Here is a 57,671-nt window from a genome sequence, read left to right on the forward strand (position 1 = left end):
CACGGCACAGGAGAACTAGATTGCCAAATCCGTGGCGCTCCTCGTCCGTTTGACTGTCTAGGTACCGAGGACCACCAGGGTTATGAGCGCGTATGTGGCAGACCTCGCCAAGAATCGTCCCGGTCTCGGATGACACCAGTTGTGTCGTGCAGTCTGGCATCGCGCACTGGTTCATCGACACTGCGAAGAGCCGCCGAACAACCGCCTCACGCGGACGGGTAAGGGTCGCCACCAGTTCGATTCTAGGGACTCGATCCAGAACGCCGACGCGTTTCGGGGCCGCAAGGGGCCGCGTCCGAGACCGAATCCCAGCCGTCCGGGACCGAATCGGAGGCGTCCCGAAACGGACCAAAAGCGGCCTGTTTACCTGTTCTGACCAGCGACTACTTGCAAACCACCGGGGCGTCTACCTGCACCGACTCGAACCCACGTGCGGACGCTGAAAATTCTTCCCAAGCTGAATACGCGGGTTCGATTCCCGTCATCGGCTCCACGATCCGGTCACGCTCAGCCCTAAGTCTGGCCGTCGTCTCGACTCAACACCCGGTTCACCGCATCGATGACCGCGTCAGGTCGCTGCGTCTGGAGGTAGTGCGTCGTCCCCGGGACAGTGATCAGTTCTGCATCAGGCAAGCCCGCGACGAACGCGGCCTGCGCCCGAGGCTCGGCGTCGTGCAGGGCTTCGAGGTCGGCCGCCGACATGCCGGCAGGCAAATGGTCGGGCAACGGCTCGTTCACCCCGCGAACGAGGGCCACCACCGGCACCGGGGGCAGCGGAGGCCCACCCTCGATCTCATCGAAAAGCTCATCCATCGAATAGGTTTCGGCGATGTACCCCTCCGGGTAGCTGCCAGGCGTCAACTGCGGATGGGCCATCAGCTCCCACTGTTCCGGGGTCACGCTGTCGCGCAGCACCGGCATCGGCGCGTCGACCAGGACAAGTCCGGCCACGTCAGACGGGTATGTGGCCGCGAACAGCGCCTGGAGCGGCCCTCCCATCGAATGCCCCACCAACACGTATGGTCCGGTTTCACCGGCCGACTCGAGCAGGTCGTGCAGCTCGTCGACCACCTCAGCCGGGTCCCGCGGCATCGCGACCTCGTCACTGCGACCAGGCGTCGGCTCTTCCGCGTCGACGACCACGCCGTCGCGGACCGTCGTGGTGACTAGTGAGCCGGGCCGGTCGTAGGCGCACACCCGCGTCGACTCCGCGAGCGCGGGATGCACTGCCAGAGAATCTGATTCGCTCGAACTCCAGATGTCGCCTGCGTTCCCGAACCCGGATTGCAGGACCACAGTGGGACTTCCGGTTCCGCGACAGTCCAGGTACAGGTGGTGTCCGTCGCCGATGTCCACTCGCCCCGCCGTGTCACTGTTCTGGGTGTCCGTGTCGCACGCACAGATCAGCGCGCCGACCACGAAGCCGACGCACATACCGCGCCACAGACCGATCATCACGCACCTCCGGAGATACCGATCGACCCCCGGACCGTTCTATCCGACCCTAGTCCCCAGCCGTTATGCATTTTTCGGATTCCGTTCGGTTCCGTTCTTCTCTTCAGCCGTGTAGCGGCGCCGCCCGTCGGCTACCGCCCCTGCCGTAGCGCAGGACGATCTCACGATCGCGCGGGTCCGGGCGTTGCTGACGGTGCGCTGATCCGCGGCGGTCACGTGTCGCCCACATGACGAGGTTTCTGCGACACGGCACACCTACACTGCCTATGTGACAACCGAACTGACAGTCGCGACGTGGAACGTCATGTGGGCCACCGGATCAAGTGCCCGTGGCCGGCGAGTCCGGAACATACTGCGTGAGGTCGACGCCGATCTGCTGATCGTCACCGAGGGCCAACGCGATCTGCTTCCCGAAGGTGGTCACATCGTCGACGCCGGGTCCGATTGGGGTTACGACATCACCAAGAGCCCGGAGCGTCGCAAGACGATGCTGTGGTCGCGCAAGCCACTCACCGACGTCACCACCGTGCCCAGCGGTACTGGGGCAGGCCGCGTCCTCGTCGCACACACCGACACACCACTCGGTCAGGTCCGCGTCCTGGCAGTGTGCATCCCCTGGGCGAGTGCTCATGTGAGCACTGGTCGCCGCGACGCGTCGAACTGGTCCGAGCATCTCGAATGCTGCGACCAAATCGAGGTGTTGACGGCAGGGTTCGACCCACGGATACCCACCATCGTGGCCGGAGACTTCAACCAGCGGCTACCGCGGGTGCGGCAGCCGATCCGGGTCCACGAGCGCCTCCTGGAAATGCTGGATCGCTGGACCCCACATACCGCAGGCGACGTCCAGTACGGGCCGCTCATCGATCACATCGCCTCCGACCTGAGCTGCATCAACTTGCGAACCTGGTCCGGCACCGACGACGTGGGAAGGTTGAGCGATCACTCGGGAGTGACATGCACTCTTGTGCGCCGTGACAGTTAGCCCACGAGCCTTCCCTTCGTGACATATCACCCACTCCGCCCCGAAAACCCGGTCCCGGGGAATGCACCTACGCCGACCACCGTTGCGCGAAGAGTCCACGAGATCATCGAAGAAGAGGTACAGCATGAAGATCGGGATCATCGGAGCAGGATTCATCGGCGGAACGCTGACCCGTCGGCTCACCGAACTGGGACATGAGGTCCGCGTATCCAATTCACGAGCACCCGAGACGCTTTCGGAGCTGGCCGCGGAGACCGGCGCCACGGCGGTGTGGGCCAACGAGGCCGCCCGGGACGCCGACCTCGTCATCGTGTCCATCCCGCAGAAGAACACCCCTGACCTGGCCGCGGGCATCGTCGACGCACGTAAACCGGGCGCGCCGGTCATCGAGACCAACAACTACTACCCGCAGCAGCGGGACGGGAAGATCGAGGCGATCGAGAACGGCACCCCGGAAAGCGTCTGGGTGTCCGAACACATCGGTGCGCCCGTGTACAAGGTCTTCAACGGGATCTACTGGAAGCACCTGCTCAAGAAGGGTGTCCCCGCCGGAGCCGAAGGTCGGATCGCACTGCCGATCGCCGGCGACGACGCGGACGGCAAGAAGATCGTGTTCGGCATCGTCGACGAACTCGGTTTCGACCCGGTCGACGCCGGCCCGCTCGCCGAATCTTGGCGCCAGCAGCCGGGAACACCGGTGTACGGCAAGGACTTCGGCGTCGACGACACCCTCGCGGCACTCAAGGAGGCCTCGCCGGAACGAACGCCGGAGTGGCGCGCCGCCTGAATCCCCTACCGCGCAGGCGCGTTCCACGACGCACGGACGAGGGCCGGACGCATCTCGCGTCCGGCCACCTCGCCGTTTACGAGATCACCACGGCCCGACCGCCATCTCGGGCGTGAGCCATCAGTCGCGGAGCAACCCGTCGACGATCGCGCGCGCAGTCTCCAGAGCGGATTCATCACCGAAACGAGCGCCCGTGTTTGCCGCAGCGACGACGGCATCGAGTTGGAACGCAAGGCTGTGCGCATCACGCCCGGCCAGGTGCCCCTCATTCTGCGCGCGCCGGATCTCCTTCTCCAGCAACGCGAACCAGTCACGACGATCGGCGTCGATGGCGTCGCGAACCGGGCCGGTCCGGCTGTCGAACTCCACCGTCGTCGCAACGCGGAAGCAGCCACCCGGTAGAACCGGTGTGGCCACATAGTCGAACCAGCGATCTATCAGCGCCCGTAGCCGCCGAATACCCGGAGGCTCCGCAGACGTCGGCGCGACGACGTGATCGATGAACACCTCACGCGCCGCCTGAACCGCCGCCAACTGCAACTTCTCCTTGGTGCCGAACAGCGTCGCCACCCCGCTCTTGCTCACGCCCAGATCGGTGGCGAGCTTCCCGAGACTCAAGCCGGTGAGCCCCTCCACCGAAGCCACGTCAGCGGCGTGCCGCGCGATCGCCGCGCGAGCCCGCGCCCCCTTGATCAACCGCTGGTCAGACGTCTGCGTCGCTTCAACCACCCCTCCATCCTGGCAGCAAAGTCTTGCCAAGTCGAACGAACGGTCGTACGTTTTCACAATACGCACGACCGTACGTTCTTTTTCTGGAGGAGATCAGATGACCATCGACCAGGCGCAGACCGACACCGAGACGCTGACCGAGGCGAATGACCCGATACTGCTCCCCGCCGCCGCGGCCCGCGAACTACTGAGAGGCCTGCCCTGGCAGCGGTTCGCCGTGGTCGGCGATTCGGTCGCCGCAGGCACCGGCGACCCGTGGCCCGGCTACGAAGACATTCCATGGGCCGACCGCCTCGCGGCGACGATGACCGCCGTACGCCCCGACCTCACCTACCTCAACACCGGCGTGTACGGGGTGACAACCGATCAGGTTCGCCGCGAACAACTCTCGACGGTGCTCGACTTCCGCCCCGATCTGATCCACGTCTCGTCCGGCGCGAACGACCTGCTCCACGGCTCCGACCTGGCGGACGTCGAACGAGACCTCGACTCACTGTGCGCAGTCCTCGCGGCAGGCGGCGCACAGCTGTCCCTGTTCACACTCGCCGATGCGTTCACCGACCGGCTTTCACGCTTCCGGCCCACCTTCGCGGCCTACGCCGACATCGTCCGCCGCGTCGCCGCCACCCACGATGCGATCCTCACCGAGTTCTGGGATCACCCGGCGCGGTTGCGAACCAGCTGGCTGAGCGCCGACCGGATTCACCTGACGAGGGCCGGACACGCGGTGGTCGCCACCGAGGTCACCCGAACGCTGGGCCAGTTCATCCGAACACCGCACCCCTGGCAGCGAACTCAGTAGACGCGCAACACATTCCGCTCCAGCAGATGCGGCCGATCCGTGGTCAGCGTGAATTCGACTGGGCCAGATCCGGTCCGGACAACCCTGGACACCATCTCCTGCGGCGCAGGCGGAACGAGATTCCCGCTCGTCAACCCCGCGACGACCCCGGAGGCACCAGTCCACAGATTCCGCCAGCGCACCGTCGTCGTGACCCGGCACGGCCGCCCGGGATGATCCGACACGCCGACGAAACCACCACCGGCGCTGATGTACACGACGCCGCGATTGTCCTGCGCGGGAAGCCCCGGACCCGGATACGACACCCGCGTCGACACCATCTGTGCGAACACCTGGCCGACGCACGCCGGACCGTATGCGACGGTGGCCGTTCGCAGTTCGGCACGTCGCGGCCCGTCGGCGTTCGCCACTCCCGCCTGCACGCTTGTCGCGGCGGCCGCCGCCAAGGTGACTGCTCCCGCAGTCCGTATCCAGCGCATGATGTTCCCCCGAACGTCGAGATGAGACCTCGTCGGCTCACCGGGATCATCGCGCCGGCCGGCCGTGGGGTTACATCCGTCCGGTCGTCACCGCCGCTTCGGACGCACCCCGGGCTTCTTCCGCGCACTCTTTCCCGGGATCTTGCCCGCCGCCTCGCGCGCGGCACGTTTCGCCGCGGCCTTCTCCTTGGCCGATCGTTTCGGTGCCGGTTCGGACTGTCCCCGCGATGAAGTCGCCTTGCGACCGCGCACGATTCCGATGAACTCGTCGGCCAGTTCGGTGGTCGGAGCGGGCCACAACAGACCGACGGTGCCGGTCGGCGCGTCGGTCACCGGACGGAAGACGAGGTCCTTGCGGTGATGCAGCCGCGCCAGAGATTGGGGAACGAGCAGGACACCTATGCCGGCGGCCACGAGTTCGATTGCATCGCCGGTGGTTTCCGGGCGGTGCTCGACGGCGGTGCCGGGGTGACCTCGATACGCGGCGTCCTCGCTACGCTCGGCCGGCGCTACTCGGCCAGCAGAACCACCCACACCCTCACCCAACTCGGTCGGCGCTACTCGGCCAGCAGAACCACCCACACCCTCACCCAACTCGGTCGGCGCTACTCGGCCGGCAGAACCACCCACACCCTCAGCAGGAGCGTCGAAGCCGGTGACCGGCTCGTCGAGCGGCCACAGGAACTGCTCGTCGGCGAGGTCGGCCAGCGTCAACTCGTCACCCGCAGTGAGCACATGGTCCTTGGGGACCACGACGACGGTGGTCTCCTCGTAGAGCTCGATCGTGTGGTGCGGACCGGCGTCGCCGTGACTCAGGGCGTCGGGCAGACGGGTGATCGCCATCTGCACATCTCCCTGGCCGATGGCCTTCGCGCATTCGGCGACCTCGAGGGCGACGAGCTCCAGCGGGACGTCGGGTCGCCGCTCCTCCCAGATGCGGATCCACTTGCTCGGGGTCACACCGGGGACGTACGCCAGACGGAACGTCGAAGCCCGAAAATCGCCTGCGCGGTCGGGTGTGGTCACGACCAAAGGCTACCGCCCGATACCCTGGGGCAATGAGCTCGCAGTCGATGAAGCCGGCCACCGCCGCCAAGAAGCTGGACGTCTACCTGCCGGCGACCCCTGCCGAGTTCCGCGACGGTTCCATCACCCGCGCCGAACTCGCCGCCCTGCAGGCCGACCCGCCGGAGTGGCTGAAGACCCTCCGCGCGGAGGGACCGCACCCGAAGAACCTGGTCGCGGCCAAGCTCGGTGTCTCCAACTCCGCCCTGGTCCGCAACGGGATCACCGAGGCGCTGACCACCGCGCAGATCAACGAGCTGCTGGCCGACATGCCCGAGTGGCTGGTCGCCGAGCGCGCCACCCAGGTCGAGGTCCGGCGCGAGGAACGACGCGTCAAGTCACTCCACGAGGACCGTCGCCGGGACCGCGAGGAAGCCGAGAACCCCGACGACTGACCCGGCGGTTCCCTCCCGGCTACCGCACCGGTCGTCGCCCCGGCACCACGAGTCCGCATTCATGCGCCACCACCACCAGCTGTGCGCGGTCCCGCGCACCGAACTTCGTCATCGCCCTGTTCACATGGGTTTTCGCGGTCAGCACGCTGATCTGCAGGTGCTCGGCGATCTCGGCGTTGCCGAACCCCTCGGCCACCAGCACCACGACCTCGCGTTCGCGCGGGGTCAACGTCCCGACGATCGCAGACTCGGCGGCCGGGCCGGCCGCCGGCCGGGACAGGAAGTGACTCACCAGCATCCGGGTGGCGGCGCGAGACATCAACGTATCCCCCTGCGCCACCGCACGTATCGCGTCGAGCAGCTCCTGCGGCGAGGCGTCCTTGCCAATGAAACCGCTTGCGCCCGCACGCAATGCGGCGGCGACGTTGTCGTCGTACTCGAAGGTCGTCAGCACCATCACGCGGGTTCCCCGCAGCAGCGGGTCCGAGGTGATCGCCCGGGTGGCCGCGATGCCGTTGATGCCGGGCATCTGGATGTCGGCGACCACGACGTCCGGATGGAACCGGCGGGCAGCCCGAACGGCCTCGCCGCCGTTGGTCGCCTCGGCGACGACCTCGAGATCGGGTTCGGTGTCAACGAGTAGTCGCAGGGTGCTTCGGAACAGCCCCTGGTCGTCGGCCAGCACGATCCGGATGGTCATCGACATCTCCTCCCGCGGTGACCTCGCAGTCATCCGATTCGGTGCCGGTCGGCAGGACGGCGTCGACGACGAACAGGTCGTCGACCCACCGCACGTCGAGGGTCCCGCCGACCGCGACGACCCGCTCGCGCATGCCGATCATTCCGAGTCCGTGCAGGTCACCCCCGTCCCCGGTCCCGCTGACACGGGCGTCGTCGGGTCGCAGCCGATTCTCGACGACGATCGCGACGGCATCGTCGTCGTAGCGGCATCGCACCGCGACCGGCATCCCCGGCGCATGCCGGACCGCGTTGGTGAGCGACTCCTGGATGACCCGGTAGGCAACCTGATCCACGTCGCCGGGCAGCGACCGCTGCTCACCGGCAACCGTCACGACGATGGACGCGCCGGCATTGCGGTAGACCTCGACCATGCCCGGCATGCTCGACATACCGGCGCCGGGTTCGGGCACCGTCAGGGAGTCGCGGCGGAGCATCCCCACCGTCGCCTTCACCTCGCTCAGCGCGGCGCCGGCGATGTCGTGCATCTGCGCCAGCATCTGTTCGGCCACCTCCGGACGGGTGTGCACCAGTCGCTGCGCGGTCCCGATCTGCAGGTTGATGGCGGTGAGATGGTGCGCCACCGCGTCGTGGATGTCGCGGGCGATCCGCATCCGCTCCGCGAGGACCGCCTGGGTGGCCTCCACCTCCCGCTGCGATTCGGCCGCCTCGGCGCGTGCCTCCATCGCCTCCACGTAACCGCTGCGCGCCCGGCCGAGCGCCCCGATGCACGTGCCGAGCAAGAGCCAGCCGACGGCGGCGATCCGCTCGACGGGTAGCCAGTTGTCTCCCCAGATGAACGACGCCGCGAGGATCGCACCGGCCGCCGACACCGTGACGGTCATCGCCCGTCGCATCGGGGAGCGGCCGGCGACGGCGCACAACGCGACCGCCGAAGGCAGGCTCATCGCGGAGTTGAACGAGCCCGTCGCGACGATGTAGATCACCGCTCCGGCAGTCGTTCCCACCACCGACAGCACCGGCACACGGTTCTTGAGCACCAGGAACGCCGACGCCGCGACACCGAGCAACGCCGCAGCGAGGCTCGTGTCGCCCGGCCCGCCGCGCTGGACCACCCGTAACGCGAGCACCGTGCCGACGGCGACCACCACCGTGACGACGATCGACGAGACGAGCGGACGACGCCGCGAGAATCGCACCCACCGTTCGTCGAGGTCCACGCGCGAGAGATTACCGCTGATCACCGGCTTCGCACCCCGCTCGCCGAAATCGCGGCAAATGCGACATATGCAGTACCCCTCGACTACTACGAACGCAGTATGCGAAGGCCGTTACCAGTCCGAACGGGCCTGGCATCGCACGACTGCCCCGCCACGACACACCGGACGGGCACCGGTTCCGGATACGCTCCGGAGCGTTCCCGAGCCACGACCCCCGACACCCGACGTCGGGCAGGTCAGCACGTCCCGCAAGGAGTTCCCGTGCCACTGAAGAGAATCCCCGTCACGCTGCTGGCGACGGTGGGCGCGGTCGCCTCGTTGTGCGTCGTCGGCGTCTCCGATGCCGACGCTGCGCCCGGCGGTGTGGCCGGGGCGGTCGTCACCGACGGTCCCGCGCGGGCGTGGGATGTGCGGGCCTGGATCACCGGTACCGACGCGACGCCGGTGCGCAGCGCCGGGGCCGTCCGCACGGACCGGACCGGTCGCTTCACCCTTCGGCCGACCTCGCAACCCGGCGCAGACGAGGCCTTCTACGTGACGGCCACCCCGGCGGGACAGTCCTCGTCGTTCACCACCCTCGCCGCGATCTCCCCGACCGTGCCCTCACGCCTGACCGTGAACGAGCTGACCACCGTGGCAACGGGTTACGGGATGGCGCAGTTCGTCGATGCCACCCGCATCGGCGGGAAGGCGCCGGGAGTGCGCAACGCTGCATCGATGGCGGGCAACCTGGCCGACCCGACCAGCGGCCGGATCGGCTCCACACTCGCCTCCGCACCGAACGGCGGTCAGACGTCGACACAGGCGGCATTCATCTCCCTGTCCAATGCGCTCGCCGCCTGCACGACCTCTCCCGAGGGCTGCTCCGCCCTGCGCTCGGCGACGACGACGCCGCTGAGCGGCCGGCCGTCGAACATGGTCGAGGCGATGGCCAACATGGCGAAGAGCCCGGAGCACAACCCGGCCGGGCTGTTCGGTGTGACGCTGCGTAGACCCGCACGCGCCGGCGGACTTCCACTCCCGCCCGCCGCCTGGACGCTTGCCCTCCGCTTCGACGGTGGCGGTGGGCTCCTCGCCGGGCCGGGCAACTTCGCCATCGGCCGACGGCGGGGACATCTGGGTCAACGCGAACTATCAGTACAACGCCGACCCGCGAACCCCGGTGTGCGACAGCAAATATCTCTTCCGCTTCGGACCGAACGGCAAACTCGTCGGCGGACGGCCGATCACCGGCGGCGGCCTCAGCGGCGCCGGGTACGGCATCACCCGGGACCATTCCGGTGACATCTGGGTGAGCAACTACGGCTTCGCCGCCCCGGAACCGGGCTGCCCCGCCGACCGCCAGCCGCCGCACAACTCGGTGTCCAAGTTCAGCGCTCAGGGCGAGGTCCTCTCGCCCGCAGCCGGATTCACGCAGGGTTGGATCAGCTGGCCGCAGGGAATGACCACCGACCGCACCGGCTCGGTGTGGACCACCAACTGCGCCACCGACTCGCTCACGGTCTTTCCCGACGGCGACCCCGGCCGCGCCCGCAACATCAAGGTGGGTGTGAAGCAGCCCTTCCACCTCATCGACAACGGCCGGGCTCTCTTCGTCAGCGGACTGCAGAGCAGCTCGATCGCCATGCTGGACCGCTCCGGAAAACCCCTGCGCACGCCGATCACCGGCCCCCACGTCGACAATCCGCTCGGCCTGGCCACCGATGCCCGCGGCAACGTGTGGATCGCCAACTCCGGTGTCATCACCCTGCCCTGTCCCGACCGTCCCACCGGCACCGCATCGGTCGGCTCGGTGTCGGCGCTCGACCCGACGGGCAGGACACTCGTCGGTCCGCTGCGCGGCGGCGGCATCACCATCCCGTGGGGCATCACCACCGATGGCGACGGCAACGTCTGGGTGGGCAACTTCGCCGGTAAGCGGGCCTCGAAGTTCTGCGGTGCGAACGCCGCCACCTGCCCGCCCGGCAAGCGCACCGGCGACGCCATCTCCCCGGAGGTGACCGGATACTTCTTCGACGGACTGGCCCGCAGCACCGGCATCATCGTCGACCCCGCGGGCAACGTGTGGACGACCAACAACTGGAAAGAGGTTCCGCTCCAGACCAATCCGGGCGGACTCCACATCGTCGCCCTGGTGGGTGCCGCGGCTCCGGTCCCGTTGCGCTGACCTCGATACGCGGCGTCCTCGCTGCGCTCGGTCGTCGCTACTCGGCCGACGGGGGCTTACCGGCACCCAGCCATGGTCCACGGGTCAGCTCGACAATCGGTGCTCGAGCATCGTCGTGAGGTCGTTCGCCAGCGCTCGCGAGTCCGCGGTCACCAGCACTCCGTCGCGGACCACCCAGCGGCCACCGACCATCACGTCGCGGGGTCGTCTGCCGGGCCCCGCCCAGAGAAGACCGTCGAGCGGGTCCGGGACGCCGGCGTCGACGACATCGGAGCAGTCCCACACGCACAGATCCGCCGCGGCCCCGAGCCGAAGGTGCCCGAGTTCGGGACGGGCGAGACCCGCCGCCGACCCCTCGGTCGCCATCGCCAGACAGTCGCGGGCCGACACCGGGTCGCCGATCAGTCCGGAGACCTGCATCGCCAGTCGCGCATCCGCGAGGAGGTGGCCGGCATCGTTGCTCCCGCCGCCGCTGGTACCGAGCCCAATGCGTACGCCGGCGCGGCCGAGGGCGGCCACGCGGGCGACACCCCAACCCATCGGCACGTCACACCCCGGGGCGTGGGTTGCGTGGGCACCCGACCTCGCCACCAGATCCAGTTCGTCATCGGTGATCTCGCACAGGTGCGCGACGGTGACATCGGCGGCCAGCCAACCCCAGTCGCCCAGTAGTTCCAGAGGGCGCCGGCCATACCGTTCGGCGGCGACATCGACGTCGATCTGTTCGTTGGCCTGAGTTCGACGACGCAGTCCGAGACGTGCTGCGACATCGGACAGTGCCGCGAAGGTCTCCGGTCCGTCGGCATGGACCCCGGACGGGCCGACGGCGAGTTGGGTCATGCCGTCGACCGACACACCGTCGGTCGCCCCGTGCAGGTGTGCGTCATGGATGTCGACGACCGACTGTGCGGCCGACTCCGGGTCGTCTCGGGCGGTGCCGCGCACGAAGACCAGCCGTGCGCCGACGCGGCGGGCGGCGCCGATGGTCGCGCCCGCCATCGCGACCGGGTCCTGGTCGCGGGGCCACGTGAGGTGGTGGTCGGCGACCGTGGTCACCCCGCACAACAGGGATTCGGCGACACCGACTCCAGCCGCGGTGGCGGTGAGCTCGGGGTCCACCGCGGCCTCGGTGTAGCGCCGCGCCATCCCCGCGAGCCAGTCCCGCATCGGCCGGAATCGACCGTACGGACGTGAGCGAAAGGCACTCTGCAGCAGGTGATGATGGGCATTCACCAATCCGGGTGTGATCACGCACCCCAAGGTGTCGACGACCTCGGCATCCGATGGCGCCGGACCCGACGCGATGACCGCGCCGTCGACGACGATCGGGCCACGCGTCACGGTACTACCGTCCACCAGCACCGCTTCCGCCCCGGTGAGGACGGTCGGCCTCACAGCTCGAGCACCAGACGCCCGCTGGTACAACGTGATACGCAGATCATCATCGACTCGTTCTCGGAGCGTTCCTCCGGCGAGAGCACCGCGTCCCGATGGTCGACCTCACCGCTCACCACCCCGGTCTCGCAGGTGCCGCACATCCCCTCGCGACACGACGAGGGCGCCACCACCCCGGAGCCGTCGAGGGCTTCGAGGATCGTGCGGTCCTCCGGAACCGTCAGCGTCACACCGGACATCGCCAGCGACAGCTCGAACTCCCGGTTGGGAACACTCTCCGCGACCGCCGCCGTGAACCGCTCGGTGAACGAGTCCACCGCCGGTTGCGGTGCACACGCGTCGGCGATCGCGTCGAGCATCGCCGCCGGACCGCAGCCGTACACCGCGGTTCCCCGGGCCGACCCGGTGAGCGCATCGCTCAGAGTCAGCCGGCCCGACACCCGCGACTCATGCACGGTGACGTGGTCAGGATGAGCCGAGACGAGGTCGTCGGCGTACGCCATCTCCGCCCGCGTTCGCCCGATGTACAGCAGTCGCCACGGCCGGCCGGCCGTACGAGCCTCGTCGACCAGCGCGAGTATGGGGGTGATCCCGATCCCACCCGCGACGAACACGTACTCGAGAGCACGGGTGAGCGCGAAATGGTTCCGCGGCAGACTGATCCACGTCTCATCACCCACCGCGAGATCGTCGTGCACCGACACCGAACCGCCGCGGCCGTCGGCCCGGCGTTCGACCACGACCCGGTAGACCCCGGGATCGGCGGGACACAACGAGTACTGGCGCACCACTCCCGAGGGCGCGACGAGGTCGACGTGGGAACCCGCCGACCAGGCGGGGAGCGGGTCACCGGACGCGGCGGTCAGGACGAACTCCTCGACACGCTCGGCGACCGGCCTGCGCGCGGCGACGCGCACACGTAAGGGTTGCGCACGACCAGGAGAAGACAGTGCAACCCCGGAGGAAGACAGGGACATCGGTGGACTCCTCGATTCGGCGAGGCCCGTCCGGCTCCCAGCCACAGGAACCACACCCTCACCGACAGCCGCGACGATCGCTACGACGACGCCTGCACCACGATCAGATGCGCGACATCAGGGCCGACCAGTCGCCACCGATGAGGAATGCCGCCAGCGTAGTAAAGGCTGTCGCCGGTCCGCAATTCGACGATGCGGCCGTCGGACAGATCCACCTCGATCTCACCGGACACCACATGTAGCCACTCATCCTGCTCGTGCCGGTAGAAGTCGCCGAATTCCCTTGCACCCAAAGCATGTTCCTGGGGATAGAACGCCGCGTCACCGTTCACCAGCAGCCGGGCATGCCCGGCGTCGTCCCCCGTCTGCGGGAGCACGGCACCCTGATCGGCGCGCACGATCTGCGCGCCCGGGGGTGCGTCGGCCGGGGCGTTCCCGGCCCGTCCCGGGTCCGCGGCGAGCATGAGACTCACCTGCGTCGTCCCCAGCGCACGGGCGATGCGCTCCAGCGTCGTCATACTCGGCCGCGCGTACCCGCGTTCCAGCTGCGACAGGAAGGAATGCGAGATGCCAGCCTGCGCAGCTAGATTCGCAAGGGTCGTATCCTGCTGTTTGCGTCGCCGGCGGATCTCGGCACCCAGCGACGCCTGCGCCGCATCCGGCTCCTCCAGTGCCATTCGATGCACCTTTCACACTCCGGCGTTGGTTACACATCCGCAGCCGTGGTTAACAGCGAGGCAACAACACGTTCCTATATTCAGGGGTGTTGACGTGGTCAACAAATATCACGAAACCGCTCCCGCCGATCCCAGCCCCGGCGGAACCACCGAGACCGGCGCACCGAGGCGCCGAGATCGATCTCTGCCGCACAGCCCACGAGCGCAACGTCGCACTCACGTCCAGAACCACCGGCCGCCAACGGAGTTCACTCATGCAGGACACGCCGCACGGACCCGTGCACGGCATCACCGCGTCGTTGACCGACGGCACGCTCGCCGATGTCGAGCTGCTGTCCGGTCCCGACGGAGTGGTGCGCGTGGCGAGGATCGCGCCCGTCTCCGACCGGAACCCACGCGATCACACCGCCCGGGCCGACCCGCAGTGGCTCGATCTGCGCGACTTCGTCCTCACCGCGTCCGCCGCCGAACCGCACGCGCACCTGGACAAGGCCTTTTCGTGGACAGAGCTGAATCCGCCGCTCGGCGACCTCGATACGGCGATCACGGTCTGGCGAGCGGGAAGCGTCCGTCTCGACGAGGAGTCCTTCCGCCGGCGGGCGACGCGGGCGATCACCACCCTGCTTCGCAACGGGATCACTGCCGTCCGAACACATGTCGACGTGCCGCCCGGCCCAGACCCGCTCCGGGCCACCCGGGCGCTGGTCGGCGTCCGGGAGGCCATGCGCGACCTGGTCACGATTCAGATCGTCGCGCTGGCGAATCCGCTCACCCCGACCGAGGTCGTCGTCGAAGCACTCGACGCCGGCGCGGACCTGGTGGGCGGAGCACCGCACATCGCCGACGACCCGCGCGCCGAGGTGGCCCGGCTGGTCGGCCTCGCCGAATCCCGCGGAGTCGGCATCGACCTGCACACCGACGAGTTCCTCGACGGCGACCACCACACCATCGACCACTTCGCCGACCGCGTCGCCGACTGGCCCGCGGATCGTCTCCGAACCGCCGGACACTGCTGCCGTCTCGACACCATGCCTCTCGACGAACTGGAACGGGTCGCCGACGCCCTCGCCCGTGCATCGGTGTCGGTGGTCGCGTTGCCGATCACGAACCTCTATCTCCAAGGACGGCACGGCCCGTCGAAAGGACGGCGCGGTATCACCGCGATCGACGTGCTCCGCGATCGCGGTGTCCTCGTCACCGCCGGGGCCGACAACATCCGCGATCCGTTCAACCCGGTGGGACGCGCGGACCCGCTGGAGACCGCGTCGCTCCTGGTCACCGCCGGTCACCAGAGTCCCTACACGGCAATGTCACTGGTCACCGACGCTGCCCGTACCGCGCTCGGCCTCCCCGCCGGCGGACCCGTCGTCGGGGCACGTGCAGATTTCCTCGCGGTCCGGGGCACCGACGTACTCGACACCATCGCGACCGCCCCCGCGGACCGGGTGGTCCTCGTCAACGGTTCGATCGTGGCCCGCACCGAGACCACCACCTGGACCGCAGTCCCGGCCGAGTCCCGCGCCGGCGCCCCTGATCACGCCACACCGGCTCCCTAGGTCCTGGAGACGTCATGACCCCATCAGCGCCGACCCCCTCAGCGCCGACCCCGTCGGCCACACCCCTCGAACTCGGTCATCCGCTCGTCGGTTTCGAGCACGCCGAACTGACCTATCCAGACGGAACCCACGCTCTGCGGGACGTGAACCTGACCGTCCGGGAAGGCGAGTTCGTCAGCGTCGTCGGCCCCTCGGGATGCGGTAAGTCGACCCTGCTGCGACTGTCCTCCGGCCTGGAGACGATCACCGACGGGTACATGCAGTGCGGTGCGGACCGCATCGGTTACGTGTTCCAGGACGCCACACTCCTCCCCTGGCGGTCGGTCGCCGACAACGTCGCCCTGCTCGGCGAACTCGACGGTGTGCCGAAAGCGGAGCGGCGTCAGAGGATTGCCGCTGCGCTGGAGACAGTGGGCCTCAACGGTTTCGAGGATCATCTGCCGCACATGCTCTCCGGCGGCATGCGCATGCGTGTATCGCTCGCCCGGTCGCTCACCCTCGACCCCGACCTGTTCCTCTTCGACGAGCCGTTCGCCGCGCTCGACGAGCTGACCCGCGAACGGCTCGGGGTCGAGCTCACCGAGCTGTTCGCCGTCAAACGCTTTGCGGGCCTGTTCATCACCCACTCCGTGGCCGAAGCAGCATTCCTGTCCACGCGGGTGCTCGTGATGTCCGGGCGTCCCGGCACGATCGTCGACGAGATCGAGATCCCGTTCGACTTCCCACGCTCTCCGGACCTGCGTTTCGAGCCCGAGTTCGCCGCGATCGCCGGTCGGATCTCCCGCTCGCTGAGGGAGGCACACTCATGACGGTCCCCACGGGCACCACGCCCGCCGCCGACACCACGGCGGTCGTCGACACCGGCTCGACCACGGAGCTCGCCGTCGCAGCCGCACGCAAGCGTCGACCACGTTCCCGATCGTTCGTCTCGATCGCGGCGCCACTCGTCGTGCTGGGCATCGTGATCGGTCTCTGGTACCTCGTCACCTACGCGATCCTCGACGAGGGCAGGCGTTTCCTCATGCCGGCTCCGCACCGCGTGGTCACCGACGGCTTGTTCGGCACTGCCGCGCCGTCGATGTGGGAAGCCCTCGGCCGGACGACGACGGTGGCCCTGACCGGTCTGGCCATCGCCGCCGTCATCGGCATCGTGTGGGCGGTGGTGATGTCCCAGTCGCGCATGATGGAGACCGCGTTGTTCCCCTATGCGGTGGTGTTGCAGTGCATACCGATCCTGGCGCTGGTTCCCCTCGTCGGCTTCTGGTTCGGGTTCGGTTTCAGCGCACGGGTTTTCGTGTGTGTGCTCATCGCACTGTTCCCGATCGTGTCCAACACCCTCTTCGGTCTGCGGTCGGTGGATCGGCAGATGCGCGACCTGTTCGCACTGCATCACCCGAGCCGGCTCACCGTGCTGCGCAAACTCGAGTTCCCCGCGGCGATGCCCGCCATCTTCGCCGGACTGCGCATCTCCGCGGGCCTGTCCGTGGTGGGTGCGATCGTCGGCGACTTCTTCTTCAAACAGGGGAACCCCGGCATCGGCATCCTCATCGACAACTACCGGTCACGACTGCAATCCGAAGAGCTGTTCGCCTCCATCGTGCTCGCGTCGTTGCTCGGGGTCGTCGTCTTCTGGCTCTTCGGCCGGCTCGGCAACCGGATCGTCGGCCGCTGGTACCAGCGCTGACACGCCGGCCCGGCCCCCGCTCTCCCGCTCGTCCCGCTCGTACCTGTCCGTTCCCGACCGTAATCGGCTCTACCGAAAAGGAAGTCATGAACACACACGTCTGGCGTCGCCTGTCCAAGGCCACCGGGGTGATGGCCGTCGCCGCGGCCGTCGCCTTCACCGCGGCCTGCGGTTCCGACGACACCGCCGAGTCCTCCGGCTACACCGGTCCGATCGGTCCGGTCGACCTCAGCGCGAACTGCCCGGACAAGGTCGTCATCCAGACGGACTGGAACCCCGAGGCCGAACACGGCCACCTGTATCAGCTGCTCGGACCGGACCCGGTGATCAACGCCGGCAACAAGCGGGTGACGGGACCACTGTTCGACCGCGGCCAGTACACCGGCGTCGACGTCGAGATCCGCGCCGGCGGACCGGCGATCGGCTTCCAGTCGGTCACCTCGCAGATGTACTCCGACCCCGAGATCCTGCTGGGCTACGTCGACACCGACCAGGCGATCCAGAACTCCGAGTCGAACCCGACGGTGGCCGTCATGGCTCCGCTGGACATCAGCCCGCAGATGATCATGTGGGACCCGGCCACCTACCCGCAGGTGAAGGGCATCGGCGACCTCAAGCCGGTCGATGCGCGCGTGCTCTACTTCGAGGGCGCCACCTACATGGACTATCTGACCGGTTCCGGCGTCCTGTCACCGGATCAGGTCGACGGCAGCTACGACGGCACACCCGCGAACTTCGTCGCGGCCGGCGGCAAGACGGCCCAGCAGGGCTACGCCAGCTCCGAGCCCCAGCTCTACGAGGAGGAGGTGGAGGGCTGGAAGAAGCCGGTCTCCTACCAGCTCGTCCACGACGTGGGCTTCCCCACGTACAAGTCCGCGATGGCCGTCCGCGCCGGCGCTCTTGAGGAGAACACCGCCTGCCTCGAGCAGCTCGTCCCCGTCCTCCAGCGCGGCGTGGTCGACTACCTCGCGTCGCCCGAGACCGCCAACAAGGTCGTCCTCGACGCCGTCGAGCAGTACGACACCGGGTGGGTCTACACCCAGCGCAACGCCGACTACGCACTGGAGACCATGGCGCAGCTGAAGCTCATCGGCAACGGCCCGAACGGCACGGTCGGCGACTTCGACACCGCACGCGTGCAGCGGGTGATCGACGTGACCACCCCGATCTTCGACAAGCAGGGCACCCCCGTCGTCGAGGGCATCACCCCGGACACGGTCTCGACCAACCGGTTCATCGACACCTCCGTGGGGTTGCCGTCGTGACCTCCCCGGTGATCGCGGTCGGCACCGACGACGGACGACCCGACTTCGGTCCGGGCGACGTCGACGCGCTGGCCGACGATCTCCTGGCACTTCTCGGACCGCGCGGGATCAGCACGCTACCCCGCGCGCTGGAACGCGCAGGCCGGGACGGGTCGGGGATGAGCCCGATCCTGTCCGCGCAGGATCTCGGGACCCCCGACCTCGTGTGCTACCCGCGCACGGCGGAGGTGGTGCCCGCGATCGTCCGCGCGGCGGTCGCCCGGGGCGTTCCGGTCACCACCCGCGGGAAGGGCACCGGCAACTACGGGCAGGTGATCCCCCGGTTCGGCGGTCTCGTCCTGGACATGACCTCGCTCAACGGGATTCACGAGATCACCGATCAGACGATCACGGCCCAGGCAGGCGCGCGGATGATCAACCTGGAGCAGACCGCCTGGGGTTCCGGAAGTCAGCTGTGGATGTACCCGTCGACGGTGCAGTCCACGCTCGGCGGCTTCCTCGGCGGCGGGTCGGCCGGCACCGGCACGATCGTGCACGGTCGCAATCACGAGGGTTTCGTGACGGCGCTCGACGTCGTCTACGGCACCGAGGACGCCGAACTGGTGCACCTGGAAGGTGATGACGCACAGCCTTTCGTCCACACCTACGGGGTGGCGGGTGTCATCGTGAACGCCTCGGTGCGCGTCGAACCACTCCAGGAATGGCGCTGTGTGTACGCCAGTTTCGGGTCGACCCGGGAGGCCTTCGACGCCGCCCACCGGCTCTCGTCGATCGAGCCGAGACCGCGACTGCTGTCGGCGGACGGTCCCACCGTCGTCGAGGCGCTGCCCGCCGACCCCGCCTTCGTGCGGGGTCGCGCGAATGTCCGCGGAATCATCGACGCGAGAGCACTCGAGGAGTCCACCGATCTCATCGCCGGCGCCGGCGGCCGGGTCGAGGCGGTCCGCGAGGGCATCGCCGAGACGATCAAGCTGTCCACGCTGTCCTACAACCATCCGACCTGGTGGCTGCAGAAAGCGCAGCCGGACAGGTGGTTTCACATGGAGGTCCGCGGCGACGCACTGGTCACCCGCCTCGAGGAGGTGGAGAAGGTCTACGAGGGCGGGATGCTCCACCTAGAGGTCGGTCACGGGATGATGTTCGGGATGCTCAACGGGATCTACTGCAACGCACAGCAGGTCATCGACGGGGTCGCCGCCCTCGAGGAACTCGGGGTCGGCGTCCACTCACCTCACCAGTGGTACGTCGATCTCGACGCCGAACGCGTGCAGGCGCTCGCGGCCCGGACCGACCCGAAAGGCCTTCTGAATCCCGGGAGGTGGATGTGACCGCAGCGTTCGGGTCCCGCCGCTACGCCGAACTCACCACCGCCGAGATCGACTCCGCACTCTCCCGGGACTCGATCCTCGTCCTGCCGACCGGGGCGATCGAACCGCACGGCCCGCATCTCCCGCTGGCGACCGACCTCATCGTCGCCGAGGCCGTGTCGGCCGCCGTCGTCGGACGCGGAGCCGCAGCCGGACATGACGTCTGGCTGCTCCCCGCACTCGGTTACACCAAGTCCGACGAGCATGCCGCACTCCCCGGCACGATGTGGCTGCGACCGTCCACTCTGTTCGAGACCATCGTGGACATCGGGTCGTCGATGGCCGCGACCCCCGCACGACGGCTGCTGTTCCTCAATGCGCACGGCGGCAATTCGGCGCTGATCGAGGTGGCGGCACGTGAACTGCGTCGACGCTTCGGCCTGCAGACGTTCTTCACCTCCGGCCCCGGTCGGGCCGGCCCCACCGAACGAGGACTGGGGATCCATGCCGGGTGGGCCGAGACGTCGATGATGCTGCATCTGCGACCGGATCTCGTCCAGATGGACAAAGCCGTCGCCGCGGTGGCCGACGCGGTGGCCGATTCGAACCACGTCGGCTTCACCAAAGCCGTCAAGTTCGGTTGGCTGTCGACCGATTTCGCCGAGTCCGGGGTCATCGGCGACCCCACCGGGGCAGACGCCGCCATCGGGGCGGAACTCTTCGAGGAGCGCGTCATCGCCCTCGTGGATGCGCTCGCCGACATCGCGACCTTCGACCCCGGACGGGTGCGGCGATGATCACCAGCGGGGTGGAGTTCGGAAGCGATTGTCCGCCCGAGGAATACCGCACCATCGATCCCATGGTGTTGCTCCGACGCTGGCTACCGCCCGCCGACGCCGCCCCCGCACTCATGGCGCTCTCGACTCTCGGGCGCGACGGGTATCCGCGCGTGCGCCACGTGCTGCTCAGTGACGCCGACGACGCCGCGGTGTACTTCCACACCGACAGCCGGTCGTCGAAGGTGGCCGAGCTGGCCGAACTGCCACGGGCCGGGATCGCGGTGGCGTGGCCGCAGCGGGGACGCCAGGTGGTCGCGCACGGCATCGTGCGACGGCCGGCGGAAGACTCTCTCCGCGAGACCTTCTCGCGCCGCACCCGCTACCTGCAGCTGCTCGCCTGGTGCAACGATCACGAGATGTCGGCACTCCCCACCCACGGTCGGCATCGACGATGGGCGGAGTTCGACGCCACCCATCCGACACTGAGCCCGCCGGACACGTGGACGGGTTTCGCCATCGACATCCGCGAGATCGCCTTCTGGCGCGGCGATCCGGACGGCCCCTCGCAACGGGTCCGCTTCACCCGCACCGACCATTCCTGGACATCGGAGGTTCTTCCCGGATGACGGCCACGACCTTTCACAATGCGCTGATCCTGCCGGTCGCGGGAGACAAGCCCTGGTTCCGCGGATGGCTGACCGCGGACGCCGGCGGGCGGATCTCCGGCATCGGCGAGGGCGCCCCACCGGCGGATGCGCCGGGAGTGCGACACGACCTCGAGGGATGTTTCCTCGCACCGGGTTTCGTGTCGGGTCACAGCCACATCTACACCGGCGGCATGCGCGGTGTCGCCGCGGACAGCCCGCTCTACGAATGGGTGTCCCGCAACAGCCTGATGCTGCTCGGCGCCGACGCCGACGACCTCTACTGGATGACCCTGGCCGGCGGCCTGGACCACCTGTCGTCGGGTATCACCTCGGTGTACAACTTCACCCAGTCACGGGTGATCGCACTGTTCGACTACGAGAAGTCGGTGCTCCGCGCCGAACGGATCCACCCCGCCGAGTTCGTCAACCGCCAGGTCGACGGGTTGGCGGCGTCGGGTATCCGGTTCGTCACCAGCGTGCGACTCGACGACGAACAGTTCGCCGAGGACGAGGCCTTCCACGGATTCGACGAGGTCATGCGACATCTCGCCACCGTCGACCCGGCCCTGAACCTGGGCGGCTCGGTGTACGGCTCCGTCCAGTGGTCCTCCGCGCCGGTGACCGCCGAACGCGAACGCGCCCTGATGGATCGGTACGGCATCACCAACCAGGCCCACTTCGTCGAGACCGCGGAGCAGATCGACATCCAGCAGGCCAAATTCGACTGGTACGACGCCGCCGGTGTGCTCGGCCCCGATTTCGCGTTCGGTCACTTTGTGCATCCGACGGACCGGATGGTCGCGCGTGCGCGCGACACCGGTTCGTCCGTCGTCTGGCAACCGATGTCCAACGGTCGGCTCGGCTCCGGCATCGCCGACATCCCGCGCCTCCTCTCCGACGCCGTCACGGTCGGCATGGGTGTCGACGACCAGTCCTGCACGGACGTGTCGGATCCGTTCGAGAACATGCGCACCGGGCTGTTCCTGCAGCGCGGTCTGCGCAGCGATGCCGCGGTGCTGTCCCCGGCGGACGTACTCGCCCTGCACACCATCGGATCGGCCACCGCGATCGGGGTCGCCGACCGGGTCGGCTCCCTGGAGGTCGGGAAGTACGCGGATCTGGTCGTCGTCGATCCGTACTCACCGCACACCGGGCCGATCTGGGACCCGGTTGCCACCTACGTTCTCGGATGCGGACTCCGGAACCTGCGTGAGGTCTTCGTCGGCGGTCGGTCGGTATGGGCACGCGGCGTATCGGACCCGATGCGGTCCGAGGCCGATCTCGAACTCACCGAGCGGATGATCCGCTCGGCGGCCCGCTCGGGGATTCGCCCGGCCGTCTCCCCGCCTGCCGATCGCGCCCGGACTCTCGCCATCCGAAGCAGATGACCTGACCTGCACCTTCTGTCACCCCCGCACGGCGCGACACACCTCACAGCCGTTCGCTCACGGTGAGCGTCGACGCCACGGATGCGTCCGAAAAGCGCAATATGTCACAAATTTCCACTTGATACGCGTGACTAACGGAAGCGAGCAGGTCACCCTTGGTTCCGTGCCGGAACCGGGGGCCTGTGCAAAAGTGGTACTCAATAACTACTGTTAGTGACTAACACGTATGGCGGCAGTGCCATATGTCGCACGATCGGTCGGCACTGCCGCCGACCCCTGCGCTCGAAAACCGAAAGGGTTTACCACGCCATGGCGTCGTATCTGTTCAAGCTCGGGAGGTTCTCCTTCCGGCACAAGTGGGCCGTCATAGCGGTCTGGCTGATCGCGATGATCGCGGTCGTCTCGCTCGTCGGCGTGCTGAAGCCGAAGTTCGCCCAGGACTTCAGCCTGCCCGGAACCGATTCGGGCACCGCCACCGAGCAGGTGGAGGAGTACTTCCCGCAGGTCATGAAGGAGCAGGAACGCGCGTCCACGAGCATCGTCGTGGCCGCGAACGACGGCCTGCAGAACCACACCGAGCAGATCAACAAGCTGGCCGAGGATCTCCGCACGCTGCCGGACGTCATCGCCCCGGAGACCGTGGTGAACCCGGTGATGGCTGCTGCCGTCGACCCGGCCATCGCCGCGTCGGTCCTCGGCGACAACGATCGCGTCGGCCTGATCCAGGTCCGTCAGAACATCACGATCATGGACCTGACGACCGAGAACAAGGACCAGCTCGTCAAGATCCTCGACGAGAACCGCGGCAACGGCCTGCAGGTCGAGGCCACCGGCGCGCTGATGCAGGTGATGGAGCAGGGCGGCGCCGCCGAACTGATCGGCTTCGCCATCGCGTTCGTCGTCATGATCGTCGCCTTCGGCGCCCTGATCGCCGCGTTCATCCCGCTCGTCACCGCCATCGTCGGCGTCGCGATCACCATCATGCTGCTCACCCTGTCGGCCGAGCTGCTCTCGATCAACCAGTCGGCGACCGCCATCGTCACCATGCTGGGCATCGCCGTGTCCATCGACTACGCGCTGTTCATCGTGTCCCGGTACCGGGCCGAACTGAGCCGGGGCGGTGATGCGGCCGATGCCGCCGGCCGCGCGGTCGGAACGGCCGGATCGGCTGTCGTGTTCGCCGGCCTCACGGTCATCATCGCGGTCGTCGCCCTCGTGGTCATCGGCATCCCGATCATCACCCAGATGGGTGCCGGCGCCGCCGTCGCCGTCCTGATCGCGGTCGTCGCCGCACTCACGCTCATCCCGGCACTCCTCGGCGCGTTCGGTCGCTTCGCCTTCCGTCCGAAGATCCCGTGGATCAAGCACGCCGAGCAGTCCGAGGACGGCGACACCCTGGGCGTCCGCCTCGGCCGCACCGTCGTCAAGGCTCCGATCCCCTTCATCGTCCTCGGCCTGCTGGCTCTCGCCGCGGCCGCCATCCCGGCCACCAAGATGGAGCTGGGCCTGTCGCTGTCGACCGAGGACGAGGCACCGGCGCAAGCCTTGCTGAGCAAGGGTTTCGGTGAGGGCATCAACGGCCCGCTGCTCGTCATCCTGCACGACGCCGACGCCCCGATCGCGCCGGCCGCGGACGACGCCGTCAAGCACATCGCCACCCTGAAGGACGTCGTCAACCCCGACTCGCTCACCTGGATCGGCAACGAGGGCGGACAGAACGGCAACACCGCACTCATCACCGTGACACCGAAGAGCGCACCGTCCTCGCCGGCGACGCACACGCTGATGGAGAACATCCGCGCGTACGCACCGGTTGTCGACGAGCAGGGCGCCGAACTGCATGTCGGCGGACAGACCGCGATCATGTCGGATCTGTCGCAGAAGCTCGACGACGCGCTGATCCCCTATCTGATCGTCGTCGTCGGCCTGGCGTTCCTGATCATGATCGGTGTCTTCCGCTCCCTGTGGGTGCCGCTGATCGGCACGGTCGGCTTCATCTTCTCCGTGCTCGCGACCTTCGGCATCACAGTTGCGATCTTCCAGGAGGGCTGGTTCGGCATCATCTCGCACACCCAGCCGATCATCTCGTTCCTGCCGATCTTCCTCATCGGCGTGGTCTTCGGACTCGCGATGGACTACCAGGTGTTCCTGGTGACCCGAATGCGCGAGGAGTACATCCACGGCATGACCGCCAAGGAGGCCATCGTCGCGGGCTACCGGCACGGCGCCCGTGTGGTGACGTCGGCGGCGATCATCATGATCAGCGTCTTCGCCGCGTTCATGCTGTCCCCGGAGACGACCGCCAAGATGATGGGCTTCGCCCTCGCCTCGGCAGTCCTGTTCGACGCCTTCGTGATCCGCATGCTGGTCGTCCCGGCCGTGATCGCCCTCCTCGGCGACCGCGCCTGGACCCTGCCGCGCTGGCTCGACAAACTCGTCATCAACTTCGACATCGAGGGCGAGTCGGTCCGCCACCGCGGGCTCGCAGATCCGGACGACACGAAGACGCCGGTACCGGCGGGCTGACCGTGTCCACAGGACGATCCACCCCCGACGCCCCGGGCACCGGCCCGGGGCGTCGGCCCGGCTTGCGCGAGCGGCAGAAGATGCGCACGCGCAACGCCATCCGTGAGGCCGCTCTGCACCTCATCGCCGAGCACGGTTACGCGAAGACGACGGTCGAACAGATCGCCGAGGCCGCCGGTGTCTCCCATATGACGTTCTTCCGCTACTTCCCCACCAAAGAGCAGGTGGTCGTGGGTGGGGAGCATTTCGAGGCGGAGGCTCGTGCGATCGTCGAGTCGATGCCCCGAGGCCTCGGGCACTTCGACCTCATCCGTCGGCTGTTCACCGAACTGGACCGCCTCACCGCCGACGACCCCTGGGTGGGCAATCCCCTACGGATGCAACTGATCCGATCGGAACCACTGCTGCAGAAGACCTTTCACGTCGAGGTCGAGCGAACGATGGCCGGGATGCGACAGCTCCTCGCCGACTATCTCGGCCGCGACGCCGACGACTTCGCGCTCGGAGTGTTCCTCGACGCGGTGGCCGGCGTGACCTTCCGCCTCGCGGCCCAGGCCGAGGAGAGTTCCACGCAGCCGCAGATCGAGACGACCCTGCGGGCCATCGACCTTCTCGAGCAGGGTCTTCCGCTCGACTGAGCGGCCCCGCTGAAGACCCTCCCTGAATACCGCCGCCGGAAACCCCGTGGGATCCGCCCCCGAAATCCTCCCTCAGCAGGAATGTCGGATACACATAGTCGACGGCCGGCCTGGGGAGGGTCGATTCCAGGGGTGCATTTCAGGGACGGCGTTCTCGAGCGTTTCCGAATGTCGCAGTGCGCCGGTGTGACCCGGCCTACGATGAGCTGACCCGCGCAGGAGGGATCAGCATGCGACTCACCCGACGCCTCCAGATCAGGCTCTGGCCATGCACTCTCGCGGTCTCTGCACTGACATTCGCCCTCGCCGCGACATCACTCATCGCGGCCTCGCCGCCGACGGCCCGGGGTTTCGCCGAGGACATCTGCTACACGCCGGGAGCTCCACCGCACAGCTGCGGACCGCTGCCGGTCGTCTGTCCCCCGGACAACCCGAACGACCCGATCTGCGGGGCACGCGCCTTCCTCCGTTACGCCTACACGCTTCGCCAGCCGCTCGGCGGGCGCAGCCTGGTGCACACCGATTCCACGTACATCATCGCGCGCAAGGTCGGGTTCTCCGTGCGCGACGCCTACTGGATCGCCGCGTACAGCGAGGCGACCGACCTGGGCACCTTCGTTCCCCGTGACCTACGCGGAAATCTGCTGCCGAACGCGGGAGCACTCACCACGAAGGACATCGGCGGCCTCGTACGCACCCACTTCGCGACCGGCGGCTTCCTGTTCCACTTCCTGCCGACCATGCGCGGGCCCCGATCCCCCCAGCCGAACGGCTTGCAGCCCAACGTGAACGACCCGCGGCACGAGGTGATGCTCACCCACATCCGCAAGTGGGCGATGGACGGCCCGGGCAGCGCCGCACCCCTGTGCACCGGCGGTTTCACGAACCGCACGGCCACCGGCGACTACGCCACCGGCGCAACTTGTTACGGCGGTGAGCAGCCTGTTCCGATCAACGGTCAGTACAGCCTCGTCGATCCGATGGACATCCCCTTCCAGAACATGACCGGCCGCCAGGTCATCTCCGACGGGGTGACCTCGGACCGCTTCGACTCCTACATCGGCAACCAGTCGGCCAATGCGCGGACCGGCATCTACATCCACGCGCTCGGCGACCGCATCTCGCACCACGTGTGCACCGACGAAGGACGCATCACCCCGCCGACGCCGCGCCAGCGCGCGTTCGACATCGACCTGTTGGTGCCGGGATGCGATCAGGGGCCGCACGCGGTGCGCCACGAGTTCGAAACCGGAGTGGACTTCGGCAAGCTCGAGCGGCAGGACCGCACGACCGAGGCGACGCTGTCCATGGTCTACGACGAGCTGGTGAACTTCGCCCGCCTCCGCGGCACCCTGGACCCGTCGGCGACCACGCCGGCCGCGAAGACCGCGGTCGTGACCAACGGCCTGCTGCCGGCCCTCGAGCGCCGCAACCCGGAAGCCCGTCTCCGCGCGGTCACCTCGGTCGGCTGTCGTCTCGGTGTGCCGGCCTTCCCCGGTAGCCCGGCCTGCTGACACCTCCTCCGTCGGGGGCCGCCTCATCGAGTCCGGCAGGAGGCACCCCGACGCCCCGGCCGTTTGTCCGGCGAACAACCTCTAGGATCGAGGGGTGACCCGCGACAGCGACGCCCGGCCCCGCACCAGTTCCGCACGTCGCCCGCGGCGACGGACCGTCGCGCGGTTGCTGGCGCCGCTGATCGCGACCGCTGCCGCCGTCACCGCCACCGCCGCACTGGTCGCCCCCACCCAGGCCGCACCCGCGAAGCCCGCACCGGCGCCGTTCCCGATCGGCGACCTGGCACGGCTCTACCCGTCGGACGTCTCCTCATTCCCCGGCGGCATCTACCTACAACCGATCGAGACGTTCAGCGCGCTGCGCCGGGACCATCCCGAGATCATGGCGCAGAACCTCGACAAGGTGGTGGCGATCAACCAGGCCGCGGCCGACGACCCCGCCCTGCAGCGACGCGCCCTCACCGACGCCCACGACGATCCGCTCGTGACGATGTCGGATGCGTTCGGGCAACAGCTCGGACGCCACTTCCGGGACGCCCTGACCGCCGGCCGGCTGCCCAAGACCAAGGCGATCTTCAGCGACTACCTGGCACGCGGTGGCGGCCTCGCCAACACGACACTCGTCGAGAAGTACGTGTTCGACAACGACCGTCCGTTCGTCGTCGCCCCCACGCGAATCCGGAAGTACACACGCGCCGGCGCGAACGAGTACGACGCCCTCGGAACCAATCCGTCCTTCCCCTCGGGACACGCGGGCATGTTCTTCTGGCGGGGAACCCTTCTCGCGCTGATGCTTCCCGAGTTCGCCCCGCAGTTCCTCACACGCGCTTCCGAGGGTGGATATCACCGCATCGTCCTCGGTGTGCACTACCCGCTCGACGTGATCGGGGGCGCGATGGTCGGGCAGGCGGCGGCCGCCGACCGGTGGAACGACCCGGGCTTCAACCGGCTGCTCCGCGCGTCCGCCGCCGAGATCCGTCGTGAACTCGAATGGCGTTGCGGCGCCCCGTTGCCCATCTGCATCGAGCAGGACACCCCGTATCTGACCGACGCCGAGGCGAGGCACATCTACACCGATCGCCTCACGTACGGCTTCGGTCGCGTTGCCTCACCCACCCATCGGATGGTCGTTCCGCAGCAGGCCGTCGACATGATCGCACCGGCCTTCCCGTCGCTGTCGGACGCGCAGCGTCGTCAGATCCTCGTCGCGACTGCACATCCCGCCGGGTACCCACTCGACGACCAGCGGCCGGGACGCGCCTCCTGGCAGCGACTCGACCTCGTGCGGGCTTACACCGCGCGCGTGACCGTCGACCGCGACGGCGACGTCACCGTTCACTGACGACCCGCTCCACTTTTCTTACTGAATCGTTTGCCCCACTGCGCGTTGCGAACTCGCCGAACGCGCCAGTTCGGCGTGCCGATTGGACCAGTGTGAGTCCAGTTTGCCGGAACAGCCTGACACCGCCGTAAGGATACGGCTAATTTTCGGGTGGTCCACGTCACATCCGACGGGGACTCACCGCCCGTGACCAGGGCGGACGGTGCCGATTCTCGGACCCAGTCCGACGACTGGGTTAACGAACTCAATCACCCTCAAGCCCCGCCGGGGCGATGTCGTCATGCCCTCGTTCTCGGGCTGCTTCGTCGTGCCCGGAGATCATCGGGAAAGGCAGTCGAAACATGCGTTTGTCGAACTCTCGAAGAGCCGGTCGGTTGGCGGCGGTCGCCGTCGCCGCGGCGTGCGTCTTCTCGGTCGTGTCGTGTAGCAGCGACGACGGCGGATCGGATGGCTCCGCCGCGGATTCCAGCGGCGCCAAGGCCTCCGGCGAAGCGATCAAGGTCGGGTTGTTCAACCCTTCGAAGGGCCCGGCCACCCAGCCCGGGGTCACGACCGGCAAGCAGGCGGCCGTCGATTACATCAACAACCAGATCGGCGGCATCAACGGTCGTCCCATCGAGATCGTCGACTGTGGCATCGACCAGACCGCACCCGAGTCGACGGTGTCCTGCGCCAACCAGTTCGTCGAGGCCGGCGTGGTCGCCGCGATCGACGGGTTCAACGCCGAATCCGCCGCCGCCGTACCGATTCTCACCGCCGCGAAGATCCCGCTGGTCGGCCAGATCCCGTTCAGCACCATCACCGGGGCATCGCCGGCGAACCGCGTGTACTTCGGTCCGCCGCCGGCTGCGTTCCTCGTCGGCTTCATGCAGCAGCTCAAAGCCGAGGGCAAGACGTCACTGACCCTGGCGAACGCGGACCTGCCCCAGGCCCACCAGGTCTTCGACGGGCTCATGAAACCGCTCGGCGCACAGCTCGGCATCGACGTGAAGTCGGTCTACTACCCGCCGACCGACCCCAACTTCACGCAGCTGGCCAGCCAGCTCGCCGAGGGCAATCCGGCCGCCGCCGGACTCATGACCTCCCCCAACGACAACGTCTGCACCAAGCTCGCACAGTCGCTGCGCTCGGTGAAGTACGAGGGGACCATGTTCATGGCCGCGTGCACCGACTTCATCGACACGCTCGGCGCGCAGGCCGTCGGCGCACAGACCTACTCTCCGTTCTGGCAGCCGCCCGCCCTCGACGCCACCCCAGCTGAGGTCAAGGGCAACCTGGAGACCGCACAGAAGTTCATCGACGATCAGAACGGCACCGCCGGCTTCTACGCCTACGGCACGTTCTCGATCCTCGCGGACTTTGCGACCACGGTCGGCAACGCGAAGCTCACCGAGTACACCGGGCCGAGCGTCCTGCGCACCCTCAAGGCGATCAAGGACTACCAGTCCTTCATCGGCCCGAAGCTGACCTGCGGCAAGACGACGAGCCCGAACTGCACCACCGAGATGCTGCTGTTCAACGTCGTCGGTGACAAGAAGACCGAGCCCGCCACCGGCGGTTTCATCACCCCGCTCCCGGCAGCGCTCCAGCGCATCCCGGGCGCCTACTGAGCGATACACCGCGCGGTGGGGCGGGCCTCGACCCGAGGCGCGTCCCACCGCACCCGCTCTCCACGAACCGATCTCCGGGTGGCGCGTCCACCCGTCCGCGCCATCCGACCGCGTGAGATGCACACGCGCCGAACGAATGAGTACGCCACATGGGCCAGTTCCTCCAGTTCGCCTTCCTCGGGCTAGCCGCCGGTGCCATCTATTCGGTACTCGCGTCATCCCTGGTCGGCATCTATGCCGCCACCGGCATCATCAACTTCGCCCAGGGCGCCATCGGCCTCTACTCGGTCTATCTCGTCGCGGCGTTACGCACGGACGGCAGCCTCGTCCTGCCCATCGGCACCGTGAGTCTCGGCAGTGAGGACAACCCCACGTCGATGGAACTGGCACTGATCCTCGGTGTGGTCAGTGCCGTGGTCTGGGCGTTGCTGGCACATGTCCTCGTCTTCCGGCCCCTGCGACACGCGCCCGTGCTGGCGCAGGTGGTCGCGTCGGTCGGTCTCATGTTGTTCCTGCAGGCCCTCGTCCAGTTGCGCTTCGACACGGAAAACCTCTTCGCCCAGTCGATCCTGCCGGAAACCACCGTCGAGATCGGCGGTGCCGTCGTCAACGTCTCCGATCTGATCCTCGCCGGCGTCGCCATCGCGGTGTCCCTGCTGCTGTGGGCCTACTTCCGGCTCACCACCCTCGGTGTCGCGACGCGCGCCGGGTCCGAGGACGAACTCGCCGCCCGCCTGTCCGGCTACTCCCCCGACCGTCTCGCCGCCATCGTGTGGGCGATCACCGGCGTGGCAACGGGTCTGATCGTCGTGCTCGCCTCGTTCACCATCGGGCTGACCGTCACGAGCTACACGTTCTTCGTCATCCCCGCGCTCGCCGTCGCCCTGGTCGGGCGGCTGACGTCCTTCGGGATCGCTTGCGCCGCAGGCCTTGTGCTCGGGGCCTTCCAGTCGGTCATCTCCTGGCTCGCCACCAAGAGCTGGTGGCCGGAATGGGCGCAGTCCGGGCTCGGCGACGCCGTGCCCTTCGTCATCGTCGTCGTCGCACTGTTCCTCCTCGGCGGCCGTATCCCGTCGCGCGGATCGCTCGGCGAGGTACGCATGCCGGCGGTGCGCATCCCGCGCATCCGGATCATCCCGACCGTCGCGATCATCGCAGCCGTCGTCATCGCGATCCTGCTCACCTCCGGCACCTGGCGGTTCGGCGTGGTCACCTCGGTGATCCTCTCGCTCATCGCCCTGTCGCTGGTTCTGCTGACCGGCTACCTGGGCCAGATCTCGTTGGCGTCCATGGCCTTTGCCGGAGCCGCCGGATTCGCCCTGTCGAAGCTGACCACCAACTGGAACGTGCCGTTCCCGTTCAGCATGCTGTTCGCGGCACTCATCGCGACCGGTCTCGGCGTGTTGGTCGGCGTCCCGGCCCTCCGCATCCGCGGCGCGCAGCTCGCGGTGGTGACCCTGGCAGCGGCACTGGCGATCCAGAGTTTCGTGTTCAACAACCCCGCCATCACGGCATTCGAGGGCAACATGATCGCCGACCCGACGATCTTCGGCATCGACCTCGGTGTACGCGACGGCACCAATCTCGTCACCCTTCGGTTCGCGCTGATGGTCCTCGTCGTCGTCGCGCTCGCCACCCTCGTCGTCCTGCGGTTCATGGGCGGCTCGACCGGCCGCGCGTTCCTCGCGGTCCGTTCCAACGAGCGCGCCGCGGCGTCGGTCGGGATCAACGTCGCCGCAACCAAACTCCTCGGCTTCGCCCTGTCGGCCTTCCTCGCCGGCATCGGCGGCTGTCTCATCGGCTACAGCCGCGGCCAGCTCTCGGCCGGTTCGTTCACCGTCATGATCGGCCTGACCCTGCTCGCGATGACCTACGTCGGCGGCATCACCTCGTTCGCCGGCGCCGTCATCGCCGGCATCATCGGTCCGCTCGGCGTCGGCTATGTGTTCCTCACCCAGACCCTCAGTCTCGGTGAGTACTACGAACTCATCGCCGCCGGCAGCCTCCTGCTGATGGCCGTGCTCAACCCCGTCGGCGTGGCCGGCGCGGCGTCGGAACTCGGTGACAAGATCCGGGCCCTGCGGCACCGGAAACCAGACCCCAAACCCGAGGCGCCCGGCGCGGCGCAGAGCACACAGGCAGGTGTCCATGTCTGAGTCCACCGCATCCGATACCGCCGTCCTGGACGGGACCGCGCTGCTCCGAACCGGCGGGCTCTCCGTCCGATATGGCGGCGTCAGCGCCAATTCCGATGTCGACATCACCGTCGGCGCCGGCGAGATCGTCGGATTGATCGGCCCCAACGGCGCGGGCAAGACCACCTTCGTCGACGCCGTCACCGGGTTCACCAAGTCGACCGGCACGGTCTCACTCGCCGGTGAACGCCTGGAGAAGGCGTCGCCGCACCGTCGGCGGCGAGCGGGTATGGCACGCACGTGGCAGGCCGGTGAGCTGTTCACCGACCTCACCGTCTCCCAGAACCTGGCCGTCGCCGTCCAGCCCGTCGGTCTGCGCGCGATGCTGTCCGACGTCGTCAACGGTTCGCGGCCGCCCGCCGAGACCCTCGATCGGGCACTCGACCTGGTCGGCCTGCGCGACGCCGCCGATCAGCTGCCCGGCGAACTCACGCTGGGACAACAGAAGTTGGTGGGCGTCGCCCGGGCGCTGGTCGGCGGGACAAGGCTCGTCCTGCTCGACGAGCCCGCCGCGGGCCTCGACACCCACGAGAGCCGTGACTTCGGCGCCGAACTGCGGCGCATCGCCGCCACCGGCATCGGCATCCTGCTCATCGACCACGACATGTCGCTGGTCCTCGACGTCTGCGACCGCCTCTACGTGCTCGACTTCGGGAAGGTCATCGCCAGCGGCACACCCGCCGCCATCCAGGACGACCCGGCGGTGATCTCCGCCTACCTGGGAAGCCCGGAGGTCGACCCGGATGTCGTCGCCGAACTCGACGCGGCGGATTCGTCCGGTGCCCCATCCGACCCCGCGACCGGCACCCAACCCTCCCTCACCGACGCGCCCGAGGAGAACCGATGAGCACCGACACCTCCGCCGAAAAGCCGGTCCTCGAACTCGACGACATCACCGTCGGGTACGGCGGTGTGCCGGCGGTACGCGGTCTGAGTGCCTCGGTCCGCCCCGGGGAGATCCTCGCCCTGCTCGGGCCCAACGGTGCCGGCAAGACGACGACCCTGCTCGCCGCCGTCGGCGCACTGCCGCTGATGTCGGGCTCCGTCACCGCGCTGGGCGAGCCGATCGACCACCACATCGAACGCAACGCACGCCGTGGCGTGACCCTGGTCCCCGACACCCGCGGTCTCTTCCACAAGCTGTCGGTCTCGGACAACCTGCGGCTCGCCAAATGCAAGAACGGCACCGACCTCGACACCGTCTTCGAGTACTTCCCGAAACTGAAGACCATGCGTTCGCGGCACTGCGGCAACCTCTCCGGCGGTGAGCAGCAGATGCTCGCCCTCGCCAAGGCCCTGCTCGCGCGTCCGCGGGTGCTGCTCATCGACGAGATGAGTCTCGGCCTGTCGCCGGTGGCCGTGCAGGATCTGCTTCCGCGGCTCCGCTCGTTCGCCGACGAACACCAGATGGCGGTGGTCCTCGTCGAACAGCACATCGACCTCGCGCTCGGGATCGCCGACTCGGCGATAGTCCTGCATCACGGCCGGGTGGCCCTGTCGGCGAGCGCCGCCGAACTGCGCAGCAGACGAGACAAGGTGGAGGCCGCGTACTTCGGCCGCACCATCGAAGAACAGGCCTCCTGAGACCGGTCGCGACGAACGACACCACCGACGAATCCGGGGACGACGTGGTCATCGCCGACGATCAGAACACCGACGATCGGAACGCGAACGGGACCGACGGGTCCGCTCGCCGGCGCGTCGGGCGTGACCGCCCGGCGCGCAGCACCCGCAACCGCCCGACCGACGAGGAGTTGCTGGACGCCGCCTGCGAGGTGATCGCCGAGGTGGGCGCCGACCGCGCGACCATGACCTCGATCGCTGAACGCGGCAGCACCACGCGGGTGACCCTCTACGCCCATTTCGGGTCCCGCGACGAGCTCGTCTCACGCGTCATCGCCCGCGAACTCGACATCTTCACCTCGTTCATGTTCCGCGTCTACGACGAGAGCGAGGACATGCCCTACGGGGCGCGTGCCCGCCATTCGGTGCGGTGCCTGTTCGATTACGCCCGCAATCACCCCGCGGGCCTCCGCGTGCTGATGGGACGCAGTGAGGGCGGAGGCGGCAACCGGCGCTTGTACGCGGCGCTCGAACCGCGTATCTCCGCCCGGCTCCGAAAGAACTACGCCGAACAAGGCGCCGACATCGCGGCAAGCGCGGACACGCTCGCGTCCCTGCTGCTGGGCATGAGCCTCGACGTCGCGCACCGTGCGCTCATCGTCGACGGCGCCGGCATCGACGAGGCGTGTGACCTCGCGGTCACCGCCACCATGGCCGTACTCCGGGACGTCCGGCCGGAACAACTCCAAGCGCTCGACGCGTCCCTCGAACAGCGCTGACAGCCGGATCACCCGGCGTCGCCCGCACGATCGGCGGCCGGTCCCGGGCCCGTATCCAAGACCCGGACAAGTCGACCCCAAGTTTCCCGCAAGCGGGTCCGGCGATTCTTTCTCCTGTCACACGAACCCCCGCGGTCGAACCGCCCCGGTACCCCGGACCACGGCCGCCCAGGAGAGGAACACCATGTCGCGTCCGCAGAACATCCAGTCCGACACCGATCAGCTCGAGACCGAGGAGATCGGCCCGCTTCCCGGCCCGCGCCGGCCGCTGTGGCAGATCGGTCGCCGCGCCACCGTCATCGTGGCCTGCCTGGGCTTCAGTGCCCTTGCGGCGTGCAGCTTCAGCGTCGGCACCCAGACGGTCGAGGAGGCCTCCGACATCGATGTCGGCGAGTGCCTGCAGATCGGTGAGGAGGAAGGCGACGGCAAGGTGGCCGCCACCAAAGAGGACTGCGAGGGCACCGAGGGGCTGACATTCTACGCCGCCGACAAGGTGAGTTCCGGTGCGGAATGCACCGCCGACTACACCTCGAGCCTCACCTTCAGCGGAGGTGACGAGAAGCTCTGCATGACACCGAATTTCGCGACTGACACCTGCTATCAGATCCCACTCAACGGCGGAGACCTCGCCGACTACCGCGAGGTCGGATGCAGCACCTCGCCGGTGGCGAACACGATCATCGCCAAGACGGTCAGCCGTGGCGACGGATCGATCACCTGCCCCGGGGATCAGACGAGGTGGACCTTCACGCAGCCGGCGTCGATCGGTTACTGCCTGACCGAGGATGTCACCGCCGCAGGCGAATTCGGCGGCTGAGTCGCCGGTTCGGCCATCGGCGGCTGGCCCGACGATGCGGAGTTCGTCGCCGCGTCGACCAGGCCGTGACCGACCCGGTAGTCGGCGCGCATCCGGGCCATCTCCGCATCGCGCACGCGATAGGCCTTCTCGATCCGCGCACGGGCTCGCCGTGCGCCGCCCCGGCGCTGTGCCGAGCCGGCCAATGCGAGGGCCGGACCGACCCGACCGAGAACGTGCTTGATCGTCCCGTCCGGGATACCCAGGGCGTCCGCGTCGTGGTCGCCGATGAACACCCGCTGCAACCCGTACATGACGGTGGTGGCCAACCGGTTTCGCAGGACACGCGGGCCGGGGAGCACGTTGGCGAGTTCCGGGACGAGATAGTCCTCGGTGAGCGCGACCACGAAGTCGTGATCATCGGGTCCGGGTCCCGGCGACGTCAGGCGATACAGCTCCTCGATGCGGACATGATCGGCCTCGCAGCTCGGATTCAGTTCTGGACTCATGCCGACGACATGCCCGACGTAACGCCAGAGATGGTAGATGTCCTCGAGTTCCCGATCGGTGAACCGGACCCCGAGGGTGTGCATGGCGTCGATCGCGATATGCCCGAACTCGGCGATCGTGAAGGCCATGTACGGCTGTGGAATCGGTACACCCCAGGCCTTTTCGTCCCAGTCGCCCCGCTTCCACAGCATCTGCCGCACATGCGCGTGGATCATTCGGACCCGCACGGTGTACGCGAAACCGTCTCCGTCGCGGCGCATCCCGCCCGGCGTGATGACCTGGCTGAGCCACTCCCCGACCTCCACCGACCGCATCGCCGGCTGCGACACGTAGCGCCCGGTGATCGCGAGCGGCTTGGCGGCGATGGTGTTCCCCGCTCCGCGTACCAGTGATGCCGCACCCAGCACGATGCCGAGCGGTGCGGTGTTGACGATGAGCGCATCCGCGGCCCGGGCCATCCGATCGTGGTCGGCCCAGGCCGGCTCGTCGTCGAGGAAGGCGAACAGCGCGCGCATGGAATCGGTGGACTCGTCGAGCGAGGAGATCCCGTGGGCGAGTGCGTTCCGCAGCACGGAGGTCGTCGACCCGCCCGGGTGCGAGTCGGCCGCGACCGCCTCGGCGAGGGGATCGGCGAGCCACATCTGGTCGAGCCAGACCCGCCCGGCCTCGCCATAGCGCTGCACCGCGAGGTCGGCATTCACCAGATCAGACGGGATCGATTCCATGGAGTAATGAGAACACGGGCGTTGCCACTTTCCGAAGACTTTCCGGATGACGGCTCACAGACTTCGCTGCTTCGCATACTCCGCCATCGCCGCGCGCTCGCCGTCGTGCTTCGGGTAGAAGAAGAACACGATCGTGGCGCCCGCCAGCACGATGGCCGCGGCGGCGCCGTAGGCGCGGTTGTCTCCGTGCACGAAGGCGTCCCGGGCGGCGCCGATGATCTGGTCGGCGTACTGCGGATAGCGTTCGGCAAGCACCTCGGCGCTGGAGAAGGACTTGGTGAGTGCGATTTCGGTCTGCTCGGTGATCTGGTCGGCCTGCGGCGACGCCGCGATGGTCTCCCGCAGCTGGTTCGCGTAGCCGGCGGTCAGGATGGCACCGAGTGTCGACTGCAGGATGGCCCCGCCGAGGTCGCGCTGCAGATCCGACATGCTCGACGCCATACCCGCCCGCTGGACGGGAACCGATCCGGTGAGAGATTGCGAGGCCGGGGTCCCGGCCAGTCCCACACCGACACCCACGAGGACGTAGACCAGGCCGACGTGCCAGAAGTGGGCGTGGGAGTCCCAGGTCAGCATCGCGAACACGAGCCCGGCCACGATGAAGGCGTAACCGGACAGCAGGGTGAACCGCGATCCCATGCTCTGCACGAGTTTGGCCGACTGCGGCGCGACGATGACCATCGCACCTGCGGCGGGCAGGATCGTCGCGCCGGCGGCGAGGGTCGAGTAGTCGAGCACGTTCTGCATGTACTGCTGCCCGATGAACATCGCGCCCATCAGCGTGCCGAAGACGATGAGCCCGCCGACCGCGGCGACCCAGAAGGTGCGTCGGGCCGCGATCCGGAGGTCGAAGAGCGGAACACGCACGCGCAGTTGCCGCCACACGAATCCGGCACCGGCGACGACCGCGATCACAGCGAGGATGTAGACCTGGAGCCGCTGATCTCCGTTGGGCGCGAAGTTGATCGCGAGGACCAGCGCGCCGACCATCACGATCGAGACGACACCGCCGAGGTTGTCGACGACCGCCGCCTCGTCACCGGTGTCGGTGGGCACCAGCCGCCACGCCGCCGCCAACGCGAGAACGGCCAGCGGCAGGGTCACCAGGAACACCGCGTGCCAGCTGAACACCTCGAGCAGCGCACCCGACATCAACGGGCCGAGTGCCGAGATCGCCCCGCCGAATGCCGACCAGGCGGCGATCGCCCTGGTGCGCCTGGGTCCCGACCACAGGGCGGTGATCACCGCGAGGGTCGTCGGGAAGGCCAGGCCCGCAGCGATACCGCCGACCAGGCGGGCACCGAAGAGGACCTCGATGGTGGGCGCGAGCCCGGCCACGAGCGACGCCGGGATCGACAGTGCCATGCCGAAGACGAGCATTCGTTTGCGGCCGTGGCGATCTCCCAGCGCACCGAAGTACAACACCGATGCGGCGAGGCCCAGCGAGTACCCGACGGCTATCAGGTTCAGTTGCGTCGAACTGGCGTCGAGATCCTTGCCGATGTCGGGCAGAGCGACGTTGGCGACCGCGAGATTGATGTTGGCCACGCCCGCGACGAGGATCAGCGCGATGAGAATCGCACGCGCGCGTGCCGGTGCCGTGCCTGTTTCGACCTCGGGCGTCGTCGACGTCATCGGTGAATCGTACGTGCGGAAGCACTGCCCGAGCAGGGCTTCCACGCGTCAGCGGCACGGAATTGCCACGCCCCGGGCACCGAACAGCCCGGGGACGGGATCGTCGTGTGTCAGATGCAGACGCTGAACGACAAGGAGCCGAGCGGAATGTCCAGGCAGATCGCCAGCGAACCGACGGCCTGTTGCGGCTGGATCGGTGGCGACTGGGCGGGCGCAGCCGACGCCGCCGGCACTCCGGCGAGTCCGAGTGTGCACACCGCGGCCACCGTTGCGGCACCGACGGTCAGACGACGGGTGATCGTTGACTTGTTCATGATTGAGCCCCCTCGAGCACATTTCCCCCGCACCGAGACCTGCTCACGTGACCCATCGCCGCAGGTGGTGCTGGGTCCTGAGTCTACGCCGCGGCGTGCCCGATCGCGTCCCACATCTTGGGGACATTCGAGGAGGACCGGGCTCAGAGGCTGATGCGCAGACCGTCCCACTCGTGGTCGTGCATGAACCCCTCGGCGAGTCCGACCCGGTACTTCGCACAGCTGCGCAGGATGCCCGCGTATGCGAACGGGAGCATCACCGCCGGCATCTGGTCGCCGGGCCGGGTGATCACATCCGATGCCCCGCGGAAGTCGCGGATGAACTGGCGGAGGGACCTGCCGTTTCGGGAGGGGGCACGCCAGCCGTAGAGCATCATCCCGAGTCCGATCATCCGGTCGACATCCGTTGCGGGGGTGATGATCTCGGTGTCGGGATCGGAGGTGCCGAGGAAGGCGCGGTCCACGCCGTCGCCCGGGGAGAACATCATGATCCCACTCGTCGCGCGCGGATTGCACTCGATGCAGAACAGGTCCTTGTCAGGGCCGTCCTCGATGAAGTCGAAGCCGATCTGCCCGGTGAAGTCGACTCGCTCGACGATGTCGGCGACCCACGCCTGGATGCGCGGATGGTCGACGGACCGGAAGTTCAGACATGAACTGCCGTCGATGGCGTAGTCGACCGGATAGGTGGCGTGCGCGTAGATCCGGCCCTCGTGGCACACCGAGTAGGTGCAGTACTTGTCGCCCGAGATCCACTCCTGCGCGACCCACGGGTTCTGCTCGTCGTGCTCGAGCCAGGTCAGCGGATCCCCGGGCTGCACCTTGTGCACCTTCTGCGAACCGCGCGAGTAAGACCGCTTGAGCGCGAAGGGCTTGTCGAAATCGAGCGATCCGGCGTCCTCTGGTCCGGCGACCCGCGCGAACTTGCGCGTCGGGGTTCCGAGTTCGACGAGCAGTTCCTGGAATTCGTACTTGTGGTGCAGCCGGTTCTCGATGTCGAAATCGGAGAGGAAGAGCCGGCATCGCGGCGGAAACAAGTCCGCGAGCATCGCGATGATGTCGGTCTCCTCGTGGACCGGGATCACCATGTCGACGTCGTTCTCCTCGACGATCCGCGCGAGCGCACGACAGTACGCGAGCGGTTCGAACTTCGGCGGCGGAACACGGTGAAAGTCGCTCACCCCGTTGGAGAATCTGCTGATCGCGACGGCCACCGAATCGACGGTCGTCACCCGGTGGCCACCCGCGGCCATGAGCCGTGCGAGTTCCAGGGAGAGGAACGACCGACCGAAAGTGATCAGTACATGAGCTCGTCCGGCGCTGTCCACTCGACAGAGTGTAGGGGGTACCGGGTGCCCGGGCGCGACGCCTCGGTTCCCGTGCCTGTTGAACGGAATTCGGACACCGCGGGAATATTCGGTACCGATCTGTCGGTTCGACCTGTTAGTTTGCGCTCGACCGGTCTCTTCGGGCCGGTCGGACGCGTAGTGGCACGCGATCGGGTTGGACGACGGACCGGATGTTCGGCGAGACCGGGCGTCCGGACCGGGTTGGAGGTGGCATGCAACTGTTCGTGGTCGGTGTCATCGCCGCATGCCTTGCCGCCGTCGCCTACGGGATGTCGACGGTTCTCCGTGCGCTCGGCGCGCGCCGGGTCGCCGCGACGGCCGCCGAGGAGGGCAAGGGCATCACCACCGGGACCGGTGCCCCCACCATCTCCTCGACGATGTCCACCTTCGTCGATCCCGCCTTCATCCTCGGCACCACGATGGTCGTCATCGGTTTCGCCGGTGGATCGCTCGCCGCGCGGTTCCTCCCGCTGTTCCTGTCGCAGACCATCGTGTCCGCGAACCTCGTCGTCACGGCACTCCTCGGGACGATCATCCTCAACATCGCGCTGCACACGCGCGAATGGGTCGCCATCTGGCTCGTCGTGATGTCGCTGTGCCTTCTCGGTGTCTCGTCGTCGCACCACACCGGCGGCGGTGAAGAGATCGGCTTCCACTGGGGCCTGTTCCTCGTGACCCTCGCGCTGTGTGCGTTCGCCCTCGTCGGCGTCTACAACCTCGGTTCGGCCGCGGCCGCCATCGCCGGCGGTGCCGCGGCCGGTCTGCTGTTCGGCATCATCGCCATCGCCGTGCGCATCCTCGGCGGCGTCGAACCGTTCGATCCCGTCGCCCTCCTGACCGACCCGGCGGCATGGACGATCGCCACGGCGGGCGCGGTCGGCTTCTACGTCCAGACCGTGGCCCTGCAACTGGGTGCGGTCAACGGTGTGACCGCAGTGCTGGTGGTCGGCGAGACCGCCGGCCCGAGCCTCGTAGGCGTCGTGTTCCTCGAGGACACCGCCAAGCCGGGACTCGGCTGGCTGGCCATCGTCGGCTTCGTCGGCGCGGTCATCGGCGCCGTGCTGGTCGCCTGGTACGGCTCGGTCGACCCCGATCACCTCGGCGAGGCCCCGCCGATGAAGGGCGGCTGGCGCCGCGGCCGCGAGGAGCCGGAGGACGAAACCGACGGGCTTCCCGACGACTTCGATGCCGATGAGTTCGAAGCAGAGGCCTTCGAAGAGGACTTTCGCCGGGAACCGTTCGAGCCCGGCCCGCTCGCCGAGGCCGTCGAGCCGCACCCGGGTGACCCCGGGTCCGACCACCGGTCCGCCGGCAGACGGGACTCGCAGCGCAACTGATCGGGACGTATCTCCCCACCAGATGGTTGACACCCGTTCCACCGGTGGAGATGGTGGGGTGATGACGCCCACCGCGACGGAGTCGCTCGCCCGCCTCGCCTACGAGACCCTCGAACCCTTCCACGTCCTCGCCTACTTCAACCCGGGACTCGGCCGGGCACAAGAGGACACCGGTCTCGACGGCCACGCGTTCTACGTCGGCGCCCGCGGAGCTCCACTCGGTCCCTGCGCCGCCCCGGTTGTCTCCGCCGCCTTCTACAACTTCAACCCCGAACTGATCGCCAAGTCGTGGAACGCCGCGATCGACGCCGGTCTCGACCGCGTCCACGAACGTCGCCACGCGATGCTCGACGATTCCCTGCGAGAGATCCTGGGTGATTCCGCCGACGACGCCCTGCTCGACGAACTCGCCTCCGAGTACACCGAACTCGCCGTCGGCCTGCCGCTCGGCGGTCGTCCCCTGACGGCCGCGTGGGCTTCGGCACCGATCCCGGACACGCCGCGCCTGCGGCTGTGGCAGGCGACCGCGATCCTGCGGGAATGGCGAGGCGACAACCACATCGCGGCCCTCGTCCTCCACGGACTCAACGGATTCGACGCGGCCGTCTTCCATGAGGCCCAGCTGCCCGATCCGGAGGTGATACGCCGGGTCATGGGCAAACGCGTCGTGCTGCTCACCCGCGGCTACTCCGAACAGGACTGGGAGGACAGCGTCGACCGGCTCGTCGAAGCAGGCCTCGCCGAACGCGTCGACGACGGTCATCGCCTCACGGCACAGGGCGCCGCGGTGTACGACGACATCGAGGCGACCACCGACGCCGCGGGTGAATCCCGGTGGGCCGGGACCGCCGAGTTGCTCGAGCGGACCCGTCCGATCGTCAAGGCCGTGATCGGCGCCGGGGTCCTGCCCGGAACGAGGCGCAGATGAGTGGCCACGCCGAGGATGTGCGCGAGATCGAGAGCCTCAAGTACCGGTACCTGCGGGCACTCGACACCAAGGACTGGACCACGTTCGCCTCGACGCTCACCGCGGACGTGACCGGCAACTACGGCGCGACGCTGTCCTTCGGCACCCGGGACGAACTCGTCGGATACATGGAGGCCAACGTCGGGCCGTCGGTCATCACCGAGCACCGCGTGGCCCACCCGGAGATCGAGATCTCCGGCGACACCGCCCGCGGCCGCTGGTATCTGCAAGACCGGGTGATCGTCGTGGACTTCTCGTTCATGCTGATCGGCGCCGCCTTCTACGACGACACCTACCGCCGGACCGAGGACGGCTGGCGCATCAGCGCCACCGGCTACGACCGCACCTACGAGGCCACCATCGGACTGGTCGACCTGCCGAGCTTCGCGCTCGAGGTCGGCCCGGCCGTACGAATCTGAGGACGTGACATGTCTGAGCGAGTCTTCTCCGACCGGGTGGCGGCGGGACGAGCCCTGGGTGAGCGGGTCGCCGAGGTACTGCGGGCACGCCCCGACACCCGCACGGCGAGGCCGGTGGTGATCGGACTGGCCCGCGGCGGTGTGCCGGTGGCACGCGAGGTCGCCGATGCGGTCGACGGCGATCTCGACGCCCTGGTGGTACGCAAGATCGGGGCACCGGGGCATGCGGAGTTCGCGATGGGGGCCCTCACCGCCGGCCATCTGGTGGTCAACGACGACATGCCCCGGCGACTCGGGGTGTCGAGCGCCCAGTTCGACGCGGCCGCCGACCGGGAACGCCGCATCCTGCACGACCGCGAAGCGCTCTACCGCAGCGGCCGGCCGCCGGTCGAGGTCGAAGATCGGGTCGTGGTGCTGGTCGACGACGGCCTCGCCACCGGCTCCACGATGGCGGTGGCCATCGACGCGCTGGACGCGGCCGGCGCGTCGCGGCTGATCGTGGCCGTGCCCACGGCACCGTCGGATTCGGTCGGCCGGCTCATCGACCGCGGGGTCGACGAGGTCGTCGTGCTGACCATGCCCGAACCGTTCGAGGCGGTCGGACTCTCCTACGAGGACTTCAGTCAGGTCGACGACGATGAGGTGATCGCATGTCTGGATCGCGATCACCGGCCTTGAGCAACAACCTGGCGATGCCCTCACGATCGGTGACGTCCAGTTTGGTGGACGCACGGTAGAGGTGGCCCTCGACGGTGCGTACCGAGACCGTGAGCCGTTGCGCGATCTCCTTGTTGGACAGTCCTGCCGCAACGAGATTCGCGATCTCGCGTTCACGCGCGGTCAACGGGAGCGGTTGTGCCGCGGCGATCAGTGCGGGCGTGCGCAGTCCGCCGCACTCCGACGCGAGTCGATTGGCCGACGCCGCCGAGGCCACGGTCGCCGACCGTGCGCCCGCCGCGTCGTGCAGAACACTCGCCTGCGCGGCCGCGTCGGCTGCCGACAGCCGCACGCCCAGTGCCTCCAGATCGGCTGAGCACAAGTCGAGTTCGACCGCGTCGCCGGCGGCGAGAGCGGTTGCGTGCCGGGCGTAGAGCGGCGCCAGCGGACCGTCGACCAGTCCCGCGAGTTCGGTGAGACGCTCGGCGACGCCGGCATCGCCGAACCGGGCCGCAGAGTGCAGTGCCTCCGCCTCGACGGCGAATTGTCCCGACTCCCTTGCTTCTTCCGCTGTCCGGTGAACCAGCGCGACGGCTCGTGAGATGGTTCCGGCGGCCCCCGACTGCCAGGCCTCGGCGATGTCGAGCATCGGACCGAAGATCGCGACGTGCTTGCCGTACCGCGCCCGGGCCTTCTCCAGGACCTCGGCGGCACGGTCGGCCTGACCGAGCGCACTCAGCGCCTGGATCAGGAAGATGTGAGCCGGGAAGTTCCACGACTCGGAGAACTTCCCGCTGTCCAGGATCGCGAGGGTCTGCTCCATCCGCCGGGTCACGGAGACACATGCACCGCGCGAGAGCTCCACGGCGGCAACGAGAATCTCCGACATCGCCCAGCCCAGGTACTGCGCGGTCTGCGCGGCCGTCATGAACCGCCCGGCCGCCGCATCCGCGTCGTCGAGCCGACCGGTCAGCGTGAGGGCGAGGATCTCGCCGAAGCCGGTCGGGAATCGGAGCAGACCATCGACCTCCACCTCCCGGGAGTGCGCGGCGAGGGCCTCGACCTCGTTCCCGCAGCCCGCGACCGCCCTGGCGAGACTGCCGCCGAACACCGCCCATTCGATCGCCCAGGGCAGCTTCCGCTTCTCGGCGAAGACGCTGTCCGAGAGCGAGATCGCCTCACCGATGCGGTTCTCGAACAGCGCGCATGCCGAGGCGATACCGGTGACGATCGGGACGAGCGCCGGCCGCATGTCCCGCGTGCGCAGCATCTGCAGGATCTCGTCGGCGCGGTCGGCGTCGCCCAGCGCCCAGAAGGCGTTGCCGATTCTCAGGTTCCCCCACAGCAGGAGTTCTCCCTCGTCGAGATCGCCCGGCGAGAACCCCGAGAGGATCTCCTCGGCCTCGTCGGGATGGCCCTGCCACATCCGGGCGCGGGCAAGCAGTTCGGCGACGTCGACCCCGGCGCCCTCGTCCAGGGCCGCCCGCGCGAACCGTTCGCCGAGCGAGGTCTGCGCGAGTTTCAGGGCATCACTCGCCGCGGTCCGGACGAGCGACAGGTCGATGTCGACGTCGCTCTCGATGGCGAGGTCGGCGAGCCTGATCCGCTCGGCAGGGGTGTTGGTGGGACGCGACCTCAGCGCCGCGACGAGGTTGCCGCGCAGACGCCGTGACGACACCAGGCCGAGCCGGCGGCGGATCACCTCACCGAACAACGGATGGAGGAAGGCCACATCCAGTCGGCGACCGTCCCGCGTGATGCGGACGAGTCCGGCGATCTCGGCCTCCTCGACCGCCTCCTCGCCGGCGAGTTCGGCCAGCACGTCGATGTCGAGCGGTTCGCACAGGCTCAGGTACTTGAGCGCGTTGAGAACCGAGGCGTCCAGTTGTTCGATGCGTCCCTCGAGCAACGATGCGAGTTCGGAGGTGATCGCGGCGCGCCCGCGCAACTGCCAGACCCCGTTGACCTGTCGCAGCGTGTTCGCCTCCCGGGCACCGTCCACGAGATGCCTCAGGAACAGTGCGTTCCCACCGGACGCCTCCCACATCTGGGTGGCCGAATGTTCCTCCAGCTGCCCGCCGAGGACCGATTCGATCAGCTCGACACACTGCTCTTTGGTGAACGGCGACAACGTGATACGGGTGAGGTGGTTGTCCTTCCACAGCGACGTCACGGCATCGGGCACCGCTTCACCGCTACGGACGGTCGCCACGATGTGCACCGCCCGATCGATCGCGAGCTGGTGCAGCAGGGTCGCGGACAACTCGTCGAGCAGGTGCGCATCGTCGACGCCGATGACGACGTCACCGTCGGCGAGCAGTGACTCCCGGGCTGCCGCCAGATAGCTGACCGGATCGCTCGACGTCGCGGGTCCGACGAGATGGGCGAAGACCCCCAGCGGAATCGATCGCGCCGACTCCGTCCCGGCCACCCACCGCACGCCGGTCGGCAGTTCGGCGGTGGCATGCCGGGCGAGGGTGGTCTTGCCCACCCCCGAATCGCCGGTGAGCACGACTCCGCATCCGCTCGTCTTCCCACTGAGCGCAGCGAGGATCGTGCGGAATTCGCGCTCGCGCTCGACCAGCGGCCACGTGGTGGACATGACAGGGGATTTTAGTCCGCACCGGAGCTCCGCGTGCTCTGACGAATCGTCATGGACATGTCAGCAGGACGCGCAATGCCATGTTCCCGCCGCGCTTGTGGCGGACGGTGGGGCCGTCAAGTCCGCGAATCACGCATCCCGGGCATTGGTCACGATGATCGCGATCGACAAGAGGATCGCGGTGAACGTGGCGAAGTACACCAGCGAGCCAAGGGCATTCCAGTGAAAGGTGTCGTTCCCACCGGACAGGAAGTTCCACCCGTTGAGGAAGGGCAGGAACGGCGTGATGTTCTCACCGATGCGCGGGAGCACCGAGAGGATGCGTTCGAACGCGAACATCCAGCCCAACACGATGGCCACCGCGCCGGCGGAATGCCGGACCAGCGCACCCACCGCGAGCCCGATCAGCGCACACAGCATCGCGAACACCGGCGTGCCCCAGAGCTGTCGTACGGTGTCCGGCCCACCGAGCGCGATGCCGTTGCCGGTGAGCGCCTGCCCCAGGACCACCCCGAGGAGACCCACGACCGCTGCCACCACGAAAGTGAGACCGCCGAACACCACGGTCTTCGCGAGAATCACCAGCGGCCGTCGGGGGGTCGCGGCGAAAGTCGTTCGGATGGTGCCGAATCGGTATTCGGTGGTGACACCGAGGACGGCCATGATCGCGAAGATCGCCACGCCGAACTGGTTCACGCCGACCAGATAGTCGATGGTCCGGGTGTCGACCGACGCGGGGTCGGCATAACCACCGGACAGCAGCCAACCGAGCAGCGCCGCAACGCCGATGCCGAACACGACCACCATCGCCAGGCACCAGTACGGGGACCGGGTGCTCGTCAGTTTGATGCGTTCGGCGTCGATCGCCGCAAGCGCCGGGCCGATCATCGCCGACCCCCTTCCGGAGTGGGAGAACCGGATTCGACGGGCCGGAAACCGTCGCCCCCGTGATAGTCGACGGCGTGTGCGGTCATCGACATGAACACCTCCTCCAGCGAGGCCGACTCGGCGGCGAGTTCGTGCAGCGTCACACCGGTCGCCGCCGCGATGTCACCGACCCGGTCGGTCGTCGTGTCGGGCACCCGCATCACCGGCCGCCCCTGGGCGTCGGGCGCACCCGGTGCCGGCGCGAGTCCGGCCTCCACCAAGGCGGTGTGCAACCTCTCGAGTTCGGGTCCGCGCACCCGCACCGACTGCCGTGCCCTTCCGGTGAACTCGCCGACCGAACAGTCGGCGATCAGTCGTCCACGCCCGATGACCACGAGATGGTCTGCGGTGAGCGACATCTCGGTCAGCAGGTGGCTGGAGACGAGTACGGTGCGTCCTTCAGCGGCCAACTGCCGCATGAACCCGCGTATCCAGACGATGCCCTCGGGATCGAGCCCGTTGACCGGTTCGTCGAACAGCAGGGTGTGCGGGTCGCCCAGGAGCGCACCGGCCAGTCCGAGCCGCTGCGACATGCCGAGTGAGAATCCGCCGGCCCGTTTGCGGGCCACCGACGTCAGTCCGACCGTCTCGAGCACCTCGTCCACCCGGGACACCGGAATCCGGTTGCTCGCCGCGAGCCACCGCAGATGTGACCGCGCGGTGCGGTTGGGGTGAACCCAGTGTGCGTCGAGCAACGCACCGACCTGACGGAGCGGATGGTCGAGGTCGCGGTACTGCACGCCGTTGATGGTCGCGGTCCCCGAAGTGGGGCGGTCGAGACCCAGCATCATGCGCATCGTCGTCGACTTACCCGCGCCGTTGGGCCCCAGAAAGCCGGTGATCCGTCCCGGGTTCACCTCGAACGTGAGATCGTCGACCGCGCGCTGACTCCCGAAGTCCTTGGTCAGATTCGTTACCCGCAACACGACACGACCATAGCCGCCCGCCCTTCGAGCGGGATGGCTCCTCTCGCCGAGAACTCGATTCGGGTCACGCGTGATCGGGCATCGGTGACGACGCCTGCGCCCAGAACCTCTTGGGAATCCGCCCTGCCCGCGCCGCGAGGCGGCCCGCGATCACCGCATGCCGCATCGCCGAGGCCATCCGCTCGGGATTCTCCGCACGTGTGACCGCGGTCGCGAGAAGCACCCCGTCACAACCGAATTCCATGGCGAGGGCCGCATCGCTGGCGGTACCGATACCCGCGTCGAGGATGACCGGGAGCGGGTCGTCGGAGGCGGTCGCACAGTGGTCGACGATCATCTCGATGTTGTGCGGGTTGAGGATTCCCAGTCCGGTGCCGATCGGCGAACCGAGCGGCATCACCGCGGCGACACCGAGGTCGGCGAGTCGCGCGGCGAGAACCGGGTCGTCGTTGGTGTAGGCGAGCACCACGAAGCCGTCGGCCACCAACGAGGCCGCGGCGTCCACGAGTTCGACGGCATCCGGCATCAGGGTGCGCTCGTCGGCCACCACCTCGAGTTTCACCCAGTTCGTCTCGAACGCCTCCCGGGCCAGCTGCGCGGTGAGCACCGCCTCGGCGGTGGTGTGGCAGCCGGCGGTGTTGGGCAGGACCGCGATGCCGAGACGGCGCAGCAGGTCGAAGACACCGGTCCCGGACGCGGCGTCGACGCGACGTACCGCCACGGTCGTGAGTTCGGTTCCCGACGCCACGAGGGCCCGCTCCAGGCTCGCGAGGTTTGTCGCGCCACCGGTTCCGGTGATCAGACGAGAAGAGAACTCGCGGCCGCCGATCCGGAGCGGGTCGGCGTCGGAACCGCCGGCGACGTCGACGACCTCGGACTCAGCCACCCTGCACCGCTGTCACGATCTCGACGACCGCGCCCGTGGTCATCGTGTGCTGCGACCACTGTCCGCGCGGGACGACCGCACCGTCGACCGCCACCGCGATCCCCCGGTCCGGCAGGCCGAGGCGGGCGACGACGTCCCCCACCGACACGTCGTCGCCGACGTCGAGGTTCTCTCCGTTCACGGTGATGGTCACGGTCATGCTCCTTCCAGAATTCCCAGCACATTGTCCGCAGTGCCCGGCGCGAGGACGATGCCGTTGCGCCCGTGTCCGGTCGCGACCACCGTGCGGTCGTCGACCCGCTTCACGATCGGTAACCCGTCGGCGGTGCACGGCCTCAGTCCGGCACCCGCCTCCACCAGCTCGTAGGTGCGCAGACCCGGCATCACCTCGATGGCGTCCGCGAGCAGATCGGCGACCCCACCCGCCTGCGGGGTGCGGTCACCGAAACCGCCGGCCTCGTATTGCGTTGCGCCGACCACGATCCCGTCCTCGCGCGGCACCAGGTACACCGCTCGGCCGTGGAGCCGGGCACGGACCACGTGCCCAGGCGGCGGCACCGACCACCGCGTCCGGCGCAGTCTCAGGATCTCCCCTTTCGCCGCGTGGAGCGGCACGTCGGGAAGCAGTTCCGCCGTGCCGAGTCCGGCGGCGACAAGGATCTGGTCCCGCGGGCCGGCATGGTCGTGGACGTCGGCCAGGCTGCCCACCCGCGCCTCGGTGAACCGCACCCCCGCGGCGGCCCCTGCGCTGCGCAGGGTCGCCAGCAGACGACGGTTGTCGATCGACCACTCGCCCACCGCCCGGTAGCCACCGACGAGCCGCGAACTCAACGACGGCTCCAGCGAACGGATCTCGCGACCCGTGACCGTGCTGAGTGTGGCGTCGGTCCGCGGTTGTTCGGCCCAGACGAAGTCCGCGAGATGCTGCAGGTACTCGGCGTCGGCGGCGGACGCGGCGACGAACAGGGAATCAGTGGCCGTGACGATCGCGGGGTCGCCGAGACGCTTCACCAGCGTCGGCCAGCGCCGCACCGACTCTACCGACATCGCGAGCGCCGCTTCTTCACCCGGATGCCCCTCGCCGAGCGAACCGAGCATGCCGCCCGCCACCCACGACGCCCGCTCCTCGTGCCCGGCGTCGACGACGCGGACCTGCCAGCCCGCATCTGCGGCAGCGAGCGCACAGGTCAGACCGATCACGCCACCGCCGACGACGGTCAGCGCACGGTCGGGCTGCTCCGGGTGGGGTTGTTCCTCGACAACATGGCTCACGCCAGATCACCTTCCTTCGCCGGAATGACCCGGATCAGGTTCGACGGTCAGCGGAGGGTCCGCACTCTCAGCCCGGCCGGTCCGGGCTCCCGTGTGTTCTCGCGGTCCACCCTACGCCCGGCCCGCACCGGCGCGGCTAGCCTGGTCGCCGTGACGACTGCCCCCGAATCGCGTGCTCGCGAACTGCGCCGCCGCCTGGACTCCGCCCGGCTCTACCTGTGCACCGACGCGCGGCGTGAACGCGGCGACCTGCTCGAGGTCGTGAACGCCGCCCTCGCCGGCGGCGTCGACATCGTGCAGCTTCGCGACAAGGGGTCACCCGGGGAGAAGAAGTTCGGCACTCTCGAAGCCCGCGAGGAGCTCGAGATCCTCGCCGCGATGCGGGACGTCGTCGACGCCCACGGCGCATTGCTCGCGGTCAACGACCGCGCGGACATCGCCGCACTGTCCGGCGCCGACGTCCTCCATGTCGGACAGGGTGACCTGCCGCCACGGGTCGCGCGCCGGATCGTCGGCCCCGAGACGATCGTCGGTGCATCCACCCACGACCCCGGGCAGGCTGCAGCAGCCGCCGCCGACCCCGACGTCGACTACTTCTGCGTCGGCCCGTGCTGGACCACCCCCACCAAACCGGGTCGGACCGCCGCCGGGCTCGATCTGGTGACGACGACCGCCGCGGCGATGTCCGAACCCGGGACTCCGGACAAGCCGTGGTTCGCGATCGGCGGCATCGATGCTCCGCGGGTGCCGGAGGTGACCGCCGCCGGAGCGCGCCGCATCGTCGTGGTGCGGGCGATCACGGCCGCCGCCGACCCTGCTGCGGCGGCCGCGGAGCTCGTCGCACGGCTGTAGCGCCCGGGTCCGGAAATCCGCCCCGAGAAACCGCCCCGGAAAAGCACCCTCCGGGGCGGCGCCACGTGCGTATCGTCACCGGTCACGCTCTGGAGGGCGTACTCCGGGGGTCGATTTCAGGGGCGGATCACCGGGGCAGATCTCAGTGGTGAAAATCCATTTGCCGCACTCACCACAGAGGTCTAGGCTGGACCGATCATGATGTGCATCAAGCGCGCGCTCGTAACCCGCCGCAGCGGGGTCTGATTCTGACCGACCCCCCGCTGCGGGTCGGTTGCGCGCTCTTGTCGGTCATCTGTTCTTCGACCGAAATCGGCTTTCGAGATGCATCCTCTTCATCTGCCTCACCCATCCTTCTCACGACACGGACACGCGACCGCGCCGTCGGCCGACCCCATCACCGAACACTTCCGCCGTCCGCTGCCCGCGGGTATGCGCGAGGAGGTCATCGGGATGAGCTGGCAACGATTCACCGACGAATATGCGAGCGGCGGCACCATCCGGCTCGGATCGTGGTCGGTCGCACCGGCCCGTCAGGACCTCGTCGAATGCCGCGCGACCATCGCGATCGCCGATCGCATCATGTCGTGCAGCGCCGTCGCCGCCGGACCGCTCGGCGCGATGACCTCGATCCTCTACGACCTCGGCGCGCCGGTTCAGATCCTGCGACTGCACCAGCGCGAGATCGACGGCGCAATCGCCACGTTCCTGCTGTGCGAGAACAACGGCAGGCAGGCGTGGGCGTTCGGCGAGGGCAGCACCGGCGACGAGGCGAACATCGCGGCGCTGGTCTCCGGGGCCAACCGACTGCTCGGACCCGCTCCGAAGTGAGCGGTGGGGTGCTCGCTACGCCTGCGGGTCGAGTGCCGCGATCCGCTCGCGCAGTGTAGGCCAGGCCAGGCCGAATGCCGGATGCAGCGGAAGCTGGTCGACGTGCTGTTCGGAGACCCAGCGCAGTTCCGTCGATTCGAAGTTGGCCACCGTCTGCACCGGTTCGTCGGTCTCGGCGATGACCGTCGTATAGGTCCATCCGCCGGGCGCTTCGTGGGTGACGACCGCGGCGAGAACCCGCAGTTCGTCGCCGCTGATGCCGGCTTCCTCCTCGGCCTCCCGGATCGCGGTGTCGATGGCGCCCTCGTGCGAGTCCCGGGCGCCGCCGGGCAGTGCCCAGGTACCACCCTGATGGGACCACGCGGCGCGATGCTGGAGCAGGACGCCCGTCACGCCGTCGGCCAACGGCGCCCGGAGCAGCAGACCCGCTGCGCCGTGAACACCCCAATACCGTGAACCGTCGGGATCGATCACCCAGCCGTCGCCGTCTCCGCGCACCACACCTCCTTGCAGACCCGCCGAGCCGATCGCCGGATTCCTCCACCGTAAGTGAGACACGCGCGGCCTGCCAGGGCGATCCGCCGAATCAGTGAGAGGTATGGGCTCCGGCCCGACGACGGGCCGAGCCGTCGGCGCGCGACGTGCGACCGCGATGCCCGGAGGAACCCTCACCGATGGCATAGGCTGAAACACGCACGACCCGGTGAGCGATGACCCCGTTGAGTCATTTCTTCAGACAGGTCGCGGGAGCCGGAACGGGGGCCGGCGACCGAGCGGCCACACCGGAGACGATCCAGCGTTCGAGAAGGGGATCAGCTAGGTGACCGGCGATGCGTCCTCCGTGCGGACGGCACTCACCCGTGGCGGTCGCACGTTCCGTCCCGCCCAGTCATCGCCGCCGATCCGCCAGGTCCTCGCCGATCGTCGTGAGCTCGTCGCGACCGCCCGCGAACGTGCGCAGTCACCGTTCCAGACGCTCCGGCACTATTCGGGCACCACACCGGGCAAGCTGATCATCATCTGCGTCATCCTGTTCCTCGGCTGCCTGTCCACCGGCCTGTACGCCTCGACCGTGCTCGAAGACCGCACCCAGACCCTGCAGCGCCTGATCGATCGCACCGAACCGCTCGCCGAGGCCGCTCAGGTCCTGTACAGCTCTCTGTCGATCGCCGACGCGTCCGCGAACGCGGCATTCATCTCGGGCGGTCTGGAAACTCCGGATCTGCGGCAACGCTACTCAGACGCCCTGGCGACGGCCGCGTCGTCGTTGATCCTCGCGACCGGCACCTCCAGCGAGCCGGGGCCCGGGATGGCCCAGAACGCGGCCGAGCGTGCCCTGTCGTCGGACCTGGACACCCTCTCGACGTCGATCCCGGTCTACAGCGGACTCATCGAGACCGCCCGCACCAACAACCGGCTGGGCAATCCCGTCGGATCGGCCTACCTGGGCCAGGCGTCGTCGCTGATGCAGGACAAGATCCTGCCGGCCGCCCAGCGCCTCTACGAGCGGCGGTCGATGGCGATCGCCGACCCGCAGCATTCGCTGACCCGCCCGCCGTGGACGGTCTACGTCCCGCTGTTGCTGCTGCTCACGGCGATGGTGCTGACGTCGCGCTACCTGGCGCGCAGGACCCGCCGTCGCTTCAACCTCGGACTGGTCGCCGCGATCGGCGCGCTCACCCTGGGGACGGTGTGGCTGCTGGCGTCGGGCCTGATGTCGGTCGCCGCGACCAGCAACGCCCGAACCGACGGCGCCGACCCGCTTCGCGAACTCACGGCCGCCCGCATCCTGACCCAGCAGGCCAGATCGGCCGAGACCCTGGCCCTGATCCGCCGCGGCGACCAGGGCGGACTGGAACGGACCTTCGCCGCGACGACTGCCAGGATCGACGGCATCGTCGACGACGTGCGCACATCCAAGGAGACCGGTTCGGTGTCGGCGGAGCAGCTCGACTCGGTGAGCTCGGCGCTGGCGGAGTGGAAGCGCACCGATGCCGGCGTCCGGCGGTACATCCAGACCGGCAACTTCGACCGCGCCCGGCAACTCACCGTCGGGGACGGACTGAACAGCTCAGCCCGCGCGTACACCGCCGTCGACACCGCCCTCGTCGACGCGATCACCACCGCGCGGACGTCGTTCCGCGACGACATCAACACCGCGCAGCGAGTACTCGGCTTCACCGGGACCGGGATACTCCTGCTCTCGGTCCTCGCCGCCATCGCGATCGTCGGCGGACTCGTCCCCCGAATACGGGAGTACCGATGATCCCTCGCCGACTCGCCCGCCGCCGGTCCTCCCACTCCGGCCCCGCCCGCCCGCGCCGTCCGGTGGCCGCGGCCGTCCTGCTGCTCGTGGCATTCGTCGCGACCGGTTGTGTCCGGTTCCCCGCCGCCGAGTCACCGCCCCCGACCGCGACCGTCGGCCCGCTGGTGCTGCCCGGCGTCCAGACCGACGTGCCCATCGAACCGCCGCCGAGTTCGGAGGCGTGCAACGCGACGCTCACCCTGCGCCCGCCCGCACAGATGCCCGCGCCCGGCCGCATGCCGCCGAATTCGACGATGGCCGGGATCTTCGAACGCGGCCGGCTCATCGTCGGACTCGACATCGGCTCCAACCTGTTCAGCTTCCGCGATCCCATCTCGGGCGACATCCAGGGCTTCGACGTGGACATCGCCCACGAGATCGCGGGTGCGATCTTCGGTGACCCGCGGCGCGTCGAGTTCCAGGTGCTCAGCTCCGCACAGCGGATCGACGCGTTGCGCGACAAGACCGTCGACGTCGTCATCAAGACGATGAGCATCACCTGCGACCGGCTGCGCGACATCAGCTTCTCCGCCCCGTATTACGTGGCGTCCCAACGCATCCTGTCGTTCCGCAACTCGAACATCGCCGGACCGGCCCAGCTCGCCGACAAGCGGGTCTGCGCAGCCCGCGGCACCACCTCGATCGGCCGGATGCAGTCCATCCAGCCGCGGGTCCGGATCGTCAGCACCACCACCTGGGCCGACTGCCTGGTGCTGATGCAGCAGGGACAGGTCGACGCGGTGACCAGCGACGACGCCATCCTGGCCGGACTGGCCGCACAGGACCCATGGGTCCGGGTCGTCGGTCCGAGCCTCGGGGAGGAGTTCTACGGCGTGGGTATCCCCAAGGGCGAGGACGACATGATCCGCTTCGTCAACGGGGTGCTCGAACGTGCCCGCGCGACCGGCCGCTGGCAGGAGATCCGCGACCGCTGGCTGACCATCCTCGACAGTGGATTCGGCGCACCACAGCCGTACTACCGGGATTGATCGCGCATGGACTTCGCCGGCGAACCATCACACACAGACCGTCACGGTCCCGACGACCGGGACGGGCCCGCTCCCGACACCCCGGAGGAGATCGGTACCCAGCGCGTCTCCGTCGCCGACCTGATGGGTGACGACGACCCGGTCACCGACCGGCACACCCGCGACGGGCACATCACCGACGGGAGCACCGCCGGTGGTGGCACCACGGACGAGAGCACCACGGACGGGGGTACCACCGATCAGGTGGTCGAGGTCGGTACGCAGAAGGCCGATCTCGGCGCCCTGATCGCCGAGACCGACGACACCACGGAGCCCCGCGCCATGCCCGACCCCGGCGCCGTATCCGACACCGAGATCGGAACACAGGCGGCCACACCCGCCTTCACGGTCGGCATCGCGCCACCGGACCGATTCGACGGTCGGACCGATCGGGTGGTCCGCACGCGGGCGACGCCGAGCACGGAGCCGGATTCCGGACCACTCGGACGGCGACTCATCCCGCGCCGACGCCCCCCGGTCCACGAACGTCGACTCGGCAGCGGACTGGTCGAGATGCCGAAGATCACCGACATCGAACCCGAGGACGCGGTCATCGACGATCCGGTGATCGTCGAGGGCAAGCGATTCTGCTGGCGCTGCGGCAAACCCGTCGGCCGACTCGAGGGTGAAGGGGAAGGTCCCCCCACCGGCGACTGCGCCAACTGTGGTGCGCGGTACTCGTTCGTGCCCGGTCTCGCCCAGGGGACGCTGGTGGCCGATCAGTACGAGATCGCCGGCGCGATCGCCCACGGCGGACTCGGATGGATCTACCTGGCCATCGATCGCAACGTGAGCGACCGGCCCGTCGTTCTCAAAGGCCTTCTGAACTCGTCGGATTCGGAGGCACAGCGCGTCGCGGTGGCCGAGCGTCAGTTCCTGGCGTCGGTGAACCATCCCGGCATCGTCAAGATCTACAACTTCGTCGAGCACGTCGCCGAGGACGGTGAGCGCTTCGGCTACATCGTCATGGAGTACATCGGCGGTCAGACGCTCAAGCAGATCACCTCGGGTGACCCCGAGAGGGGGTTGCTGTCCGTCGAACAGGGTCTCGCCTACATCCTCGAGGTGTTGCTCGCCGTCGGCTACCTGCATTCGGTGGGTCTGGTCTACAACGACGTCAAACCCGAGAACATCATGGTCGGGAGCGACGAGGTCAAGCTCATCGACCTCGGTGCCGTCTCGCCGATCAACGGTTACGGACACCTGTACGGCACACCGGGTTTCCAGGCGCCGGAGATCGTCAAGACCGGCCCCCAGGTCGCCACCGACATCTACAGCGTCGGACGCACCCTGGCGGTGCTGACCGTGCCGATGGAGATGCGCAACGGCCGGTACGTCGACGGACTCCCTTCCCCCACCGAGACCACCGTCTTCCGCGACAATCCGTCGTTCTACCTTCTGCTGCAACGTGCCACCGCGCCCGACCCGGCCGACCGGTTCTCCTCCGCGGAGGAGATGAGCACCCAGGTGCTCAACGTGCTCCGCGAAACCGTCGCGGTGCACACCGGTGTGCCCCGGCCCTCCCTGTCCACGGTCTTCACCCCGCAGCGCTCGACCTTCGGCACAGACCTGATGCTCGCCCCGGTCGACGGCTTCTTCGACCCCGACCAGGCCGCCTTCTACGATCCGGTCGACATCGCCACCGCACTCCCCGTGCCCCTGGTGAACCCGCTGGATCCCGCCGCGAGCCTGTTGACCTCGGCGGCCCTGTCGGATCCGCGGCAGACGCTCGACTCGATTAACACCGCACGCGCAGAAGGGTTCGCGTCGATGTTCGGTGGCCGTCCGGTCAAGAACGCCCACCCCTCGCTGGAGATCGACCTGGCCGAGGCCCGCGCCCACCTACAGCTCGACGACGTCGACACCGCTCTCGCGCTGCTCCGCGATGTCCGTGAGCACCACGGTGATTCGTGGCGGGTGGAGTGGTACATGGGCATCTGCGCGCTGATGAACGACGAACCCGAACTGGCCTACGAACGGTTCGACGAGGTACTGGGGGCGATGCCCGGCGAGGTGGCACCGAAGCTCGCGGTGGCCGGAACCGCCGAACTGATCGGCCGGTGGCTCGCCGATGAGAACGGGTCGTCGAAGTCGTCCGAGAAGATCTCCCGGCTCTACGACGTCGCGCAGCATCACTACCACGATCTGTGGCTGACCGACCACAGCATCGTCACCGCCGCCTTCGGCCTGGCCCGCCTCGCCGTCGCGGCCGGCGACTACGACGGTGCGATCCGTCCCCTCGACGAAGTTCCCGCCACCAGTAGGCATTTCAACACCGCCCGGGCGACCGCGATCATCGCCCTGGTGCACGGTCGTCCCACCTCGGAGGTCACCCGCGAGCAGATCGTCGAGGCCGCACGACGACTCGAGCAGATCCCGGACTCCGAACCACGCAAGTCACGGATGCTGCTGATCGTGCTCGGCACCGCCCTCGGCTGGATTCACGACAATCCCGACGCCGAGAACGCCGACACCGAGCCCTCGACACTCCTGGGCTTCCCCTTCACCGAGTACGGAATCCGCACCGGCACCGAGAGATCCCTCCGCCAGCTCGCACGTCAGACCCGCAACAACCGCGAGCACCGGTTCATGCTCGTCGATCTGGCGAACTACGTGCGGCCGAACACGCTGTTCTGACCTCGATACGCGGCCGGCGATGCGGCGACGAGGTCGATGGCTGCTACCCGGCGGGCAGTGCTGCGACCAGC

The 57,671-nt window shown here is 68.3% G+C and carries 53 protein-coding genes and 1 riboswitch (1 of these 54 running past the window's edge); of the genes, 32 read left to right on the forward strand and 21 right to left on the reverse strand.

Going from position 1 to position 57,671, the window contains the following annotated elements; all coding sequences use genetic code 11:
- Window positions 1-513 precede the first annotated feature (513 nt).
- Window positions 514-1,455: an alpha/beta fold hydrolase gene (locus GOAMI_RS11505; protein WP_006436675.1), complete on the reverse strand. Its 942-nt coding sequence runs from the start codon at window positions 1,453-1,455 to the stop codon at window positions 514-516.
- A 268-nt stretch (window positions 1,456-1,723) separates the two neighbouring features.
- On the opposite strand from GOAMI_RS11505, the gene GOAMI_RS11510 reads away from it, so the two are divergent.
- Both GOAMI_RS11510 and GOAMI_RS11515 read left to right on the forward strand, forming a co-directional pair.
- Complete coding sequence (locus GOAMI_RS11510) at window positions 1,724-2,440, forward strand: endonuclease/exonuclease/phosphatase family protein (RefSeq protein ID WP_006436676.1); 717 nt, start codon at window positions 1,724-1,726, stop codon at window positions 2,438-2,440.
- A 61-nt stretch (window positions 2,441-2,501) separates the two neighbouring features.
- Complete coding sequence (locus GOAMI_RS11515; RefSeq protein ID WP_081598232.1) at window positions 2,502-3,227, forward strand: NADPH-dependent F420 reductase; 726 nt, start codon at window positions 2,502-2,504, stop codon at window positions 3,225-3,227.
- 120 nt (window positions 3,228-3,347) lie between these two features.
- On the opposite strand, the gene GOAMI_RS11520 is transcribed toward GOAMI_RS11515, so the two are convergent.
- Window positions 3,348-3,956 (reverse strand): TetR/AcrR family transcriptional regulator, encoded by a 609-nt coding sequence (locus GOAMI_RS11520; protein ID WP_006436678.1) that lies wholly within the window; start codon window positions 3,954-3,956, stop codon window positions 3,348-3,350.
- A 97-nt stretch (window positions 3,957-4,053) separates the two neighbouring features.
- Here GOAMI_RS11520 and GOAMI_RS11525 point away from each other — a divergent pair, with 97 nt between their 5' ends.
- Window positions 4,054-4,758, forward strand: coding sequence for an SGNH/GDSL hydrolase family protein (locus tag GOAMI_RS11525; RefSeq protein ID WP_006436679.1), 705 nt, complete (start codon window positions 4,054-4,056; stop codon window positions 4,756-4,758).
- Here GOAMI_RS11525 and GOAMI_RS11530 read toward each other — a convergent pair.
- Window positions 4,752-5,237: a hypothetical protein gene (locus GOAMI_RS11530; protein WP_157228308.1), complete on the reverse strand. Its 486-nt coding sequence runs from the start codon at window positions 5,235-5,237 to the stop codon at window positions 4,752-4,754. The genes GOAMI_RS11525 and GOAMI_RS11530 overlap by 7 nt on opposite strands.
- 87 nt (window positions 5,238-5,324) lie before the next feature.
- Entirely contained in the window at window positions 5,325-6,269 is a 945-nt protein-coding gene (locus GOAMI_RS11535; RefSeq protein WP_006436681.1) for a LysR substrate-binding domain-containing protein, read from the reverse strand.
- Between the two features lie 41 nt (window positions 6,270-6,310).
- Between GOAMI_RS11535 and GOAMI_RS11540 the strand changes: the two genes are divergently transcribed.
- Complete coding sequence (locus tag GOAMI_RS11540; protein WP_006436682.1) at window positions 6,311-6,697, forward strand: DUF5997 family protein; 387 nt, start codon at window positions 6,311-6,313, stop codon at window positions 6,695-6,697.
- A gap of 19 nt (window positions 6,698-6,716) precedes the next feature.
- Here GOAMI_RS11540 and GOAMI_RS11545 read toward each other — a convergent pair whose 3' ends face one another.
- Both GOAMI_RS11545 and GOAMI_RS11550 read right to left on the reverse strand, forming a co-directional pair.
- Entirely contained in the window at window positions 6,717-7,397 is a 681-nt protein-coding gene (locus tag GOAMI_RS11545; RefSeq protein WP_006436683.1) for a response regulator, read from the reverse strand.
- Window positions 7,330-8,640 (reverse strand): sensor histidine kinase, encoded by a 1,311-nt coding sequence (locus GOAMI_RS11550; protein ID WP_006436684.1) that lies wholly within the window; start codon window positions 8,638-8,640, stop codon window positions 7,330-7,332. Before GOAMI_RS11550 ends, GOAMI_RS11545 begins: the two co-directional genes overlap by 68 nt.
- Window positions 8,641-9,673: 1,033 nt before the next feature.
- Here GOAMI_RS11550 and GOAMI_RS23465 point away from each other — a divergent pair.
- Window positions 9,674-10,783, forward strand: coding sequence for an NHL repeat-containing protein (locus GOAMI_RS23465; protein ID WP_247602989.1), 1,110 nt, complete (start codon window positions 9,674-9,676; stop codon window positions 10,781-10,783).
- Window positions 10,784-10,867: 84 nt separating this feature from the next.
- Here the strand turns inward: GOAMI_RS23465 and GOAMI_RS11560 are convergent, their stop codons facing one another.
- The 3 genes from GOAMI_RS11560 to GOAMI_RS11570 form a co-directional block, all read right to left on the reverse strand.
- Window positions 10,868-12,178, reverse strand: coding sequence for an amidohydrolase family protein (locus GOAMI_RS11560; RefSeq protein ID WP_006436687.1), 1,311 nt, complete (start codon window positions 12,176-12,178; stop codon window positions 10,868-10,870).
- Window positions 12,175-13,155 carry a PDR/VanB family oxidoreductase gene (locus GOAMI_RS11565; protein ID WP_006436688.1) on the reverse strand — a complete coding sequence of 327 codons (981 nt, stop codon included), beginning with the start codon at window positions 13,153-13,155 and terminating at the stop codon, window positions 12,175-12,177. Before GOAMI_RS11565 ends, GOAMI_RS11560 begins: the two co-directional genes overlap by 4 nt.
- A gap of 80 nt (window positions 13,156-13,235) precedes the next feature.
- On the reverse strand, window positions 13,236-13,832 hold the full coding sequence (locus tag GOAMI_RS11570) for a helix-turn-helix domain-containing protein (RefSeq protein WP_006436689.1): 597 nt from the start codon (window positions 13,830-13,832) through the stop codon (window positions 13,236-13,238).
- 254 nt (window positions 13,833-14,086) lie between these two features.
- On the opposite strand from GOAMI_RS11570, the gene GOAMI_RS11575 reads away from it, so the two are divergent.
- The 18 genes from GOAMI_RS11575 (at window position 14,087) to GOAMI_RS11660 (ending at window position 35,442) form a co-directional block, all read left to right on the forward strand.
- Window positions 14,087-15,388 (forward strand): amidohydrolase family protein, encoded by a 1,302-nt coding sequence (locus tag GOAMI_RS11575; RefSeq protein WP_006436690.1) that lies wholly within the window; start codon window positions 14,087-14,089, stop codon window positions 15,386-15,388.
- A 14-nt stretch (window positions 15,389-15,402) separates the two neighbouring features.
- Window positions 15,403-16,197: an ABC transporter ATP-binding protein gene (locus tag GOAMI_RS11580; RefSeq protein WP_006436691.1), complete on the forward strand. Its 795-nt coding sequence runs from the start codon at window positions 15,403-15,405 to the stop codon at window positions 16,195-16,197.
- Window positions 16,194-17,072 (forward strand): ABC transporter permease, encoded by an 879-nt coding sequence (locus tag GOAMI_RS11585; RefSeq protein ID WP_006436692.1) that lies wholly within the window; start codon window positions 16,194-16,196, stop codon window positions 17,070-17,072. The genes GOAMI_RS11580 and GOAMI_RS11585 overlap by 4 nt, the downstream gene beginning before the upstream one ends.
- 86 nt (window positions 17,073-17,158) lie before the next feature.
- The gene (locus GOAMI_RS11590) at window positions 17,159-18,337 is read left to right on the forward strand and encodes a hypothetical protein (protein ID WP_006436693.1); all 1,179 of its coding nucleotides are present in this window, start codon (window positions 17,159-17,161) and stop codon (window positions 18,335-18,337) included.
- Window positions 18,334-19,665: an FAD-binding oxidoreductase gene (locus GOAMI_RS11595; RefSeq protein WP_006436694.1), complete on the forward strand. Its 1,332-nt coding sequence runs from the start codon at window positions 18,334-18,336 to the stop codon at window positions 19,663-19,665. The genes GOAMI_RS11590 and GOAMI_RS11595 overlap by 4 nt, the downstream gene beginning before the upstream one ends.
- Window positions 19,662-20,441, forward strand: a complete 780-nt coding sequence (locus GOAMI_RS11600; protein ID WP_006436695.1) for a creatininase family protein — start codon at window positions 19,662-19,664, stop codon at window positions 20,439-20,441. The genes GOAMI_RS11595 and GOAMI_RS11600 overlap by 4 nt, the downstream gene beginning before the upstream one ends.
- A complete protein-coding gene (locus tag GOAMI_RS11605) occupies window positions 20,438-21,049 on the forward strand; it encodes a pyridoxamine 5'-phosphate oxidase family protein (RefSeq protein WP_006436696.1) in 612 nt (203 codons plus the stop codon). The genes GOAMI_RS11600 and GOAMI_RS11605 overlap by 4 nt, the downstream gene beginning before the upstream one ends.
- Window positions 21,046-22,458 (forward strand): amidohydrolase family protein, encoded by a 1,413-nt coding sequence (locus GOAMI_RS11610; protein WP_006436697.1) that lies wholly within the window; start codon window positions 21,046-21,048, stop codon window positions 22,456-22,458. Before GOAMI_RS11605 ends, GOAMI_RS11610 begins: the two co-directional genes overlap by 4 nt.
- 309 nt (window positions 22,459-22,767) lie before the next feature.
- A complete protein-coding gene (locus tag GOAMI_RS11615; RefSeq protein ID WP_006436698.1) occupies window positions 22,768-24,984 on the forward strand; it encodes an MMPL family transporter in 2,217 nt (738 codons plus the stop codon).
- A 2-nt stretch (window positions 24,985-24,986) separates the two neighbouring features.
- Window positions 24,987-25,622 carry a TetR family transcriptional regulator gene (locus tag GOAMI_RS11620; RefSeq protein ID WP_006436699.1) on the forward strand — a complete coding sequence of 212 codons (636 nt, stop codon included), beginning with the start codon at window positions 24,987-24,989 and terminating at the stop codon, window positions 25,620-25,622.
- A 230-nt stretch (window positions 25,623-25,852) separates the two neighbouring features.
- Entirely contained in the window at window positions 25,853-27,136 is a 1,284-nt protein-coding gene (locus GOAMI_RS11625) for a hypothetical protein (protein ID WP_006436701.1), read from the forward strand.
- A gap of 178 nt (window positions 27,137-27,314) precedes the next feature.
- Entirely contained in the window at window positions 27,315-28,478 is a 1,164-nt protein-coding gene (locus GOAMI_RS11630) for a phosphatase PAP2 family protein (RefSeq protein ID WP_040004792.1), read from the forward strand.
- Between the two features lie 341 nt (window positions 28,479-28,819).
- Complete coding sequence (locus tag GOAMI_RS11635; protein ID WP_081598233.1) at window positions 28,820-30,088, forward strand: ABC transporter substrate-binding protein; 1,269 nt, start codon at window positions 28,820-28,822, stop codon at window positions 30,086-30,088.
- Between the two features lie 149 nt (window positions 30,089-30,237).
- Window positions 30,238-32,244 carry an ABC transporter permease gene (locus GOAMI_RS11640; RefSeq protein ID WP_006436704.1) on the forward strand — a complete coding sequence of 669 codons (2,007 nt, stop codon included), beginning with the start codon at window positions 30,238-30,240 and terminating at the stop codon, window positions 32,242-32,244.
- Window positions 32,237-33,130 (forward strand): ABC transporter ATP-binding protein, encoded by an 894-nt coding sequence (locus GOAMI_RS11645; RefSeq protein ID WP_006436705.1) that lies wholly within the window; start codon window positions 32,237-32,239, stop codon window positions 33,128-33,130. The genes GOAMI_RS11640 and GOAMI_RS11645 overlap by 8 nt, the downstream gene beginning before the upstream one ends.
- Window positions 33,127-33,867, forward strand: coding sequence for an ABC transporter ATP-binding protein (locus GOAMI_RS11650; RefSeq protein WP_006436706.1), 741 nt, complete (start codon window positions 33,127-33,129; stop codon window positions 33,865-33,867). Before GOAMI_RS11645 ends, GOAMI_RS11650 begins: the two co-directional genes overlap by 4 nt.
- Before the next feature lie 44 nt (window positions 33,868-33,911).
- Window positions 33,912-34,625 carry a TetR/AcrR family transcriptional regulator gene (locus GOAMI_RS11655; protein ID WP_006436707.1) on the forward strand — a complete coding sequence of 238 codons (714 nt, stop codon included), beginning with the start codon at window positions 33,912-33,914 and terminating at the stop codon, window positions 34,623-34,625.
- A 184-nt stretch (window positions 34,626-34,809) separates the two neighbouring features.
- Window positions 34,810-35,442 carry a hypothetical protein gene (locus GOAMI_RS11660; RefSeq protein WP_006436708.1) on the forward strand — a complete coding sequence of 211 codons (633 nt, stop codon included), beginning with the start codon at window positions 34,810-34,812 and terminating at the stop codon, window positions 35,440-35,442.
- On the opposite strand, the gene GOAMI_RS11665 is transcribed toward GOAMI_RS11660, so the two are convergent.
- The 4 genes from GOAMI_RS11665 to GOAMI_RS11680 all read right to left on the reverse strand — a co-directional run bounded on the left by GOAMI_RS11665 (window position 35,394) and on the right by GOAMI_RS11680 (window position 39,933).
- Window positions 35,394-36,656: an oxygenase MpaB family protein gene (locus tag GOAMI_RS11665; RefSeq protein ID WP_006436709.1), complete on the reverse strand. Its 1,263-nt coding sequence runs from the start codon at window positions 36,654-36,656 to the stop codon at window positions 35,394-35,396. The two genes, GOAMI_RS11660 and GOAMI_RS11665, sit on opposite strands and share 49 nt — an antisense overlap.
- 54 nt (window positions 36,657-36,710) lie before the next feature.
- Window positions 36,711-38,291 carry an MFS transporter gene (locus GOAMI_RS11670; protein ID WP_040004793.1) on the reverse strand — a complete coding sequence of 527 codons (1,581 nt, stop codon included), beginning with the start codon at window positions 38,289-38,291 and terminating at the stop codon, window positions 36,711-36,713.
- 110 nt (window positions 38,292-38,401) lie between these two features.
- The gene (locus tag GOAMI_RS11675; protein ID WP_006436711.1) at window positions 38,402-38,605 is read right to left on the reverse strand and encodes a hypothetical protein; all 204 of its coding nucleotides are present in this window, start codon (window positions 38,603-38,605) and stop codon (window positions 38,402-38,404) included.
- 143 nt (window positions 38,606-38,748) lie between these two features.
- Window positions 38,749-39,933 (reverse strand): ATP-grasp domain-containing protein, encoded by a 1,185-nt coding sequence (locus GOAMI_RS11680; protein WP_006436712.1) that lies wholly within the window; start codon window positions 39,931-39,933, stop codon window positions 38,749-38,751.
- Window positions 39,934-40,166: 233 nt separating this feature from the next.
- Here GOAMI_RS11680 and GOAMI_RS11685 point away from each other — a divergent pair, with 233 nt between their 5' ends.
- The 4 genes from GOAMI_RS11685 (at window position 40,167) to GOAMI_RS11700 (ending at window position 43,355) form a co-directional block, all read left to right on the forward strand.
- Window positions 40,167-41,291, forward strand: coding sequence for a DMT family transporter (locus GOAMI_RS11685; RefSeq protein ID WP_006436713.1), 1,125 nt, complete (start codon window positions 40,167-40,169; stop codon window positions 41,289-41,291).
- A gap of 61 nt (window positions 41,292-41,352) precedes the next feature.
- Window positions 41,353-42,219 carry an SCO6745 family protein gene (locus GOAMI_RS11690; RefSeq protein ID WP_006436714.1) on the forward strand — a complete coding sequence of 289 codons (867 nt, stop codon included), beginning with the start codon at window positions 41,353-41,355 and terminating at the stop codon, window positions 42,217-42,219.
- Window positions 42,216-42,677 (forward strand): nuclear transport factor 2 family protein, encoded by a 462-nt coding sequence (locus GOAMI_RS11695; protein WP_006436715.1) that lies wholly within the window; start codon window positions 42,216-42,218, stop codon window positions 42,675-42,677. The genes GOAMI_RS11690 and GOAMI_RS11695 overlap by 4 nt, the downstream gene beginning before the upstream one ends.
- A gap of 9 nt (window positions 42,678-42,686) precedes the next feature.
- Window positions 42,687-43,355, forward strand: a complete 669-nt coding sequence (locus GOAMI_RS11700) for a phosphoribosyltransferase (RefSeq protein WP_006436716.1) — start codon at window positions 42,687-42,689, stop codon at window positions 43,353-43,355.
- Here GOAMI_RS11700 and GOAMI_RS11705 read toward each other — a convergent pair.
- The 6 genes from GOAMI_RS11705 to thiO all read right to left on the reverse strand — a co-directional run bounded on the left by GOAMI_RS11705 (window position 43,297) and on the right by thiO (window position 49,947).
- Entirely contained in the window at window positions 43,297-45,936 is a 2,640-nt protein-coding gene (locus GOAMI_RS11705; RefSeq protein ID WP_006436717.1) for a LuxR C-terminal-related transcriptional regulator, read from the reverse strand. The two genes, GOAMI_RS11700 and GOAMI_RS11705, sit on opposite strands and share 59 nt — an antisense overlap.
- Before the next feature lie 129 nt (window positions 45,937-46,065).
- Window positions 46,066-46,824, reverse strand: coding sequence for an ABC transporter permease (locus GOAMI_RS11710; RefSeq protein WP_006436718.1), 759 nt, complete (start codon window positions 46,822-46,824; stop codon window positions 46,066-46,068).
- Entirely contained in the window at window positions 46,821-47,789 is a 969-nt protein-coding gene (locus GOAMI_RS11715) for an ABC transporter ATP-binding protein (protein WP_006436719.1), read from the reverse strand. Before GOAMI_RS11715 ends, GOAMI_RS11710 begins: the two co-directional genes overlap by 4 nt.
- Window positions 47,790-47,853: 64 nt before the next feature.
- On the reverse strand, window positions 47,854-48,675 hold the full coding sequence (locus tag GOAMI_RS11720) for a thiazole synthase (protein WP_006436720.1): 822 nt from the start codon (window positions 48,673-48,675) through the stop codon (window positions 47,854-47,856).
- Entirely contained in the window at window positions 48,668-48,868 is a 201-nt protein-coding gene (gene thiS / locus GOAMI_RS11725) for a sulfur carrier protein ThiS (protein ID WP_006436721.1), read from the reverse strand. The genes GOAMI_RS11720 and thiS overlap by 8 nt, the downstream gene beginning before the upstream one ends.
- Window positions 48,869-48,870: 2 nt before the next feature.
- Entirely contained in the window at window positions 48,871-49,947 is a 1,077-nt protein-coding gene (gene thiO, locus GOAMI_RS11730; protein WP_024497406.1) for a glycine oxidase ThiO, read from the reverse strand.
- Window positions 49,941-50,050: riboswitch (TPP riboswitch) on the reverse strand. Its footprint overlaps the gene before it by 7 nt.
- 47 nt (window positions 50,051-50,097) lie before the next feature.
- On the opposite strand from thiO, the gene thiE reads away from it, so the two are divergent.
- The gene (gene thiE / locus GOAMI_RS11735; protein ID WP_051349548.1) at window positions 50,098-50,799 is read left to right on the forward strand and encodes a thiamine phosphate synthase; all 702 of its coding nucleotides are present in this window, start codon (window positions 50,098-50,100) and stop codon (window positions 50,797-50,799) included.
- A 453-nt stretch (window positions 50,800-51,252) separates the two neighbouring features.
- Window positions 51,253-51,630: a 2-isopropylmalate synthase gene (locus tag GOAMI_RS11740; protein WP_006436724.1), complete on the forward strand. Its 378-nt coding sequence runs from the start codon at window positions 51,253-51,255 to the stop codon at window positions 51,628-51,630.
- A 15-nt stretch (window positions 51,631-51,645) separates the two neighbouring features.
- On the opposite strand, the gene GOAMI_RS11745 is transcribed toward GOAMI_RS11740, so the two are convergent.
- On the reverse strand, window positions 51,646-52,128 hold the full coding sequence (locus GOAMI_RS11745; RefSeq protein ID WP_006436725.1) for an NUDIX hydrolase: 483 nt from the start codon (window positions 52,126-52,128) through the stop codon (window positions 51,646-51,648).
- A gap of 322 nt (window positions 52,129-52,450) precedes the next feature.
- Here GOAMI_RS11745 and GOAMI_RS11750 point away from each other — a divergent pair, with 322 nt between their 5' ends.
- From GOAMI_RS11750 to GOAMI_RS11760, 3 genes are read left to right on the forward strand one after another with little or no spacing between them, the layout of a single operon-like run.
- Window positions 52,451-53,896, forward strand: coding sequence for a GlnX family signal transduction membrane protein (locus GOAMI_RS11750; RefSeq protein ID WP_006436726.1), 1,446 nt, complete (start codon window positions 52,451-52,453; stop codon window positions 53,894-53,896).
- Window positions 53,893-54,924, forward strand: coding sequence for a glutamate ABC transporter substrate-binding protein (locus tag GOAMI_RS11755; RefSeq protein ID WP_006436727.1), 1,032 nt, complete (start codon window positions 53,893-53,895; stop codon window positions 54,922-54,924). Before GOAMI_RS11750 ends, GOAMI_RS11755 begins: the two co-directional genes overlap by 4 nt.
- Before the next feature lie 6 nt (window positions 54,925-54,930).
- Window positions 54,931-57,600 carry a serine/threonine-protein kinase gene (locus GOAMI_RS11760; protein ID WP_006436728.1) on the forward strand — a complete coding sequence of 890 codons (2,670 nt, stop codon included), beginning with the start codon at window positions 54,931-54,933 and terminating at the stop codon, window positions 57,598-57,600.
- Between the two features lie 43 nt (window positions 57,601-57,643).
- Here the strand turns inward: GOAMI_RS11760 and GOAMI_RS11765 are convergent, their stop codons facing one another.
- A protein-coding gene (locus GOAMI_RS11765; protein ID WP_006436729.1) for an acetate kinase crosses the window boundary here: on the reverse strand, window positions 57,644-57,671 show its 3' portion. The gene runs 1,190 nt beyond the window's last position; only the last 28 of its 1,218 coding nucleotides appear in the window; its start codon lies beyond the right edge, outside the window — the gene reads right to left on this strand; the stop codon is at window positions 57,644-57,646.

This window comes from Gordonia amicalis NBRC 100051 = JCM 11271 (genome assembly GCF_000332995.1).
Taxonomy (GTDB): Bacteria; Actinomycetota; Actinomycetes; order Mycobacteriales; family Mycobacteriaceae; genus Gordonia; species Gordonia amicalis.

What these genes read in the sequence shown, in the direction of transcription:
- GOAMI_RS11505 (WP_006436675.1), bottom strand. Translation starts at nt 1,455, where the DNA reads ATGATCGGTCTGTGGCGCGGTATGTGCGTCGGCTTCGTGGTCGGCGCG.
- GOAMI_RS11515 (WP_081598232.1), top strand. Translation starts at nt 2,502, where the DNA reads ATGCACCTACGCCGACCACCGTTGCGCGAAGAGTCCACGAGATCATCG.
- GOAMI_RS11525 (WP_006436679.1), top strand. Translation starts at nt 4,054, where the DNA reads ATGACCATCGACCAGGCGCAGACCGACACCGAGACGCTGACCGAGGCG.
- GOAMI_RS11530 (WP_157228308.1), bottom strand. Translation starts at nt 5,237, where the DNA reads ATGCGCTGGATACGGACTGCGGGAGCAGTCACCTTGGCGGCGGCCGCC.
- GOAMI_RS11540 (WP_006436682.1), top strand. Translation starts at nt 6,311, where the DNA reads ATGAAGCCGGCCACCGCCGCCAAGAAGCTGGACGTCTACCTGCCGGCG.
- GOAMI_RS11545 (WP_006436683.1), bottom strand. Translation starts at nt 7,397, where the DNA reads ATGACCATCCGGATCGTGCTGGCCGACGACCAGGGGCTGTTCCGAAGC.
- GOAMI_RS11565 (WP_006436688.1), bottom strand. Translation starts at nt 13,155, where the DNA reads ATGTCCCTGTCTTCCTCCGGGGTTGCACTGTCTTCTCCTGGTCGTGCG.
- GOAMI_RS11570 (WP_006436689.1), bottom strand. Translation starts at nt 13,832, where the DNA reads ATGGCACTGGAGGAGCCGGATGCGGCGCAGGCGTCGCTGGGTGCCGAG.
- GOAMI_RS11575 (WP_006436690.1), top strand. Translation starts at nt 14,087, where the DNA reads ATGCAGGACACGCCGCACGGACCCGTGCACGGCATCACCGCGTCGTTG.
- GOAMI_RS11580 (WP_006436691.1), top strand. Translation starts at nt 15,403, where the DNA reads ATGACCCCATCAGCGCCGACCCCCTCAGCGCCGACCCCGTCGGCCACA.
- GOAMI_RS11585 (WP_006436692.1), top strand. Translation starts at nt 16,194, where the DNA reads ATGACGGTCCCCACGGGCACCACGCCCGCCGCCGACACCACGGCGGTC.
- GOAMI_RS11590 (WP_006436693.1), top strand. Translation starts at nt 17,159, where the DNA reads ATGAACACACACGTCTGGCGTCGCCTGTCCAAGGCCACCGGGGTGATG.
- GOAMI_RS11605 (WP_006436696.1), top strand. Translation starts at nt 20,438, where the DNA reads ATGATCACCAGCGGGGTGGAGTTCGGAAGCGATTGTCCGCCCGAGGAA.
- GOAMI_RS11610 (WP_006436697.1), top strand. Translation starts at nt 21,046, where the DNA reads ATGACGGCCACGACCTTTCACAATGCGCTGATCCTGCCGGTCGCGGGA.
- GOAMI_RS11615 (WP_006436698.1), top strand. Translation starts at nt 22,768, where the DNA reads ATGGCGTCGTATCTGTTCAAGCTCGGGAGGTTCTCCTTCCGGCACAAG.
- GOAMI_RS11625 (WP_006436701.1), top strand. Translation starts at nt 25,853, where the DNA reads ATGCGACTCACCCGACGCCTCCAGATCAGGCTCTGGCCATGCACTCTC.
- GOAMI_RS11635 (WP_081598233.1), top strand. Translation starts at nt 28,820, where the DNA reads ATGCGTTTGTCGAACTCTCGAAGAGCCGGTCGGTTGGCGGCGGTCGCC.
- GOAMI_RS11640 (WP_006436704.1), top strand. Translation starts at nt 30,238, where the DNA reads ATGGGCCAGTTCCTCCAGTTCGCCTTCCTCGGGCTAGCCGCCGGTGCC.
- GOAMI_RS11645 (WP_006436705.1), top strand. Translation starts at nt 32,237, where the DNA reads ATGTCTGAGTCCACCGCATCCGATACCGCCGTCCTGGACGGGACCGCG.
- GOAMI_RS11650 (WP_006436706.1), top strand. Translation starts at nt 33,127, where the DNA reads ATGAGCACCGACACCTCCGCCGAAAAGCCGGTCCTCGAACTCGACGAC.
- GOAMI_RS11660 (WP_006436708.1), top strand. Translation starts at nt 34,810, where the DNA reads ATGTCGCGTCCGCAGAACATCCAGTCCGACACCGATCAGCTCGAGACC.
- GOAMI_RS11665 (WP_006436709.1), bottom strand. Translation starts at nt 36,656, where the DNA reads ATGGAATCGATCCCGTCTGATCTGGTGAATGCCGACCTCGCGGTGCAG.
- GOAMI_RS11670 (WP_040004793.1), bottom strand. Translation starts at nt 38,291, where the DNA reads ATGACGTCGACGACGCCCGAGGTCGAAACAGGCACGGCACCGGCACGC.
- GOAMI_RS11675 (WP_006436711.1), bottom strand. Translation starts at nt 38,605, where the DNA reads ATGAACAAGTCAACGATCACCCGTCGTCTGACCGTCGGTGCCGCAACG.
- GOAMI_RS11685 (WP_006436713.1), top strand. Translation starts at nt 40,167, where the DNA reads ATGCAACTGTTCGTGGTCGGTGTCATCGCCGCATGCCTTGCCGCCGTC.
- GOAMI_RS11690 (WP_006436714.1), top strand. Translation starts at nt 41,353, where the DNA reads ATGACGCCCACCGCGACGGAGTCGCTCGCCCGCCTCGCCTACGAGACC.
- GOAMI_RS11695 (WP_006436715.1), top strand. Translation starts at nt 42,216, where the DNA reads ATGAGTGGCCACGCCGAGGATGTGCGCGAGATCGAGAGCCTCAAGTAC.
- GOAMI_RS11700 (WP_006436716.1), top strand. Translation starts at nt 42,687, where the DNA reads ATGTCTGAGCGAGTCTTCTCCGACCGGGTGGCGGCGGGACGAGCCCTG.
- GOAMI_RS11705 (WP_006436717.1), bottom strand. Translation starts at nt 45,936, where the DNA reads ATGTCCACCACGTGGCCGCTGGTCGAGCGCGAGCGCGAATTCCGCACG.
- GOAMI_RS11710 (WP_006436718.1), bottom strand. Translation starts at nt 46,824, where the DNA reads ATGATCGGCCCGGCGCTTGCGGCGATCGACGCCGAACGCATCAAACTG.
- GOAMI_RS11740 (WP_006436724.1), top strand. Translation starts at nt 51,253, where the DNA reads ATGAGCTGGCAACGATTCACCGACGAATATGCGAGCGGCGGCACCATC.
- GOAMI_RS11755 (WP_006436727.1), top strand. Translation starts at nt 53,893, where the DNA reads ATGATCCCTCGCCGACTCGCCCGCCGCCGGTCCTCCCACTCCGGCCCC.
- GOAMI_RS11760 (WP_006436728.1), top strand. Translation starts at nt 54,931, where the DNA reads ATGGACTTCGCCGGCGAACCATCACACACAGACCGTCACGGTCCCGAC.